This window comes from Sulfurovum sp. (assembly GCA_020525365.1).
Taxonomy (GTDB): Bacteria; Campylobacterota; Campylobacteria; order Campylobacterales; family Sulfurovaceae; genus Sulfurovum.
In genome coordinates, this window is record JAIZOF010000001.1 from 1,143,873 (window position 1) to 1,201,543 (window position 57,671).

The following is a 57,671-nucleotide window of genomic DNA, read 5'->3' on the forward strand; positions in this document are numbered from 1 at the left end:
TGCGTAAACATTATCTTGGTGAACATTTTATCTTTTAAGAAAGTATTAAATCGTTCAGATTAACCAGTATTTTAGTGCTTTTGGTGTATAATCCAAAAAATTATTTCACGAGGATATTTTTATGGAAGGTGTATTTACTTACCTTGGCGGTATTTTAGGAGAACACAATCATACAGCTGTGATTGTCGCACACCTACTACTTGTAGCTGTAATTATTATATTTATTGCAATGTCGGCAACAAAGAGTCTAGGGGCAGTACCAACAGGTACACAGAATGTAATGGAGGCTTATCTTGAGGGTGTCATTGCCATGGGAAAAGATGTTATTGGTGAAGAGATGGCAAGAAAATATCTACCACTTGTGGCTACTGTGGGTATCTTTGTCTTTGTTTCTAATGTCATCGGTATTATCCCCGGTTTTGAGTCTCCAACTTCAAATATCAACGTTACGCTTCCACTTGCATTAATGGTTTTCTTCTATTATAACTATGAAGGAATCAAGAAGCAAGGTATCATACACTATTTTGCACACTTTGCAGGACCAGTAAAGATACTTGCACCTTTGATGTTTCCTATTGAGATTGTTTCTCATATTTCTCGCATTATCTCTCTAAGCTTCCGACTCTTTGGTAATATCAAAGGAGATGATCTTTTCTTGTGGGTACTTCTGATGTTGGTTCCTTTTATTGCGCCACTTCCTGCATACTTGCTGTTGACATTTTCTGCACTATTGCAAACATTTGTCTTCATGATTCTCATCTATGTCTACCTTGCAGGCGCTATAGCAGTTGAAGAAGAGCATTAAAAAGTATCTAATTCTTGGTAATTTTATGGAATACCCTATAAGTTTTTATGCGATTTAAGAGTAAGACACTTCATTTTATCATCAACTTTCTTTTGGGTGTATCATGGGCAACAATGCTCACCGGTATGCTCACTGCTTTTCTTGCCTTTTATGAAAATAGTCTTTTTTTTGCTATTATCTCTGCATTAATGAGTGCAATACCAGGTCTACTTGGTATTTTATTGTTAGAATATTTTATTATCAACAAAGAGAAACTCGAAGAGATAAAAAAGCAGACAGAACTATTAAAGAGGCTTGTTGAAAAAAGAGGAGATTAAGGTTTTATTGTCTAATTTTTTATATTGGCAAATACAGCCTATCTTCTATATCTTTATTGTAATCTCTCTCAAATAACCAAAACGCTATAATATCTGCCTATAATCTATCTATTTCTTTAAGGAAATTCACTATGTTTGAAACCGTTATCGGTCTTGAAATACATGTGCAGCTCAACACAAAAACCAAGCTTTTCTGCTCTTGTCCTACATCATTTGCAGCACATCAAAATAAAAATACTTGCCCTACCTGCTTGGCACTTCCAGGCGCACTTCCTGTTGTAAACAAAGAGGCAGCAGTGAAAGCAATGCGTCTTGCACATGCTGTAGAGGCTGAGATTAATGAGATGTCACGTTTTGACAGAAAGTCCTATTTTTATCCCGACTCGCCAAGTGCTTATCAGATTACACAGTTTTATGAGCCCATTTTACGTAACGGAAAGGTAATTATAGACCTTGAGGATGGCTCACAAAAGGTAGTGACTATTACAGAAGCACATCTTGAAGCAGATGCAGGAAAAAATATGCATGAGGGAAATATCTCAAAAGTTGATCTTAATCGTGCAGGAACACCTTTACTTGAAATTGTCTCCGCACCAGATATGCGTAATACAGAGGAGACGATTGCTTACCTAAAGAAGATCCATGCAACAGTACGTTATTTAGACATTAGTGATGCAAACATGCAAGAGGGGTCATTCCGTTGTGATGTAAACATCTCAGTACGCCCAAAAGGACAAGAAGCATATGGTACACGTGTAGAGATTAAAAATATGAATTCCTTCCGATTCATCTCTCAAGCAATTACCTATGAAGTGCAGCGCCAAATTGAGGCATATGAAGATGGCATCTATGAGAAAGAGATTGTTCAAGAAACACGTCTCTTTGATGCTGATAAAGGTGAAACCCGTTCCATGAGAGGAAAGGAAGAGGCAGCAGACTACCGTTATTTTCCTGAACCAGATATGCGACCACTTGCTATAACAGAGGAGATGAAAGAGAGAGCAAGCCATATCCCTGAACTCCCTGATGAAAAGGCTAAGCGCTATATAAATGAACTTGGGCTTAAGCGTTATGATGCACTGGTTATCACTGCAAGTAAAGAGATGGCATACTATTTTGAAGAGATGCTTGAGTATGGTGCAGTTCCCAAAACAGCAGTCACATGGCTTACTTCTGAATTACTTGGACGTCTAAATAAAGTAGGTTTACATATTGAAACATCGCCAGTAGATGCAAAAACATTGGGGATATTGGTTTCTAAGATTGCGGACTCCACAATTTCAGGAAAGGGCGCTAAAGAGGTACTTGACCATATGATGGAGAATAAAAATCATGATGTTGATGCAATTATTGATAAGTTAGGGCTAGTACAAATGAGTGATGATGGTACTATTTTAACGATTATTGAAGAGATTCTTGCTGCCAATACCGAAAAAGTAAAAGAGTATAAAAATGGTAAAGAAAAACTCTTTGGGTTTTTTGTTGGGCAAACGATGAAGGCAAGTAAAGGTGCGGCCAACCCTGCAAAAGTGAATGAGTTGCTTAAACAGTGTCTTAATGGATAGATGATACAAGAGGATGACAATATATGAATAATCTCGTCCTCTCCTTTGCCCATTTTTTATACAACTCTAAACGATACCGCCATGCCAAGGTAGCCGTCAAAGACCTACTAACAAACCAAAACAGTCCCTACAAGCGGTACCTTGATATCACAATTATCTTTTTAATTATTACCTCTGTTGCAATTCTCGTGTATGAGGTAAAACACCCCGTTCCTCCTTGGATTGATCTTTATGATATCTATTTTGTTTCATTTATTTTTGCTATTGAATACCTGCTTCGTCTTTGGATACAAAATAATATTTCCGAAGAAGTACTCAAAAGCCATAAAGATGCTATTTTTCTCGACAAACCTTTCAATGCTTTTTTGCCACTAAGGCAAGCACTTAGTGAGAAGCTTCGGTATATGATTACCCCTTGGGCTATTATTGATTTACTAGCAATTTTTCCTGCATATCGCCCTATTCGTGTACTACGTATTTTTATTCTTTTTAGGGTACTAAAATTGTTGCGCTATGCTAAAAGTATGAAACAGTTTGTTGAAGTTCTCGAAAATAAGCGTTTTGAACTCTATACACTACTTTTTTTACTCGCTTTTATTGTCATAACTGCTGGTATTGCCATTTATGTGCTCGAAGAAAAACTCAATCCTAATATCAAATCACTTTTTGATGCACTTTATTGGGCATTGGTGACTATCTCTACAGTTGGTTTTGGTGATATTTCTCCTGTAACCACTGAAGGGCGTGCCATCTCAATGTTTATTATCATCAGTGGTATTGCAATGATCTCTTTTGCTACTTCAGTCATTGTTTCCGCATTTTCAGAAAAGCTAAACGAGGTAAAAGAGAGTAGGGCAATTGATCGAATCAACAAGAGTAGTTCTTTTGTGGTCATCTGTGGATATGGGCAGATGGCTAAAATGTTTTTACGTAAAAGTGGGCTTTCTGTCAATGATTATATTATTCTAGAGAAAAATCCAGAAAGAGTAGAGGCGGCACGCAAAGAGGGGTATAGTGTTATTCAAGAGGATGCCAGCCACACTAAAGTACTAGAACGATTCAATGTTTCTCATGCAAAAATTACAGTGCTGACCCTTACAGCAAGTGATGTGGAGAATATTTATATTACCCTCACAGCAAAATCAATTTCACGTAAAATACAGGTAATTGCACGTGCAAGTAATCACCAAATGGTCAAGAAATTTGAACATGCTGGTGCTGATCATGTGGTTCTCCCTAATGAAGTAGCCAATAATATGATCCACATTGCCATCACGCAACCAACAATGTATAAGGCACTACATGCGGTTTTGACAGGAAAAGATGCAGCACAGATTTATGAGATACACATCAAGCATTACCCTTCACTTGTGGGAAGAAGTATTGAATCACTCAGTTTTGCTGACTACAAACTGCTCTTTCTTGGGGTACACAAAAATAAAGAGTTTCTTTTTAATCCTAAAAAAGAGATACTGCTTGAGTTGCATGATGTACTACTGGTAATAGGGCGCGAGATTAGCCTAGAGTACTTTGAAAAGAGTTATAAAAGGACACGTTGATGGCAGCTAAAAGGATACTAATATTTGGGTATGGAAGTCATGGACGATTTATTGCCAAAGGACTACTTGAAGATGGTTATGCACTTCAAATTGTAGAGGCAGATGAAAAACACCATAAAATAGCACTCAATGACGGTTTTTCCGAAAGTGTCCTTATAGACATCAGTAGTGATGAAGCACTTGAGGCATTAAATCCTCAAAGCTTCGATAAGATTGTCTGTGTAATGAATGATGAGCATTTAAATGTTTTTATTACCCTCTCATTAACCTCACTTTTTAAAGACCTCAATATTGTTGCAATCTCCGATTCTATTCATACAACAAGCAAGCTTAAGATGGCAGGAGCACAAAAAGTAATAGATCTTTATGAGGTAAGTGCCAACCGTATTTTAAATATACTCAATCGTCCAATTGCAACTGAACTACTCAAAGATTTTGTCATGAGCAAAACAGGTATAAGCTTTATGGAGATGGAGATACCCGAAGGGTCTTTTTTGCATGGAAAAAAAATAGAAGAGGTGGACTTCTCTTGCTATAATGTGCTACTTGTTGGTATGGTTGACATGGAAAGAGGGAGAGGGTTTGAATTTGTGACTGCTGGTCAAGAGCACTGGCTAGATACAGGAGATATTATTGTGTGTATGGGAGAGGTAACAAAATTACATACATTCAAGAAGATTATTGCACGAAAAGATATCAATCAGTGTCACAAAATAAAGGAGTCTAAAGTATGAAAATTGCAGTTATAGGTGCTGGAAAGTGGGGACAAGCACTGTATCATGCCTACTCACAGAAGAATAATGTAGTAATTCATTCTCGTACAGAAAGAGAGATAGAGAACTTTGTTCGGCTTGATGAGACGCTAGAACAAGAATATTTGATTATGGCAATCCCAGCACAATATATACGGCAGTGGATGGAGGAGAATTTTATTGACAAAGACCAGAAGATCCTTGTGGCAGCAAAAGGTATAGAGGTTTCTACAGGAGCATTTCTTAATGAAATATATGAAACATTTGTTTCTAAAGAACGTCTAGCATATATTTCAGGTCCCTCTTTTGCTGCAGAAGTGGTAAAATCATTACCCACTGCATTAATGATTAGTTCCCATAATCTTGAGTTGGCACATGTTTTTTCAGATGCTCTACCTAATTATATTAAGGGGTACGTAAGTGACGATGTTATTGGCGCAGAAGTCTCTGGTGCCTACAAAAATGTTATTGCGATTGCTGGTGGTGTGTGTGATGGGCTAGGGCTAGGAAACAATGCACGAGCGGCGCTCATATCACGTGGTCTTGTAGAGATGACCCGTTTTGGAGAGGCATTTGGTGCCAAGACGGAGACATTTCTTTCACTTGGTGGTGCGGGCGATCTCTTCTTGACTGCTAGTTCTACACTTTCACGAAACTATCGGGTAGGTTTAGGGCTTGCCAAAGGCAAAAGTATGAAGCAGATACTTCAAGAACTTGGAGAGGTTGCTGAAGGAGTTGGTACTGTACAAGCACTCCATAAAATTGCTGAAGCCAAAGGGCTCTATCTTCCTATTGCTACACAAACCTATATGATGGTCAAGAATGAGAAAAGTCCCCATGAGAGTGTTCAAGAACTACTTCGCTGAAAAGTAACAACAAGGCATATAGAGCAGTACCATTCTCTATGAAAGTCTATTTTTAAAATCTTTATATCCAAACTCTTTTACAACCTCAATACTTCCATCTACTCTTTTTATGGCAATACTTGGTAATTTGATACCATTAAAAGTGGTTGCCTTAACCATGGTATAGTGCATTTGATCTTCAAAAATAATCCTGTCTCCAATCCTGAGTGGCTCATCGAAGCTGTAATCACCCATGATATCTCCTGCTAAACAAGTATTGCCTGCTAAGCGGTAGGTATAGGGTTTCTCTCCTGTATCTGCTGCACCATACACCTCCGCGCGGTAAGGCATAATGATAGTATCTGGCATATGTGCCTCTGCTGAAATATCAAGAATAGCAATATCAATACCATTGCGGACAACATCAAGTACAGTAGCAACAAGTAAACCAGTCCCCCAACCTATAGCTTCTCCTGGTTCAAGATAGATTTCAACATGATATTTTTTCTTAAATTTTTTAATCAGATAGATAAGTTTCTCTACATCATAGCCTTTACGGGTAATATGATGGCCACCACCAAAGTTAATCCATTTCATTTGCGAGATATAGTGTCCAAATTTTTCCTCAAAATTTACAAGAACTGCTTCAAGAGCATTACTGTCTTGTTCACAGAGAGCATGAAAGTGTAGTCCGTCAAGTAGGGAGAGCAGTGTAATATCAAAACTCTCTATAGTCACTCCAAGTCTTGAATAGGGGGCACAGGGGTTGTATATCTCTTTAGGGGAGGCTGAATATTCCGGATTAACTCTCAAGCCCAAGGAGAGAAGAGGGTTTACCTCTTTTGCTATTTGAGCAAAAGATTTAAATTGTGTTAAGGAGTTAAAAACCAAATGATGGGAGATAATAGCTATTTTTTCAATCTCCTCCTTTTTAAACGCAGGAGAATATGTATGTACCTCTTTTTGAAACTCTTCTGCTGCTAATTGTGCTTCATGTAGTCCACTAGCACAGCAACCATCGAGATAGGGGCGAATACTGTTGAAACTTTTCCATAGAGCATACCCTTTCAATGCAAGAAGAACCTTGGCACCACTTTGTTCTTTGATATACTGAATTATCTTAAGATTATCAATAAGTTTCTTCTCATCAAGTAGCCAGTATGGTGTAGAAATGAGGGACTGTAGATTACTTTCTAATATTTTCTGCTCCCACTTATATATTATAATGCTTAATTAACTATTTTACTTAATTTCTACTTTAGTAAAAGTAATATTAATCTCACAACAAAAACAGGGGCATAAGCCAAAAATATCTGTTAAATACAAAGTAAACCCCTTTCCGCTAAAATACCACTAAAATGCCATCCTCTAAAAGGTTACCCATGAAACTCATCTATCCACTCAATATTAAAAATGAATTCCTCTTTAATGCTTCATCACGAGACTTTACTGTTGAGGAGATACCGCTATATGAATTTAGCGGAGAAGGGGAACACCTGGTATTAAAAATACGAAAAAAAGAGATGACCACATGGGAAATGCTCGATGCCATCTCAACCCATCTTGGTATCAGACGGCGTGATATTGGATATGCGGGACTTAAAGACAAGCATGCTATGACTATACAGTACATTTCACTACCAATAAAGTTTGAAACAAAAATGACAACCTTTACTCACGAAAAGATTAAGATACTTGATACCTTTTGTCATCATAATAAAATACGTATTGGACACCTCAAAGGAAACTATTTTGAAATACGCCTTAAAAAAGTACTTGGGGTACAAAAAGACAAACTTAACTCCGTACTTAAATGGATCAAAGCCAATGGTGTACCCAATTACTTTGGTAACCAGCGTTTTGGTGTCAATGGCAATAATTGGGAAGAGGGTAAAAAGCTACTTGAAGGCACACTCAAAATGCGTGATAAAAAAACATCTGAATTCCTCATGGGATCCTATCAAAGCTATCTCTTCAATAAGTGGCTTACCAAGCGTATGGAGCTTAATCTCCTACTTGAAAAATTTAGCGAAGTAGAGGTAGAACAGATTATGAAACTACCCAAAGGATCACTCAATGGAATCAAGAAGCAGCCTCATTTCTACAAGCTCATCGAAGGTGACCTAATGATGCACTATCCCTACGGTAGGCTCTTTGAGGCAGAAGAGCTTGAAACAGAAGCTCAACGCTTTGTTGTTAAAGATATTGCCCCTACAGGACTCATTGCTGGAAACAAGACAAAACGCTCTACAGGACTAGCAGGATACTTTGAGCGCATATTTGATGAAGAGATGAAGCTTTTTGGTACCAGACGATATGCATGGGTACAAGTAAACAACATTAAAAAACATTATATTGAAGAGCGAGCACACTATGAACTTTCCTTTACGCTGCCTAAGGGCTCATATGCAACAAATGTACTAGATATTTTGAGGGGAGATCTCTTGTAGTAGATAATAGTAATAAATATTAATAATGTTTACCTAGATTAAAAAAACTATACCAGAGTATTAAAATAACTTCTACGCTTTTTTACGCACAATATCTGCACCAAGAGCAACCAGTTTTCCCTCAAGGTTATCATAGCCCCTATCAAGATGGTAGATACGCCTAATATTAGTCGTACCTTCTGCCACTAGTCCTGCAAGAACAAGAGCGGAAGAGGCCCTTAAATCAGTTGCCATTACATCAGCACCATGAAGTTTTTCAACCCCTTTAATGGCTGCTGTGTTACCTTTAAGCCAAATATCAGCACCCAAACGGTTAAGTTCGCTTACATGCATAAAACGGTTTTCAAAAAGACGCTCCTCGATGAGGCTTTCTCCTTTGGCTACAACTGCAACTGCCATCAGTTGTGCCTGCATATCTGTGGGAAAACCAGGATACTCTACTGTGACAATATTCACCGGACATATCTTCTTGGCAGGATGAATGGTAATTGTATTCTCCTTTATGGTAAAACCAAATCCCATCGATTCAAGCTTATCGATAGTCGCACGCATATGTTCAGGGTTTACTGCTTCAAGAGTAATTTCAGAATTGGTGATAGCGCCAGCACAAAGATATGTTCCTGCTTCAATACGATCTGGAATAATCTCTATTTCAGGAAAGGTCAATGGTATACCGTTGGTACCTTCAATAATCAATTCATTTGTGCCTATGCCATCCACTTTTACCCCTGCGGAGGTAAGCATTTTACACAATTGTACTATCTCAGGCTCTTTGGCAGCATTAATAATAGTGGTAGTTCCGCTAGCAAGGGCTGCCGCCATAAGCGTATTCTCTGTGCCACCTACAGTAATAGTATCAAAAATAATCTTTGTGCCACTTAGTCCACCCTTTGGTGCTACGGCATGGACGTATCCACCTTTTATTTCAATGATTGCACCCATTGCTTCAAGTGCCTTAAGATGTAAATCTATTGGTCTTTGCCCAATGGCACACCCCCCTGGTAGGGAGACTTCACACTCACCAAAACGTGCAAGTAAGGGTCCAAGCACTAAAATGGAAGCACGCATCTGTGCGACAATCTCATAAACAGCCTTATGGGAATTGATAGTGCTATTATCAACACAAGCAACTGTCTCTTCATGCTTGACTTTTCCTCCAAGCATGTCTAAAAGCTTAAGAAGTGTATGAATATCTACTACATTTGGCAAATTCGTAAGCATAACTGGCTTATCGCTAAGTATTGTTGCGGCAATAACTGGCAAGGCAGCATTTTTGGCTCCACTGATGGTAACCATACTACTGAGTTTTTTACCTCCTCTAATTTGCAAATAGTCCATGGTTACGCTCCTCTATGTAATACTCAAATGGATTCTATCCTAAGATTGGTTAAGAGGAGGATGATAGAAATAAATATTTGAAAATATTAAAAGTGTTACTCTTTTTACATTAAAAAATAGAAAAATTGATATTATTCACTATAATTTAAAGAAACTATTATAAAATTTTCTGTACTATATTTTCTAATATTTTATTGCTACTGGTCAGAGATTTACTATAATAAAGGGGGATTATGTCAAGCAGTCTAGATAAGCTTAAGGCTCTCACAAACAAGTTAGAAGAGGAGATTGGGCAGAAAAAAAGTCAAACAATCATGCCTCATGTCGTTCATGAAAAGAGAGAAGAAACTACTGTAGTTTCCATGGTTGCTCCTGTGAATAAATCTAGAAAAAAGAAGACTGAAAAAGCTTTCTCAAACGACATAAGACACAATAATAAAGAGAGGGTTAGGGTACTTTATGAAAAATTAAAAATTTATGAAAAATCTCCTGATTTTAATAATATTTTTCTCTACAAAGCAATGAATCTTTCAGGAATAGGGCTTAAGGAGGAGGACTTTGGAGAGGCAAGGGAAGGAAAATATATTCAGGTGATTGCCATCACCTATGAGCCAGACAAGAATGGCAAAAAAAGGGCAAAAAATATCTCTTTAGGCTATTTTGGAAAAGCGGAGACATTGGAATTTAGGCTGAAAAATGAGATTATTGAGTTTGTACTACGTTGGCGCTATGAAAAGGTTTTCCAAAATGCAGAACACTATAAGGATCTTATTGCAAAAATTGATACACCTTCAGACACACTTTTTTAGAATTTTCTAACGCTTCACTAATTTAAATTTTGCTACAATCAACTTCTATTTATTAATACAAAAAACCTTAGGATTAGACATATGCAGTTAAAACTGATACCTGAAGCACTTCTTAAACAACTTGGTTACCCTGCTACAAAACAGACCCTTGAGCAAATTAACCGTATTTTGAAAAATACACAAGGCTTAGACAAGTTCCTTCCACATATCCCTTCTTTCCTTGATGCATTGGTTGTAGAAAAAGGCTATATTGCCATGTCAAACTCTGAAGATTATCTTAAAATTAAATGCAATGAAGATACTTCAGCAGACAACTTAACTGCTTTTACTGAGTTGGTCAACCACTGGGCAGAAAAATATAAACTTATACTCAAAAAAGTAGATAATAAAAATACCTACTATATCGTCGGTCACAATTAAGTGCCACTCTCGGCTCTCAATGATGAACAGCTGAGTGCTGCCACTGCTCCCCTTGGACACAATCTTATTATTGCTTCTGCTGGTACAGGAAAAACTTCAACGATTGTTGGACGTATCGCTTACCTAATCCAAAGTGGGGTAGATCCCTCTAGTATCTTACTACTAACTTTTACCAATAAGGCTGCTGGAGAGATGCTTACTCGCTTGGAACATTTTTTTTCCAAGAATGTGGTTTCCAAAATAGAATCAGGCACCTTTCATGCTATCAGCTATCGCTGGCTTAAACAGATACATCCCAATCTCACACTTAAGCAACCTAGTGAATTAAAAACACTTTTTCGTAGTATCTATGAAAAACGTAATTTTGAACGAATGAACCTCTCTATAGCTCCTTTTTCGGCTACCTATCTGTATGAGATGTATTCACTTTATCAAAATGCTTCACTGGATGATTTTGATATATGGTTTTTAAAGAAGTATCCTGATCATGAAAATATTATGGATGTCTATATGCATATTGTTGATGAGTTTGAAGAAGAGAAAATAGTCTATGGTTTTGCTTCCTTTAATGACTTATTGTTGCGCATTAAAGCACATTTAGAGACAAATAGTATTCTGTTTGATGAAGTATTGGTAGACGAATATCAGGACACAAACACTCTTCAGGGTGCGCTTATAGATTCCCTCAAGCCAAAGTCACTCTTCTGTGTGGGAGACTATGACCAAAGTATCTATGCATTCAATGGTGCAAATATTGAAAATATTGCCACATTCTCTAAACGTTATCCTAATGCACAGATTTTCACCCTTAAAACAAACTACCGATCTACCTCTCCTATTCTTTCACTTGCTAACCGAGTCATTGAGCGCAATAAGCGAATCTACCCCAAAAAACTGGAAGTGGGACGAAAAGACAAATCATATCCACCTAAACTACTCATTTATAATGATCTCTTCGAGCAGTATCAAGCAATTGCACACTCCATCAAGCATACCCATATACCCAACAGTGATATTGCTGTCATTTTTCGAAATAACTCCTCGGCAGATGGTATTGAGGCAAATTTAAGAGAACTAAAGATAAGTTGTAAGCGCAAAGGAGGCACCAGCTTCTTTGATGCTAAAGAGATTAAGTTTCTACTTGATGTACTTTCACTGCTTATTAACCCTAAAGATATGATGGCGTTTATTCATATTTTTGAATATGGAGGTGGCATAGGGTCAGCTCTCTCTAAGGAGATGTTTCAATGTTTTAACTACTTTGGGCGTGGCAATTTTATGGATGGAGTACTGCACCCCATCGAAAAGGATCTTCCCAAACTTACTCCCAAAAAAAATATGCAACTTGGACTCTTTGATGATGACCTTGAAGTAGGCTCTGCCGCACGCTTCAAAGAGCTGAATTTACCATCTGAGGTCTATAGCCACCCACTACTCAAACATCCCAAGCTAACACAAGAGGGAGTAAAATTTTTTACAAACTTCTACCAACTTATACAAACAATTAAAATGGAGCAATACCCTTCATCTGTACTAAAGAAAATTATCTCATCTAGGCTATACGAAGATATTATAGGAATACTTTCTAAACAACGTGGACGATTAAAAAATGGGGAGATAGACGAAGAAAAATATAAAATAGCAAGAGAACGTATTGTCAGAAAAGTACGTCTTCTGCTTGACCTTTCAATGCAATACAAAGAGCTTCGTCGTTTCGTTAATGCCATGATACTTGGTGGTGGGGAGTTAAGTGAAGGAGAGGGAGTCAACCTACTAACCGTACATGCCTCTAAAGGACTTGAGTTTTCAGAAGTATATGTAGTCGACCTCGTAGATGGTCGTTTTCCTAATCGAAAGATGATGAGCTCTATAGAGGAAGAGAGAAGGCTTTTTTATGTAGCAGTCACCCGTGCCAAAGATAGACTGTATCTCTCACTGGCAAAGTACGATAAGATCAAAAAATTAGAGTACAGACCATCGCAATTCTTGCATGAGGCAGGATTAATTAAGGAAGCGTTTATAGAAAGAGGATAAAAACTTCTCAAAAAATAAAAAATGAATGTCAGTCTAACTACTCTCCCACCGCTTATCCCGTATACTCATCTGTTTACTAATTTCATCATGGGCAATATCAAAGAGGTCAATCTCCTTAATGAGAGAGCTAAATTTCTTATAGCCATAGTTAAGTGGGGAAAAGGAAGATTTATTATTGATATATTGTCCGACAGAAGCAAGGTTTGCCCAGCCATAATCATCGGCAGTCTGCTCCACTGCTGTACGTAGCAAATTCACCAACCAACTATCCTGCCTGAGTACTTTCCCACTTTTTTTACGTTTTTCTTTTTGTACTGGAGTCTCTGAAATATCTACATCATCACTACTGCCAACAAGATTTTCTGTAAAAATAAACTGAGAGCAGGCAACCATAAAAGGCTTGGGTGTCTTTTTTTCTCCAAAACCAAAGACCTTGATACCCTCAGCTTGTACACGCATTACTACCGGTGTAAAGTCACTGTCACTAGTAGCGAAGGCAAAAGCATCTATATTTTTGGTGTGCAACAAATCGATAGCATCAATGGTCATAAGAATATCTGTAGCATTCTTATTTTTAGAGTAGTCAAACTGCTGAATAGGCTTAATAGCAAACTCTAACAACTTATCTTCCCAATTTTTAAGGTTTCCCTTTGTCCAGTTTCCATAGGCCTGACGAATATTCACCACACCATATTTACTCAACTCATTAATAATACCCTCAATCGAACGATATGAAATGTTATCGCAGTCAATAAAAAGAGCAATGTGATCTTCTTTTTTAGTCATGTATCTTCTTTTCTTGTTTAAAGTATAATATAGTGACCTATTTGATTGGTCGATAGCACGTAAGTGTTGATCGACCAAATTTTTTCTTTTTTATTTTTGTTAAAACACCAATTGTTTCAGGCATAGTCAGACTAGTCATATGCTCAACAGCAACCATTTCACATACTTCGGGCTCTATCTGCTCAATAAGTGTAATAGTCTTATTGTAGACATTGTCCATACCATCACGAGTAGAAAAGGGGGGATCAAAGTAAAAATAGCTCTTATTGCCTTGTCGTTTAGCAAGCTCATAAACCATTTTGAAGTTTTCAAAACTATCGCCATAGAAAGTATGACAACGAGATGGATCGGTCTGACCTATATTATTTTCTAGTGAACGAAAGGCAATCCTATTGTACTCCATAAAGTAGCACTGAGATGCACCACGACTGAGAGCCTCAATCCCAACCGAACCACTGCCAGCAAAAACTTCAATAAAGTTTCGATCAATAATTTCAAATTGAATAATATTAAAGAAAGACTCACGTAAAATTGATTTAGAACTGCGTGTCGTAGAGATATCTGGTATCTCAATACGTTTGCCCTTAAATACTCCAGCAATAATGGTAGTAGTAAAGAGCTTAACTTTCTCTCTATCTTTTAGAATATTGGTTTTTCTCATGGGCTGTATTTTAGCAAACTTCTCCATAGGAAGGGTTTATCTACTAAAACTTCACAATTCTTTGAATTGTATTGATCAATCGACTATTTGGGTTGGTATCGTTTTTCTCCTTACCTGGTTCTGTGGTCGTAATAACCGTACGACCCATAATCAGCTTACTGCCATCTTTCTTTCGGACACCCCAGTAGCTATGCATAATAACGGGCTCACCTTTGTATTGACCCAAATAGAGTGTAATATGACCAGGGAGATACAATAGGGAACGAAAAGGCTTTGCTTTATGAATAATTTGTTGCTTTTTTTCATTTACTGAAAGCCCTCCAATAAAAATAGGCTTCCCGTCTCGTGCTTGTTTGCTAGAATTGCGTCGTAAGAAAATACCAAATACACCCATAAAATCCCGTGTAGTTGCTGAACAGTCACGGCAGTCATATCCACCTCCCCAGCCATAGGGCTCACCGTAAAACTCTTTGGCAACCCTTGCAACATTTGGTGCAGTAAAAGGTAGTGGCTTTTTGGCAATAAGGTTCGATACTTTTACTTGTACCTTTTTAAAAATTGCTTTTCCTGCCACACTACGTGCTGCCGCAAGATAGTGCTTGTTATCTTTAGCAATAGGAAAAAGGGTGCCCAATTTAACAAAACTAATCTCTTTGCCTTTTTCATTGTAAAGTCGTAGATTATCTTTAATGGTTATGGCATAGTTTCCATTCTTAAACTTTTGTATAAAATTTTTACTAACAAATGCAATATCTCGTACCCTAACCCATCCAAATGCATAAGAAGCACGCACAAATGCCCATTTTTTATCCTTAGAGAAATGGGAAACATAAAGTGGGACATTCATATGAAGTGCAGAGTTTTGATTGTAATTAAAAGGGAATCCTTCTCCGGTTTTTTTGGGATCAAGGTAGAAAGACTGTAAAGTAGGCAAGGCATGTATATTTGTACGCTTAGTCGTGACGGCATAGAGACGTTTAGAGTCTTTGATCTTGTAATTGGCATTTTTAATCCAACGTTTATAGAGAGAACTTGGAATCATTTTTCGATTTACTGTATAGAGTTTATTGTTCGTAACAAAATGTATCTCCCAACCAAAATCTCTCAAAGGAATATCAAGTCTCTTCAGGGACCAAGGCTTAAAATATTTTTTATTAAACTTCTTATCTGCATATTGCTGTTTTGCTTTTGACCATGGTGTAATCTGTCTTGCGTAGTAAGCAGGATCTTGTGGAATCTTCCGCATATCTGCTACAGTACCTTTTGGCATATGGTCTATTGCACTGGTTTTACGTTTGCTTGGCTTTAGAATATAATCTGCATAGAGCGATGGGAGAAGTAATATGAAGAGTAATAAAAAATATCGGTGTTGTATCATCGAAATCTACTTTTTAATAGATTATAATACACTTTAGTTTAATCGTTTGTATGCAGAAAAGGGATTATTCAATACTTCTAACAAAAACAATCGTATAATACACCAAAATAAACCCGAGGCATGATTTGTCATGAAAATTCAACGAGCGTTCTCACAAAATGCAAAAGCTTATGATCAGGTCAATATTATTCAAAAAAAGGTTATACAAAAACTTATTTCTAAAATAGAAGAGTCTCCAATGAGACTGCTTGATATTGGTTGTGGGAATGGTACTTTTTACAATGCAGTTTGCTGGCCAATAGAAATTTTTGTTGGGATAGACTTTGCTGAAGGTATGCTCTCGTTGCATCCTCAACCTACATCAGTGAACCTCTTGAGGCGAGATTTTAATATGCCAAATACATTCAAAGGATTGGAAAGTTACCATTTTGACCGTATTGTTTCATCTTCCGCACTTCAGTGGGCAACCAACCTTAACAAAACACTGGCACAGATAGCCAAACTCAATGTGCCTGTCTCATTCTCTATCTTTACGTCAAATACTTTTAAAACACTTCATGAAACTGCAGGACTCTCGCCCATCCTTCGAAGCAAAGATGAGGTTATCTCTTTATTGCAAAAATATTTTAGCGGTAAAATAGAAATTTTACACTACACACTTGAGTTCACATCGGTGCGTGAGATGTTCCGTTACATGAAACGTAGTGGGGTGGGTGCCAGTAGAAATACCCTATGCTACAAGGAAATGAAAAAACTGATGAGAGAGTACCCTCTTCATTATTTGGAGTATGAAGTTGTCATACTGCATGAACAAGATATACACCAAAGAACAGTTTAACTTTAGTTTTCATAAGCGTATAAAGAGTATTGCCACTATGCCGTATGGTTTTCTCTGTTATAATAGTAACCATGATATTCACAAAAGAACCTATTTCTGAAATACTTTCCAAACTAAGAGAAGTACTTAAAGGGCAGAAAAAAGTTAGCTTCCTTGTACTTCATCCAGACCTTATGTTGGGAAGCTATGCTGGCACTATCGTAAAAATAGGAAGCAAAGACTATCTCTACCGTAGTTTGCGTGCATGGTTTGAGCTTGCAGAACTACTAGAGTGTCGCATGCTTGTACCACAGAGGGTTGATGTATCTCATCTTCAGATAACATTTGAACGGCTTAAAGAAGATTCCTTTCATGTAGTAGAAGAAGATCAAGAGGAGAAGTATGGAAGCAACTCCTTGTTCTCTTCCATACACAAAATGGAAGAGCCCACTTTTTACTACTATTATGTCGAGGCACTAAAGCATATCAAGATAGCCGAACGTACACGCATCCTTGATCTTGGCATCAACAGAGGAGATGAGTTTAGTGTCATTAGGGACATGGTAACACCAGAGCAGTATCAATCCATGGAATTTCTTGGCATTGATCACTCCAAAAGTGCACTCCAAGAGGCACGCATCTCTTTTCCTGAAAAGAATGTTTCCTTTCATCTTTGTGACATAGATAGACTTAATGAGTATCAACTTGAGCACTTTGATCTACTGATCTCCATTGGGACACTTCAGAGTTCAGGTATTCGTTTTAAGCCACTACTCATGTATCTGGTGCAGCATTGTCTCAACAAAGATAATGCTGCACTTATTCTTGGTTTTCCAAATTCTAGATGGAGAGATGGAGAGATGGTCTATGGTGCAAAAGCAACTCACTACAACTTTAATGAAATGGGGGTAGTTCTTGAAGATATTCTCTTTGCAAAACGCTATCTTCAACAAAAAAAATATCGTGTCATGATCACTGGAAAGCAATATCTCTTTCTATCCGCTGTTCGTATTGAGATCAAATAGAGTTTTATAACCTTTTTTCAAACAAGAAAGAGAAACCTATTGCTTGAACTGCGTCTATATTAAAGAAATTCCTTTATAATTACACAAATGATCATTAGGAGAATAATTATGAAAAGAATACAATTACTTTTAGGTGCAACTTTAATCTTTGGGAGCAACCTCTTTGCTCAAGATAATATCAAATCAGAAGGTATCAACTATATAAAAATGCTTGGTGGCGCACTTAAAAATGAACTCAAGGCACACATAAAAAAGGACCCAAGCGGATTGAAGGCATTAACATTTTGTACTGGAAGTGCCAAGAAGATCACTAATGATGTCAATGCAAAACTCCCCGCATATGCAAAGGTCAGAAGAACAGCACTAAGAGTTAGAAACAACAAAACCAATACTCCTGACAAAGTTGATAAAGAGGTCATGGAAGCTTACAAAAAATCCATAGCAGCTAAAACATTTACCTCCAAAGACATTAAAGTCATTAAAGTAGGGGATACAACACGTGTTTACAAACCACTTACAATCAAAAAGGTCTGTCTCAAGTGCCATGGTACAAATCTCTCACCCAAGATTACAAAGGTACTTAAAGGTGCCTATCCAGACGATAATGCAATAGGTTTTAAAGAGGGTGATTTAAGAGGAGTGATTGTAGCAGAAATCAAAAAACACTAATCTCTATATACGATCATCAAAAAACAGTAAATTCTCTTTGAGGTTTACTAATTGCTGATACTGTTTCAAAACAATGCAATAAAAAAGCACGATAGACCTATACTAGCATCAAAGTCCATCAATTCCATATTGTAATTAAGTTTAATATTCCTTAATATTTATTTACATATTATTTAATATATTTATATATTTCTTAGTATGGCTACTAATATCATCTAATATAGACTTACGTATTCTTCAATATATCCATATTTCTTAGTATTATCGTTAGAAAAGTGAGTCTGTTGGCTCATGTTTTATATTTTCCCAGAAATAATCAACATGTTTTTCAAACATTGATTAATATTCCTTAATATTTATTTACATATTGGCTAATATATTTATGTATTTCTTAGTATGACTACTAATGTCATCTAATATAGACTTACGTATTCTTCAATATCCATATTTCTTAGTATTATCGTTAGAAAGAGTGGTCTGTTGGCTCATATTTTATATTTTCCCAGAAATAATCAACATGTTTTTCAAACATTGAGACCTGGATGGACTAAAGAGAGGTGATCCAAGGGGTGTTTGTGAAGTTAAAAATACTAATCTCTATATACGGTCATCCAAAACAGTAAATTCTCTTTGAGGTTTTACTGATTGTTGATGCTGTCTCAAGCCTAATATCTCTCTAAAGCCGGCTTCTTTTGCAGTAGTACATTACTTTCAGTCAAATCCATGATGAAAAACCTCTGTTGTCAGAATGAAAGCTACCATCTTCAATATCCAAATCAGCAATGGCAATAAAACCACATTTCTTAAGCATCTGATAAAATTTTCACAAAGAGTTGATATGTATCCTCTAGATGATGAATGAGTCATAGAAGAGATAATCCATCAAATGGCATTAAGCAGAGTGCCCTCTATAACCATTTTCAAAATAAAGATGAGATACTTGCAACACTTATCAGTGACCTCACCTCCTCGGCAATAGTGACGTTATTTAGCAACAAAGAGGGTCAAGTGCTCCATAAGCAAGGAAAAGCTCTTTTGATGAGTATTGCCACGACCTTTAAGCTTTTAAGCTTTGATAGCCAAAATGAGGCACTTTTTAAGTTACTAATGCAGGAGATATTTAAAAACGACCGTATTAGAGAGATATATAATGAATATTTTTACCAAGAGAACGTCAAAAAACTCTCTGGTATCTTCTTTTCGATGATGCAAGATGAGATAATATGCTCATCAGACCCCCTATTGCTAGCCAATGAGTTTTTTTCACCACTCTTTTTTTACCAGATGCAGATCTCTTTGCTTAAACTAGATAAAAAATCGACCTCTTCTGTGATCTCAATGTTTGAAAAACATGTTGATTATTTCTGGGAAAATATAAAACATGAGCCAACAGACTCACTTTTCTAACGATAATACTAAGAAATGTGGATATATTAAAGAATATATAAGTGTATATTCTTTAATATTATTAACCAACTAAGAAATATATTAAATAATATGTAAATAAATATTAAGGAATATTAAATGAAAGAGGATATGTTTGCCAATAAATCAAAAAACTGGGATATGAATTCAAAACGTGTTAGGAATACACGCAATATTACTGAACTAATAGTAAAGAATATAAAACTTAATCACAATATGGAATTGATGGACTTTGGTGCTGGTACAGGACTATTGAGCTTTCTTATTGCACCGTTTGTCAAAAAAATTACAGCAGTAGATAACTCCCCTTCTATGTTAAGAGAGTTTAAAAATAAATGTAGTGAGTTTGCCTGTGAAACAGAAATAATAAAAAAAGACCTCTCCGAAGAGGTACTCGAGAGAGTATTTGATGGGATTATCTCTTCTATGACTATTCATCATCTAGAGGATACATATCAACTCTTTAGAAAATTTTATCAGATGCTTAAGAAAGGTGGTTTTATTGCCATTGCTGATTTGGATATTGAAGATGGTAGCTTTCATTCTGACAACAGAGGTGTTTTTCATCATGGATTTGACCGAAAAGTACTTCGTACCATTGCAAAAGAAGCCGGCTTTAGAGAGATACAGTTTGAGACAGCATCAACAATCAGTAAACCTCAAAGAGAATTTACTGTTTTTTTGATGACTGCATATAGAGATTAGTATTTCTAGATAAAAAATCGACCTCTTCTGTGATCTCAATGTTTGAAAAACATGTTGATTATTTCTGGGAAAATATAAAACATGAGCCAACAGACTCACTTTTCTAACGATAATACTAAGAAATGTGGATATATTAAAGAATATATAAGTGTATATTCTTTAATATTATTAACCAACTAAGAAATATATTAAATAATATGTAAATAAATATTAAGGAATATTAAATGAAAGAGGATATGTTTGCCAATAAATCAAAAAACTGGGATATGAATTCAAAACGTGTTAGGAATACACGCAATATTACTGAACTAATAGTAAAGAATATAAAACTTAATCACAATATGGAATTGATGGACTTTGGTGCTGGTACAGGACTATTGAGCTTTCTTATTGCACCGTTTGTCAAAAAAATTACAGCAGTAGATAACTCCCCTTCTATGTTAAGAGAGTTTAAAAATAAATGTAGTGAGTTTGCCTGTGAAACAGAAATAATAAAAAAAGACCTCTCCGAAGAGGTACTCGAGAGAGTATTTGATGGGATTATCTCTTCTATGACTATTCATCATCTAGAGGATACATATCAACTCTTTAGAAAATTTTATCAGATGCTTAAGAAAGGTGGTTTTATTGCCATTGCTGATTTGGATATTGAAGATGGTAGCTTTCATTCTGACAACAGAGGTGTTTTTCATCATGGATTTGACCGAAAAGTACTTCGTACCATTGCAAAAGAAGCCGGCTTTAGAGAGATACAGTTTGAGACAGCATCAACAATCAGTAAACCTCAAAGAGAATTTACTGTTTTTTTGATGACTGCATATAGAGATTAGTATTTCTAGATAAAAAATCGACCTCTTCTGTGATCTCAATGTTTGAAAAACATGTTGATTATTTCTGGGAAAATATAAAACATGAGCCAACAGACTCACTTTTCTAACGATAATACTAAGAAATGTGGATATATTAAAGAATATATAAGTGTATATTCTTTAATATTATTAACCAACTAAGAAATATATTAAATAATATGTAAATAAATATTAAGGAATATTAAATGAAAGAGGATATGTTTGCCAATAAATCAAAAAACTGGGATATGAATTCAAAACGTGTTAGGAATACACGCAATATTACTGAACTAATAGTAAAGAATATAAAACTTAATCACAATATGGAATTGATGGACTTTGGTGCTGGTACAGGACTATTGAGCTTTCTTATTGCACCGTTTGTCAAAAAAATTACAGCAGTAGATAACTCCCCTTCTATGTTAAGAGAGTTTAAAAATAAATGTAGTGAGTTTGCCTGTGAAACAGAAATAATAAAAAAAGACCTCTCCGAAGAGGTACTCGAGAGAGTATTTGATGGGATTATCTCTTCTATGACTATTCATCATCTAGAGGATACATATCAACTCTTTAGAAAATTTTATCAGATGCTTAAGAAAGGTGGTTTTATTGCCATTGCTGATTTGGATATTGAAGATGGTAGCTTTCATTCTGACAACAGAGGTGTTTTTCATCATGGATTTGACCGAAAAGTACTTCGTACCATTGCAAAAGAAGCCGGCTTTAGAGAGATACAGTTTGAGACAGCATCAACAATCAGTAAACCTCAAAGAGAATTTACTGTTTTTTTGATGACTGCATATAGAGATTAGTATATCTCTTCAACTTTGTGTTTTGGGTCATCTGCTTTGTAGACTGGTCTGCCCACTACCGGGAAATCCACTCCCTCTTGTGCTGCAGCCTGTAGTGTTGCCACACGTTGTTGATCACCCGCATCTTCACCAAAAGGCCTAATACCAGGACAGAGTGTTAAAAATGTCTCCGATGTAGCCTGTTTGATTGCCCTGCTCTCAAACGTCGAACAAACCACCCCATCTAATCCACTCTCATAACTCATTTTTGCAAATTGCTTTGCCTTTTCGTTAATGCTCTTTTCATAAATAGACCCAAAGGTATCTTCATCAAAAGAGGTGAGTGCTGTCACTGCCAATACGATGGGGGGATTCTTATAGGTCTCAAGGCGCTTCATAACTGCTTGCATTGCCACAGAACCTGCCGAAGCATGGATATTGAACATATCAACTCCCAACTTGGCAATCTCTTCAGCGGCATCTGCCATGGTATTGGGAATGTCATAAAGTTTAAGATCAAGGAAGATACGAAAATGAGGGTTGATCTCTTTAAGTGCCTCAATCAATAATTTCCCGTCACGAATATAGGTGCGAAAACCTACTTTGATCCAAATATGATAGTGTTTTAGCAGTTTGGCAAGTGCTAAATTTTCTTCTGCAGAAGGCAGGTCAAGTGCAACACATAGCTCCATAGACAACCCCTAATATAATAGTTGGTATAATCATAACCTAAATTAACTACCAAAGGACTAAACCGATATGCTTGGAAAACAATCTAAAAGATACGATATCTCACAAGATACAATGAATACCTATCAGTACGCAAAAATACAAACCAATAAAGGTGATATCTGGATCAAACTTCACCCAGATGATGCACCCAATACTGTAGCAAATTTTGCACATCTTGCCAATGAAGGTTTTTACAATACCCTTAAGTTCCACAGGGTTATTCCTGGCTTCATGGCACAAGGGGGATGCCCACACTCAGGACCTACAGGTAACCCTGCCTTGGCAGGAACAGGTGGTCCAGACTGGCAAATTGACTGCGAGACTGATACGAGCCAACACAAACATGGACGCGGAAGCCTCTCTATGGCACATGCGGGACCCAATACTGGTGGCAGTCAGTTCTTTATCTGTTTTGCATCTTGTCCACATCTTGATGGTGTACATACAGTATTTGGTGCCATAGAAAAAGATGACACACAAAGCTTTATGGTACTTGACAATATTGAACAAAATGATATTATTGAAACAATTGAGATTTGTACAAATAAAGAATAAAATTAAAAAATATTAATAGTAGATAGTGTCAGGGATTACTTATTTTATACTAAATAGTATTATTCGATATTAAGGGGTATATAAAGACCTTATACTATAAAGGAATAGAGAAGATGTATGGATATTACCGTGTTGCTGCTGCTGTCAATAAAACCATCGTTGCCAACCCGAAGCAAAATGCCAAAGAGGTGTTTGTGCTCATGAAAGAGGCACACGATCAAAAGATTGGTGTTGTTGTATTTCCGGAGTTAACACTTACAGGATACACTGCTAGCGATCTTTTTCTTAACCAAACACTTCTTGTTGCTCAAAACAATTCATTTAAAAAACTTCTTAAAAAGACACGCTTCATTGATACGGTAGCCATTGTTGGTATTGCGATCATGAAGGCAGACAGACTCTACAACTGTGCAGCAATCATACAAAATGGCAAAATACTCGGTCTTGTGCCTAAATCCTACTTACCAAACAAAAAAGAGTTCTATGAAAAACGGCAGTTTGTCAGTGGTCGCAATATTGTCTGTACAACAACGGAGCTATTTGGAGACGAAGTACCTTTTGGGGTAGACTTACTCTTTGGTGATGGTATCAATATGACCTTTGGTGTAGAGATATGTGAAGACCTTTGGACCATTACTCCACCAAGTAACCGTATGGCAAGCAGTGGTGCAAATCTACTCTTCAACCTCTCAGCAAGCAATGAGATTATTGGTAAGCATGCATACCGTGAAGAGTTGGTGCGAACCCAAAGTGCACGCTGTATGGCAGCTTATGTCTATAGTTCTTCAGGGGTTGGAGAGAGCACAACAGATACTATCTACAGTGGCCATGCAATCATTGCCGAATATGGCACTACCCTGTCACAAAACAAGCGCTTTAGCCTAAAAAGCCATCTCATTTCATCTGATGTTGATTTGGAAAAATTACGCTGGCTACGGCTAAATGAGAGCAGCTACAGTGATGAGGAGTGCAAAAAAGCCAGAACCATTAAGTTGGGTACACTGCCTCCAATAGATACTTTGCAACGCAATATCGACCCTCACCCATTTGTTCCTCCTACTTTTGCAGACACAGAGATGCGGTGCGAAGAGATTATCCATATTCAAGCACATGGACTCATCAAGCGTATGCAACATACCCATATACACAAAGCAGTTATTGGTATCAGTGGTGGTCTAGATTCTACCCTTGCCCTGCTCTCAACACATTATGCATTTCAATTGATGGGTTGGAAAAGCAGTGATATCATTGCCGTAACCATGCCCGGATTTGGTACGACCAGCCGTACCAAATCTAATGCCTCAAAGCTCTGCAAGGCGTTAAAGGTTACACTCAAAGAGATAGATATCAATAATCTCTCTTTAAAAGAGTTTGAAGCCATAGAGCACGACCCCAGTGAACACACCACTACCTATGAGAATGTTCAGGCACGTGTGCGCACCTCTATTCTTATGAATATGGCAAACAAAGAGAGTGGGCTGGTTGTTGGTACAGGAGATCTTAGTGAAATTGCTTTGGGATGGAGTACCTATAATGGTGATCATATAAGCATGTATGGACTCAACAGTGGTATTCCCAAGACACTTATTAAATATATTATTAAATATTACAAAAAAAATAACGCAATAGCTCCCATTATAGATGATATTCTCAATACTCCCATCAGTCCAGAGCTTCTGCCACACAGAGACAATAAGATTGCACAAGAAACTGAAGAGATTGTAGGACCATATGAGCTACATGACTTCTTTTTGTATCACTTTATTAAATATGGTGCCACACCACAAAAAATATGCTATCTAGCCACCCTCGCATTTGATGGGACATACAGTAAAGAGACCATTATAAAATGGCTTAAAACCTTCTTGGAACGCTTCTTTTCACAACAGTTCAAGCGAAGCTGTATGCCCGATGGACCTAAAGTAGGAACAGTCTCTCTAAGTCCACGCACTGACTGGCGTATGGCAAGCGATGCAGATGTGCAAGCATGGATAGTTTCTCTTGATAAGGTATAAGCTATATCTATCAGCCCTTTCACTGTTTTTTAATAGAATTTATTAAAAAAATATAATATCTTTATCTTTTATTTAAATTAAGGTAGATATAATCCCACTACTCTATGACTAAATAGACTACATTCAAAGGAGCTTAAAATGGTGGAATTATTCAAAAAATTTTTAACAGTAGTTGGTGCGATTATTGTCTTCGGATTTGCTTTTGCTTTTGTAAAGTTTGATCTTGGTACACGCATTGAACAGGTTATGAAACTCGACCCTCAAGCACTGCCTGAGTATATGAAGATGTTCGATATAGTCCTCAGTACTGGTGACCCTGCCAAGGGAATGGTTAAACGTGTGAAAATGAGAATTCCCAAAGGAATGAGTAAGGCTGAAGCATTTAAAAGTGCAATTGAGGTAATGGATGAAGTTGCTTCAGAACATGGACTCGCAATGGTTGACAGCAAAACCATGCCAAGAGAGGGAAAACTCTTTAGAAATGGTGGAATATTAACCCATATCCGTTCATACTGTTCTCCAGCCATTGCAGACAGATTCCTCTCTTTCTCTCCTTATTTTATTGGTTTTATGCCATGCCGTATTGGAATTGTAGAAGAGCTAAATGGCGATATCTATCTCTATACAATGGGCCTGGAACTCATGATCAATGGTGGTCAAACTCTTCCCAAAGAGATGCTTGAGCTTGCGAATGAGGTACGTGAAGGTATGTACGCTATGCTTGAAGCAGGTGCAAATTTCGACGAATACTAAGTCTCTCTTTTGAGGGGCTTATTTTTTAACTCTCTACCCTTATTTACACACCCAAATAAAAATATTTTCGTTTTTTTTAGTAAATTAATGTAAATCCTAAAAAAAATTGCTATAATGACGGCAATGGAAGGTGAGGATCGAGTTCATCTTTTGAGTGTTATGTGCGTGTTATAAACCCTGCAAGACCACCGAAAGACTCTCTATTTAAATGTTTTCATAAATTTAAATTACATAAAAGGTATATAAAAATGGCAGAACTAGTAAATGGAACCGTTAAATGGTTCAATGATGAAAAAGGTTATGGATTTATTCAGCAAGAAAATGGTGGAAGTGATGTATTTGTACACTTTCGTCAAGTTAACAACCCTGAAGGTGGTCGTGTAACACTTGCAGAAGGTCAAGCTGTTACATTCGAAATTGGTGAAGGTCAAAAAGGTCCACAAGCTGAGAATGTTACGGCAGTATAGTCACTTTTGGTACAAGCCTCTAGGACTTGTACCATCTTTCTTTTAATTTTCCCCTAACTTAAAATAACTATCTATTCAAATTTTTACCTTCTGTTACGATGCGTGTAGATATAAGTTGCATTTTTCTTCTGCAAATAATCGTAAATTACTTTAACCTCCTCATCGGTTAGGTAGTAGTGCGGCATCACTGGATGATAAATATTAACACTGGTTATCATCTGTTTCAAGGTATTTAAGCGTATATCGGGTCCTTTTAGTGCTTTTTTTCCATCAGTATCCCAAAACGAAACAATCACTTTTCCTTCACCACTTTTTCCATGACACTGTGCGCAACTAACACCACGTGGGTTATTGTAGAGCATTTGACCATACTCATAGTGTGATATAAAATCCTCTTCGGCTAACAACAATAACGGTAGTACTAAAAAAATATACTTCAACATATGATGTAACTCTTTACGGGAAAAATACCCTAAACTAATTTGGCTATAATACTACCCTAAAAATCATTAACAAGGTCATACTCTATGCAACTGATCGATGGTAAAGCACTCGCACAAAAAGTACAAGAGTCTATCGCCAAAGAGGTAGAGCATCTGAAACAGGAAAAGAACATTGTTCCTGGTCTAGCTGTTATTCTTATTGGTGATGACCCTGCAAGTCATGCCTATGTCAACATGAAGGCAAAAGCGTGTGAAAAAGCAGGTTTCTACTCCATTACCCATAATATGCCTGATACAATTGGCCAAGATGAAATCATTGCTACCATTAAGATGATTAATGCCAATCCGCGTATCGATGGCATATTAGTACAACTTCCACTTCCAAAACATATCGATACATATAAAATTCTTGAGGTTATTGACCCTCAAAAAGATGTTGATGGTTTCCATGCCTGTAATGTTGGTCGCCTTATAACAGGACTAGAGAGTTTTGTACCATGTACACCACTAGGTGTTATGAAAATGTTTAAAGAGTACAACATCAGCCTTGAGGGTAAAAATATCTGTGTGGTTGGTGCAAGCAATATTGTTGGCAAACCTATGGCTTCATTGCTACTCAATGCCAATGCCACTGTTACAATTACACACATTTTCACCAAAGATCTTAAAGCACACACCAGTCAAGCAGATATTGTTGTCATAGGTGCAGGCGTGCCAGGTCTCATTAAAGAAGATATGATCAAGGAGGGTGCTATTGTTATTGATATTGGTATCAATAGACTAGAGAATGGAAAACTGGTTGGAGATGTAGACTTTGAGCCAGTCTCCAAAAAATGCTCCTATATCACTCCTGTTCCTGGTGGTGTCGGTCCCATGACCATCGCTATGCTGCTTTCCAATACACTTAAGTCTGCAAAGGCACGTACCCTATGAATAATTTTATTAAAAAACTCTATGCTTTTACCTCCTCCTGGACAGGTACCATAATCATTGTACTTTTCCTTAATTTTTTTATTATACAGTCATTTGTTATTCCTAGTGGCTCAATGAAGCGTACAGAACTAATAGGAGATTTTCTTTTTGTTAAAAAATTCTCCTATGGTATTCCTATCCCACATCTACCATGGTTGGAAATTCCTATATTGCCAGACTTTAATAAAAACGGTCATCTCATAGAGGGATCACGTCCCAAAAGAGAAGATATTGTTGTCTTCCGCTATCCTAAGAACAAAAAAATACATTATGTCAAGCGTTGTGTTGCTGTTGGCGGCGATGAGATTCTCTATGCAAATAAAAAACTACTAATCCATTTTCATGAGGGTGATGACTATATTCGTAAATACTACTCTACAAAGAAAATCAAGAAACTTCAAGATAAACTTTGGGTAGAAAATCCCTATATGGAGAAGTATCCTGGTATTCAGTATGCACCAGAAGGAATGAATATCTTTGAGGCTCTACTTAATTACTATGTGTATCATGAAAAGATTGATGTAAGGCCGGTCATGGTAGACGGGTTTGATGTGCCAACTTATAAACTTAAAAATCGTACAATCAATGCATTTTATGCCAAGGTACCTAAAGATCACTTCTACATGATTGGAGATAACCGCGACAACTCCAATGACAGTCGTTTTTGGGGGCCCGTACCCTACTCTTTTGTTGTCGGAACACCGTGGTGTATCTGGACAAGTATTGAGTACCGTTCCTATGATGCAGTGCTTAATGGCGATAAATTTGGAAGTGGACAAGATCATGCTGGACTGAAGCGTATCTGTGGTGATACTCCCATTGACTCCGAAGCTTGTGAAAAACTTTGGAACAGACAACGCTATACGGTTCGGTGGGGGCGCGTAGGTAGACGCATTAAAACTCTTGAAAGAGAACAGCCTATTCAATGAACAGAGTCGACACTATTGGACTCTTAATATCCTAGAAAGGAATCTTGTGGAAAAAAAACATTTTTATATTGCGACTGATCATGCTGGTTACAGCATTAAGGCCTACATCAAAGAGGTTGTCACTGACCTTGGTCATACAATCACTGATCTTGGTCCTGATAATGCTGACCGTGTTGACTACCCAGACTATGCACACAAGTGTGCGCATGCTGTACTTGAAAATAAAGGAAGTTTTGGCATTCTTGTTTGTGGCACGGGTATTGGTATCTCCATGGCTGCCAATAAAATAGTGGGTATCCGTGCGGCACTCTGCCACGACCACTACACTGCCAAACTAGCTCGCCAACACAATGATGCAAATATTCTCTGTTTTGGAGAACGCGTGGCAGGCAAAGGGGTTGTTGAAGATATAATCAAAGCCTTTTCAGAAGCAGAGTTTGAAGGGGGTCGCCATGCGGAACGCATCGCAAAGATAGAAGCAGAGATACTCAACTTTAATAGTCATTCAAAATAGAAGGAAATATCAACATTATTTCAATCTACAACAAGGAACATACCTTATGACACTCAATCCTGAAGAGAAAAAAATTATTATTGAAAGTATTCGTGACATTCCAGATTTCCCTAAGAGTGGTATTGTCTTTAAAGACATGACCACCCTACTGAATAATCCAATAGCTTATAAAACTTTAATGGATCACCTTGAAGCACGCTATAGAAGCTATAATCTTGATTATATTGCTGGCATTGATGCACGTGGATTTATTTTTGGTGCGGCACTAGCAGATAGGTTAAATATTGGCTTTGTACCTGTCCGAAAAAAAGGTAAGCTCCCCTATACTACCATTTCAGAAAAATACCTATTAGAGTATGGCTTTGACGAAGTGGAGATACATATCGATGCTTTTAATAAAAATAAAGAGGCAAAAGTACTTCTTGTTGACGATCTTATTGCTACTGGTGGTACTGCTAAAGCAGTAACCAGTCTTATCCATAAAGTAGGTGCACAGTGTGTCGAAGCCTGCTTCATTTTGGAGTTAGCATTTCTTAAAGGTCGAGAGAAATTTTCTATGCCAGTCTACTCTGTACTGCAGGTAGATTAGGGCTACCCTTAACGACGCATTAGGTATAATCTTTACAATATTTTATGAGGAAAGTCCAATGGATTTACACCAATCACTTTATATTCCAAAACCCAGTCCATTTGACCCTGATAGTCATGGTCATTTTGGTAAGTTTGGTGGTCGTTTTGTACCCGAAACCCTCATGCCTGCTCTTGAACAGCTTCGAAAAGACTATGAAACAGTACGTTTTAGTGAAGATTTTTGGAGAGAAGTTGACTACTACTATAAGCACTATGTTGGACGCCCTTCTTCACTCTATCATGCAGCAAATATCTCTCAAGAAATTGGAGCAAAGATTTACCTTAAGCGTGAAGACCTTAACCATACGGGTGCACATAAAATCAATCACTGTATTGCTCAAGCGGTATTGGCAAAGCGTCTAGGCAAGAAAAAGATTATTGCAGAAACCGGTGCAGGACAACATGGGGTTGCCACCGCAACTGTTGCAGCACTCTTTGGGCTAGAGTGTGAAGTATTTATGGGTGCCAAAGATGTGGCTCGCCAAGAGCTCAATGTCTTTCGCATGAAGCTGCTCGGTGCGAAGGTACATGCCGTAGAGAGCGGTTCCAAGACCCTCAAAGATGCCATGAACGATGCCATACGTCACTGGGTAACGCATGCGCGTGATACCTACTATCTCATCGGTACCGTTGCAGGGCCTCACCCCTACCCTATGATGGTGCGTGACATTCAGAGCATCATCGGATGGGAAGCGAAACAGCAGCTTCAGGAGGTTGAAGGCACCCTGCCCGACAAGGTCATTGCCTGTATCGGTGGTGGTTCCAATGCACTGGGTATTTTTAACCACTTCCTCAAAGAGAAAAGTGTTGAATGCATTGGAATCGAAGCAGGCGGTGAAGGGCTTGAGCATAAACATGGTTGCTCACTCGAAAAAGGAAGCCCTGGTGTATTGCATGGGCAACTTAGCTATCTACTTCAAGATGAGGATGGGCAGATACAGGAGGCACACTCCATCTCCGCAGGACTCGACTACCCTGGTATTGGGCCCGAGCACGCCTACCTCAAAGATAATGGTATCGTTACCTACGATCACATTACTGACGATGAAGCAATGGAAGCATTTGTCTGGCTAAGCCAGAAAGAGGGGATTATCCCGGCATTTGAAAGTTCCCATGCTATTGCCTATCTCAAGAAGATGAAGCCTGAAGAGATCAAAGGCAAAACGATCCTCGTCAACCTTTCAGGGCGTGGCGACAAAGATATGATGCAGGCGAAGGATATTTTGGCGGAGCAGTTTGTATAACGGTATTCAATTATGTTCCCCAGTTTTCTCATGGGAAAAATCTCAGAAAATCTTTCTAAGAGAAAATACTTTTCTTGTTTAGATGATGGTTGTTCTTTTCTTTGCTCCGACAAGCCAATATGCAATAGCAAGACCGACAATCACAGCAGTTATAATGAGAAGTTCTTCTCCTTTTTCTAAAGAGAGCGAATAGATCAGTACTTTATAAGCACAGTAACCTTAAGTCCCATGACGGTAGTACATTTCTTACTAATATTTGGCTATACTCTCCATTATCATAAAAAACCATTAGAAGGACTACAAACCATGAATTTCAATATCACCACCACTCCCCTCAAAGAGATTAATGCCGACATTGAAATTGTCATTGTCATTGACAAAAATCTCAAACACAAAACCGTCAAGGACAGAAAACTGCTGAAAAAAGCAGACTTCTCCGGTGTACAGAACGAGATCTGCCATCTCATTGGCAAGAAGCGCATCTATGTAGGTGCCGACAACCTTAAAGGGGAAGCCATACGTCCTGCAGTAGCGACTGCTATCCGTTCGCTCAACGGAAAAAAAGGCTACAAAACCCTCAAGATCGCTACCTATCTCAGCCATCCACGCTGTTCTGCCTCCATCAGGGCAATGGTAGAAGGGCTGGTGCTGGGAAGCTACACCTTCACCAAATACAAAAGCAAAAAAGCCAAGAACCCTATCAAAACTGTAGAGATTTCTCTTGAGGGCTACGAACCACATGAAATTAGCATGGAGGTTGCTACACGTGCGGTACACAATGGAGAGATTACCGGAAGTGCCACCAACTACACTCGCAACATCGTCAATACACCACCTGATGATTTTTACCCAAACAGCATGGCCAAAAAAGCAAAAAATCTGGAAGAAAAACTAGGGCTTGGTTGTGAAATACTTAGCATCAAAGAGCTTCAAAAAGAGAAGATGCATGCCCTTCTTGCTGTTGCACGTGCTTCACGCCATAAGCCTTGTGTCATTCATCTGAGTCACAAACCAAAAGATGCTAAAAAAGTTATTACTCTTGTAGGAAAAGGACTTACATATGACTCTGGTGGACTTAGCCTCAAACCCAGTGATTATATGGTCACCATGAAGGCAGACAAGTCTGGAGCATCCACAGTCATTGGGATAATGAAAGCGGTTGCCGAAATGAACTTGCCTATTGAGGTGCATGGTTTTTTAGGCATGGTTGAGAACATGATAGGTGGCAACGCCTATAAACCTGACGATATACTCAGAGCCAAAAATGGCAAAACGATTGAAGTGCGTAATACAGATGCCGAGGGTCGTCTCGTGCTTGCTGATGTACTTTGTTATGCACAGCAGGAGGTGAAAGCAGACTATCTTTTTGATTTTGCTACCCTTACTGGTGCTTGTGTGGTCGGTGTAGGACACTATACATCAGGAGTCATGGGCTTCTGTGACGACCTCAAAAGCATGGTCAAGCAGCAGGCGAAGATAGCCGGAGAGCTGGTCACACCGCTGGACTTCAACGACTACCTCAAGAAGACCATCAAAAGCGAGATCGCCGATGTGTGTAACATCTCTAACACCCGTTATGGGGGCGCCATTACTGCAGGACAGTTCCTTGGTGAGTTTATTGACGAAGAACACAAAGAGAAGTGGGCACATATTGATATTGCCGGTCCTGCATTTATTGAACATGTTTGGGGAGAAAACCCTAATGGGGCTTCTGGTGCAGGGGTACGTATGATGCTTAGGCTTATTGAGAGTCTATGTAGGGAAAAAAGTCACCAATAGGGTTAACATACCTATATTGTTAACTATGAAAATCAATAATACGTATTAAGCAACCATCATCTAACCAAGATTTTGATAGAATCACGGCATTATTGATTGAAGGAAAATATTATGGGATTAGGTATTGGACTCGTAGGTCTACCCAATGTTGGAAAATCGACTACATTTAACGCACTCACGAAAGCACAAAATGCAGAGAGTGCCAACTATCCTTTCTGTACCATCGAACCCAATAAGGCAGTGGTACCTGTGCCCGATAAACGTCTAGATGGGCTAGCAAAGATTGTTAATCCTGAAAAGATACAGTACTCCACACTTGATTTTGTTGATATTGCAGGGTTGGTTAAGGGAGCAAGCAAGGGCGAAGGTCTAGGAAATAAGTTTCTTAGCAATATCCGTGAAACAGAGGTAATTTTACAGATTGTCAGATGTTTCGAAGATGAAAATATCACTCATGTAGAAGGCTCTATTGATCCGGTACGAGATATTGAGATTATCGAAACAGAACTATTGCTTGCCGATATGGAAGCTTTGGAGAAGCGTATTGCATCACTGCAGAAGAAGACTAAAGGCAATGACAGAGAAGCAAAACTCCAAATGCCTATTGCTGAAGCACTACTCAAACATCTTGAAGAAGGTAACCCTGCTTCTACCTTTGAAGATCGCAACAATGAAGGATTTTTAACACTATTGCGTGACCTTAGATTACTGAGCAATAAAGAGATTATGTATGGTGCCAATGTAGATGAAGGGGGACTTGAGTCAGAAAATACATATGTTCAATCACTCAAAGTCTATGCCAAAAAACATAACCGTGAAGTCATTAAACTTTGTGCCAAGGTCGAAGAGGAGATGATTGATTTTGATGAAGAAGATAAAATAGAGATGCTCGAGTCTCTTGGTGTCAAAGAGTCAGGTCTTGAGCAAATTATTCGAAAAGGGTTTGAAAAGCTGGGACTCATGAGCTATTTTACCGCCGGCATTAAAGAGGTACGTGCTTGGACTATTCGCCAAGATACTACTGCACCTAAAGCCGCTGCAGTCATTCACAATGACTTTGAGAAAGGCTTCATTCGTGCTGAAGTAATAAGCTATGAGGATTTTATTGAATATGGTGGCGAACAGGGAGCCAAAGAGGTGGGAAAAATGCGTTTGGAAGGGAAAGAGTATATTGTGCAAGATGGTGATGTAATGCATTTCCGTTTCAATGTATAATTTTGATAAAGTTTAGCAGTACCCAGAAGGTGAAAAAATGAAAAAATGGCTACTACCCAGTATAGCAATACTGCTTATATTATTTGGTTGCGAAAATAGGCATGGTACATTCCTTGAAACAGTAGAATCAAACAGTGATGCACCCTCCTCTATCACAAGACTGGTAGAAGCACTTAAGGTCAAAGACCTAACACACTTTGCCACCATAGACCATAGTGCCAATGCCGAGAAGATTGGTATGTTGCTCAAGCCTGAAACTGTTGTTGTCTTTGGTAGTCCCAAAGTGGGTACCAAACTGATGGTATGTAATGCTTCTATGGGGCTAGATCTCCCGCTACGTATACTTTTTACTACAGACTATGAAGGTATAACGCATATCACCTACACCAATCCAGAATATTGGACCCTCAAACACAATATTAAAGATAAGGGTTGTTTGACTATCATTCAAAAGATGCATATCATGCTAAAACAGCTTGCAGGCAAGGCTGCAGGAAAATAATCCCAAGGAAAGGGTTCAACCATGAAAAAGCTGCTATTTGTCCTGATATCGACAGGAGCTATACTCTTGGCTAAAACAGGATGCACACTCGTACAGTCTGGAAAGCTTAATGTGCTTTGGGAAGCCTACAAAACCCCTAACAAGATTGGTGTCAAGGGCAAGATGACCTCTGTAGCATATATTCCCCATCAGAAAGAGGGAAAGAACTTCAAAGAACTCTTTGTTGGTTCAAAAGTAGCAATAGACACAACCAAAGTCGACAGTGGAAACAGTGTGCGTGACCAGAAGCTGGTAAAGTTCTTCTTCGCACAGATGAGTCAGCCGAAGATCACTGGGGAGATTCTCTCCATCAAAGCAAACCCATACACCAAAGGAAAGCCCAGAACAGGAAAGATGGAAGTTGCCTTCGCCATGAACAGTAAAACTGTCAAAACAGTCCTTGACTACCACTATGAGAAAGAGGAGTTCAAGGCACAGGGAAACATCGACCTACTCGATTTTGCTGCAGGACAAGCCCTTGCAAGTATCAACAAAGCCTGTTATGACCTGCACAAGGGAAAGACATGGAGTGATATTAGCATTGGCTTTATTACCCATATCAAAGCGACACTTTGTAACGTAGAAAAAAAGTAGCCCTCTTGTGTCTCCACTTACAAAGCATACACTTTGCTGCCCGAAGAGATACTTGAGGCATGCAAGACTTATAAAATATAGAGTGCAGGAATTACAAAAATTTTAAACACTCGTCCAATATCCTGCTCGTGGCATTTTTTAAGGGTCTTAAAGGATTCAATTATATGCCAAAAAAATAGAAGGAGATGCTATGGCCAACATCTACTACCCTTACAAGACATTTATCAAAGATGTCAAAGCACTTGTGAAACTAACAAAAGATTTCAAGCCAGATGGATTGCTTGGTATTGCACGTGGTGGATTGACACTGACCCATGCCTATGCGCAAGCAACAGAAAACCGTAATCTCTTCATTATCAACTCCATTCTCTATGATGGAGAGGTAAAACGCTCCCACCCAAAACTACTCAATCTTCCAGAGCTAGGGTGCTGCAAGCAGGTACTTATTCTTGATGATATTGTTGACAGCGGGGAGACACTCAAGGCGGTACTGAGAGTACTACAAGAACGCTACCCTGACATCGACTTCAAGAGCGTTGTACTCTTTAGTAAACCTAATGCACTCATCGAGCCAGATTACTTCTTGCATGAAACAAATGAGTGGATAGATTTCTTTTGGGAAAAAGATTTTATGGATAAATAGATACTCAGGGTATCTCTTTTGAAAACTATTCCGTATCAAGCACTTTCTCTATCTCTTGCATAGCATCCTCATTTTTGAGACGGAATTTAATCTCAATACGCCGTGAAGCCTTTTTGTCTTCTATGCCTTCGTGCATAATTCTATCCATATAAGAACGTCCCGAAGCACTTACAAGAGGCTTAAGGTCATACTTGTGAGCAAGAGGCAACATCATTAAATAGTTCATGACCGCCAATGCCCTCTTTTGTGAGAGATTAAGGTTATACAGATAGCCGCCATCGCTATCTGTATGTCCCTCGATAATAATCTTCTCCAAATAGGGTCTAATGCGATTGTCACTTACCAAGGTACCAATATACTCTTCAAATACCTTTTCAAGCTGCACTTTGGCAATCTCTTTAAGTTGCATACTTCCTTTATCAAAGAGGATATTCGATGCTAATTTCAAAGAACCACTCTTTTTATCAATATCTATCTTATTACCAAGTTCTGTTTTGAGTATTGCAATAATTTTGAGCTTAATGCCTGTAAGCGACTTAATCCTTGCCTTTTGTTTTTGTAGCTTGGCAATAAGTGTATCGTATTTTGTTTCTTTTTCATCAATAGCATTGAGTAGCTTGAGTAGTTTTATATTTTTCTCTTTAATCGTTTGATTCATATCACTGACTTGATCAGTCAACACCAATACTTTTCCTTCATAATCTTTCAAACTTTTTTGAAATGTGGCATTGGTTTCATTGAGTATTTGTTGCACAATAATAATCTGTTTACTCAATGTACTTTTTTGAGCATTGGCTTTAGCCAACATACGTGTCAACTTAGTAATTTCATCTTCTTTAAATTTGAGTGTCTTTATGCTGTTATCTAGCTTTAATCTCTTGAGTGTCAGCTCTTTCTCTATTTGGGAAAGAAGCTTTCTGCTCTTTTTAAGTGCAATCTCTTTATCTTGAAGGCTTATAGAGAGTTGCGTGAGACGATCTCCTTTTTTATGGAGATTATTCTTAAGAATACTTGACTTAGAGACAATTGCCCCTATAAGAAGAATAAAGACAAAGAGAAGCCCTGCCATTAAATCTGCATAAGAGATCCAAAAGTTGGTTCCGTTGTCAGTACTTTTATTTTTAAACATTATTACTGCTTCTCATTTTCTTCTTTGTGCTGATCTGATATCTTGGATATTTGAGTACTCTGTTCTGCAATCATGCGAGCAAAAGTAGTAAGTTTTTCTACGATCTGACTCACTTCATTATCTATTTTATCAAATGTATGTTCAACAGAACCGTCAAAATGCTTCATAGATTCTCGAATCTCTCTAGCATTTTCATTAAAGGTCTCGATATCATTTTTGATAGCATCTATTGTACCAACACCCTCTCTTCTGTCATATATTGACTCAAGTGTTTCACGAAGTTCTTGTGAAGCTACCTGCATATTCTTGGTAACCTGAGAAAACCCTTCGGTTGCATGGGTAACAATTGTCATAAAATTCTTGAGGTATTGGTCGTTCATTGTGTGAATAAAGTCTATATTGAATATCTCTTTAAGTGTCTGCACAACCTGCTGATCTTTTAGTTTGCTTTGCATATGCTCGTATTTAATTAGATCTACCTGTCTCCAAATACGTGTACGATAGCGCCTTTCAAGATTGTAAAGTTTTTTATCAATTTTTGTATTACCTCTTTTTTCAAAATAGGTCCAAATAAGTGAAAGTGTAATACCATAGATAGAAGCATAAAATGCCGTACCAATACCAGACAGCAGTACTGAAATTTCTCGATCGAGTGCATTGGTATCTTTTACAGTAAAATCTGGCATAGAGATGGCAATAGCAATAAAGGTTCCCAAAATACCAAGCATAGGGAAGATTGAAGTGGCAACACGTGCAAAATGATCATTCCGAATCTCTTTACAGTATGCTTCCATGAAGTCTTTCACATTCAAGGTTGACTTGGTCTCTCTCATAATAGTCAGCGCATTAGCATCCAGCTCCATTTTCAATCTATTCTCCATATGGGCAGAAGACCTATCTATATAGCAAGCAGTAAAAGTAGCATTGTGGCGTACAAAAAATGTAAATACTACAAGGATAAATGAGATAATAATAAGTGTATGTGATTCTACTTTCAGTGGAAACAGATTCATATATCCTGCTACAAGCACTAAAAGAAGGAATAACGGTATGATACTAATAGCAAGTACCTTGTCAGGACATGAAGGCTGAATAGGGTTGGTTTCTTTGATATTGGTCATGTAGGGATTCCTCCAATGAAGTCAATTTGATAATTATATCCAAACACTCTAATAATTATACCCAAACACTCTAAGTTTATAATCCATTCTTATTAATATTATCCTTATAGATATGTATACATAGTGATGTTTAACATTATTTCAATTATAATCAAAAAGAAAAAAGTGCGAAGGAGAGATCATCAAAGGGTTTATACTACAAGTTCGCAAGGCAAAAGATGAAGACTCTATCGTTCTGATTATCACCTGCAACCATATCCGTACTTACTATCGCTTTTATGGGGCAAGGCACTCCATCCTTCAGCTTGGCAACCTTGTTGACTTCGAAGTTGAAGGAGAAGATGGTCGTTTTCTGCCTAGACTACGTTCCCTTTCTCATATTGGGTTTCACTGGCAGTTTGACCATAACTACTTGATGCTTTGGCACAATTTTATTCAAAAATTTGAGTCCCACCTAAAGGATGCTGACGAACTTAATCCATTCTACTTTGACCTACTGCTTAATGCTGCCAAGCGCTGGGGAAAACAAAACCCCAAACGCATCATCTGTGAAAGCTATCTTAGTATACTACACCATGAAGGCAGACTCTATCCAAATGGGCATTGCTATATCTGTGAACAACCTATTAACGAAGAGATTGCTTTAATGCAGTCCTTTAAACCGGCACATCCTGGCTGTATCTACTCTCCTGCCCTACCAGCAAAAAAGATATTTGATTTTTTAAAGAGCAAAAAAAGTACTTTCCTAGAAGATAGTGAGGTAGAGGTTCTCTACAGCGTCATCATGAAAGGGTTTTAATAAAAAACCTATGCTTTCTTCACAAACTCTTGTTTGAGTTTAATCTGACCCACACCAGATACTTTGCAATCAATGTTGTGTCCATCATTACCTTCAACCAAACGAATACCCTTTATCTTGGTACCTACCTTAATGCCACTGCTGCTGCCCTTGACTTTAAGATCTTTAATAACAGTCACCGTATCACCGTCAGTAAGAATATTACCGTTGGCATCTTTAATAGTTAAGCTTGAATCCTCTTCGGTTATCGCATTTTTGCTCCATTCATGGGCACATTCTGGACAGATATAGAGATTGCCGTCTTCATAGGTATATTCGCTGTTACACTTTGGACAATTTGGTATATTTTCCACAGTTTTTCCTTTTTCATTTTATGGTGTATTTTACTCTTTTAAGTTAAAATTACACAATCAGATTGATGTAGTTAGGTTATAATATTTAAAAATATGGATATGGTTATTATTGCTATATACTCTTTCAATCATTTTTATCCCTTATCCCAAAAAAAATAGATAAGATTAGGAAACAGTACCACAATCCCAAGTGCTATAAGTTGTAGCATGATAAATGGTATAACTCCTTTATAGATATCAATCGTGCGTACTTTATCCCCTGCTGCCCCTTTGAGATAAAAGAGTGCAAAACCAAAGGGTGGTGTAAGAAAACTTGCTTGAAGATTCATTGCAATAAGGATGGCAAACCAAATGGGATCAATGCCAAAACTTGCTACAATAGGTACCAGTATAGGCACTACCACAAAAGCAATCTCAATAAAATCAATAAAAAAACCTAACAGAAATATTACTATCATAGCAATAAAAATAAACATCCATTGATCACCAATCTTACCGGTAAAGAAGTGTAATGCCATATCACCTCCTCCAAGCTCATTAAAGACTAGCGAAAAAGCTGTTGCCCCAATGAGTATCATGAAGATCATTGCAGTAAGTTTAACCGTTTCCACAGAGGCATATCGCAATAATTCATAAGAAAATACCCTATTATAGGTTGCCAATACTATCGAACCCAATACACCAATTGCTGCAGACTCGGTTGGTGAAGCAATACCAACAAAGATGCTTCCTAGTACCGCACCAATAAGTAATAAGGGAGGAATGATTGCCTTAAATGCTCCTTTTGCTATCTGTACATAAGGTTGTTCTAGTGTAATGGCAGGTGCTACTGAAGGTTTTATTAAGGCATAGAGCAGGATATAGAGAACATAAAGTACAATCAGAAGCAGTCCTGGTATCACTGCTGCTTTAAAAAGGTCGCCCACACTCAAATGCATTTGATCGCCTAGTACAATCAGTACGATAGAGGGAGGAATTAACTGTCCAAGTGTACCGCTTGCTGCAATGGCACCACTTGCTACGGATGAGGCGTATCCGTGTTTAAGCATCAGTGGTAATGCAATAAGGCTCATCATTACCACTGAGGCACCGACAATTCCTGTACTTGCTGCCAAAATGGCACCCACCAATATCACCGAAACAGCCACTCCTCCGCGTACTGGACCAAAGAGTTTCCCCATTGATTCGAGCAATACTTCTGCCATTTTAGATTTTTCAAGAATAAGACCCATTAAAATAAAGAGTGGTATTGCCATTAATGTAATGTTGCCCATTATACCATAAGTACGATAGGGAAGCATCTCTAGTACATGCGGTCCCACTTCATCACTAATGAGTGCAAAAAAGAGTGCTGTACCGCCAAAAACAAATGCCACCTGAAAGCCTGCTAACAGCAATATGAGTGCCATACCAAACATAAGAAAGACCGGATCAAACCAAAATGTTACACGATTGTACCATGCTATATAGACAAGAGTAGCCACAAAAACCACCCCTGAAAAGGTTTTCAAAAGCATTACTTTATTGTCAAGCTTATAGTAGGCTTTAAGTATTTCACTTATTGCTTGCAACATCAGCAATACAAAGGCAAGGAGAAGTATGGATTTCACAATCCATCGACTTCCTAGTCCACCTGGATCAGCAGAAATTTCATGTTGTATGTAACTCTGAAGAGTCATATCGTATGCATACATGATCATCATTGCATTAAAAGGGATGACCAGTAGCATCATCGCAAGAATCTGCACAATCACTTTGGTGTCATGCGTATAACGTTCGAAAAAAATATCTACCCGTACATGCTTATCATGCTTCAGTGCATAGCTGATCCCAAGAAGAAATACTACATCAAACAGGTGCCATTCGAGCTCTTGCAATGCAATGGATCCCTCAGAGAAAAGATATCGCATGAGTGCGTCGTAGGAGACGAGCAATGCAAGTACAAAGACAAGTATGGCTGCTAAAAATCCAGCATATTTTGAAAGTTGTTCAAGTAGATGGGAGTATTTCACTTAAAAATCCTATATAAAAAAGTAAACAAATCAATTGCTTACTTGGATATCTATTTTTATATGCATAAGGCGTATTCATTATAGGTAAATGGCACAACATTGTCAATATTTAGCAGACACAAAACAACCTCATTACTTATTGCTTCCAATAGGTATCAAGTCGCTTGAACCACCCCTCTCTCCAACGTACTTCACCACGATTTTGTGGTGCGTTCTTAATACGTTTTTCAAGTATGGATTTGGCTGAATCAGCAAATGCTTTATACTTATTTGGATGGTTCATATCCATGTGTTCAAGTACTTGTAGCAACCCCCATCCTTTCCCGTGATAACGTTCACTCTTAAGTGTTCCTTCTCCTTTAAAGTTGGTGTAATCAATCAGAATATAGAGCCCCTGCGCATCCACACTACCCTCTTTTTTGTAAAGAATATGGTTAAAATGCCTCTGAACCTCTGCTGCTCTTTTAGGGTCATCAATGGTATCAAGGATTTGTGGAAGTGCACCAACCATACGATCTGCCATAAACTCTGCTTGAACTGATTTGGTACGCCTGAGAAAGTAAAACAGTTCCATATATTTTTTGGTTTTGGTCTTTTTAGCAATAAAGAATTTTTTTGAGGTCTGCCATGGAAAGTTGGCTTTGGGGTTAAGCCATTTAGGCATTTGTATACCTCGCTTTTTCATAAAAGCAATCACCATCGGAAAGACTTCACGAAACCGTTCCGTATGCCCTTGTGGAAACCAAATAAAGTGCCCAATACCCAGTGAAGCAAAGTCCTCACCCTTATTCCACCAAATCAAGTACTTATCTTTACCTGCCCCCTCATTTAACCACACTTTTTTTGCAATATGCTCTGCCTGTTTTGGAGTCATATGTAGTGGCTGTGCAAAAAGTACACCCGAACATAACAAAGCCCATAACCATAACTGTTTTATACTATATGCCATTATTATCAATCCTTGATGTGACAAATTTACACAAAAGAGGGTGCATCATTAGCAAATAAAATAAGATCTCCCACTCTGGTCTGCTCCACTAGCATCTCCTCCATCTTTGCCTTACTCTCAAGCTTCACTAGCTTAACAGGATCAACAAGCTGTTTAAAGATAGTATAATTTAGGTCACCAGTAACAACAACTATATCAAAAACCTCATTGACACGTTTAGCAACCAGCTCATTAAGCGTATTGTCTGCCTCGATTAAGCCAGGTGTAATAACTATTTTTCGTCCTTTGTAGCTGGCTGCCAGGTCAAACGCTGCCATCATTCCATCGATATTACCATTAAAGCTATCATCAAGAATCACTTTACCACCTGCATCAATACGCTGGAGACGATGGTTAACTGCTTTGAGTGTACTCAGTTGTTTTTGAATGGTCATGTTGTCAAGTCCCATCTCTTTGGCTAACAGTACAGCAGCAGCAAGGTTCATAGCATTGAAAGCACCAAGAATACTTGCCGTATAGCAGGTATCACCTAGAGTAAAACCTGTTCCCTCCAGTGTTGCCTCTACGTCACTGATGATAAACTCCGGCATAGATAAACTGACATTCTCTTGGATCATCTCTCCCGTACCATAGATATGTACATGTTTATGCTCGGGTTCAACCATCGCACTTTCATGTATGTATGCCTCTTTAAGTTGCTTTGTCTGCATTATTTCCATCTTGGTATTTCGAATATTCTCCATACTTTTAAAATATTCAATATGTGCAGGACCTATCTTGCCTACAATGACATAGTGTGGACTAACAAAAGTAGATATTTCTGCAATATCCCCCTCTCCTCTAGCACCCATCTCAACCACATAAATTTCTGTGTTAGGTGGCAAGTCATCATTGATATCCTTTATTACTCCACCAAGGGTATTGACTGAACGCGGGGTCGCATAGGTATTGTACTTAGCACTAAGCAGATGGGCGACAAAGTTCTTAATACTAGTCTTTCCATAGCTGGCAGTGATGCCCACCACTATTAGATTCTCCATGCTTTTAAGTTTTATCTGTGCCTTTTTCCTAAAACTATTAAAAAGTATCTTTTCAATAAAACCAGTGATAAAATAGGTAAGAAAAATTGGAATAATCACCCCAAAGTGCCCAAATGCAAACGCAATGAAGAACCCAAAAAATACCATTATCACATAGAAACGTTTTACCCGTTCTGTCCATACCAGTGGCTTATCAAGACCTCTGTACCAGCCATAAAGAATCCCCACATAGACAAAAACAACTACAAAGGCATAATTGGTAGCATTGTTCATCAGCATATAAAACCCATAAGGGACTAAAAAATAGGCAAAGTGCCACCATCCCTTGGTATGGTGAAAAAGTACACGCTCAAGTTTGTAACTGTACCATTGAAGATTGGTAATAACATAATACCCCATTGCAAGTAGAAAAATAAAATAGCTTATGAGGTTTAGTGTCTGCATGAGTGATTATCCTTATACTGATCTAAAACAGTCTGTGCAATAAAGGGTGCATGCTGTAAAAAAAAGTAGTGGTCACCTTCTAGTGGATAAAGTGTGGCACCAGGGATTATCTGCACAATCTTCTCTGCTGTCCAAATTGGAGTAGCCGTATCAGATTTGCCCCAAAAGAGTAGTACTTTACCATTTACCTTTAAAAAGTGTTCTTCAAATTGTTCATTCACTACATTTTTAAAAGTTTCATACATCTCATGGCTCATTCCATCAACATCTTTAGAGGAAAATATCTTACCAAATCTACCAATACCCACTGCCTTAAACATTTTTGTCAAAGTAATTTTCAGGCGAACAAAAAATGGTTTTGGTATCAATACTCCAGAAGAAGAGAGCAGTACCAGACAGGGAGGATCAAGCAGTGTAGCCACCTTACCGCCAAAAGAGTGCCCCATAATAATTTGGGGTACGACAGATAGTGTTTCTAAAAATAGTCGTACAATCTGCATATAATCACCTGTCCGAAGTATTGTATCATTGCTGCTCTTGCCAAAACCGGGCATATCTAGATAAATATGCTTACAATCAGGCAGAAGTTTCCCAAATGCCTGCTTCATAATCTCCTTATTGCTTCCCCAACCATGCAAAATAAGTACTGCTCTCTCTTGTGAGGGATTGACTAATTCATAAGAAAGACTAAAAGTATTATTGCTATATTCTATCTCTTTAGATGCCATATATCCCACCATTTTAAATTAGGATATCTTACCATAAAGTGCCTACTCCTTTGCTTCTAAGACTACATAATCACCATTATCTATATCCACATAAGGGGGACGCCTTTCAGCCTCAAAATAGTCATACCCCTCTTTAAGTTTTACCCAAAAGTCATACCAAGTATGATTACTGTATTTTGCCATTGTCTCATCATTCATACGAAAAGGAAAAATATGTACCGGAACATAATTTTGTCCTGCTTTAAGTGCTGCTTTAACCAGTCCATATATATCTTCTATCTGCGTATCTGTCATTGCATAACAACCGACAGAACGACAGTCTCCATGTACCATAAGGTATGATCCTGTACGATGCCGAGCACGATCGTAAGGATTGGGGTATCCAAGATTAAATGACAAATGATATCTACTGTATGGATTGAGATTATTTTTATAAACGCGGTAGAACCCTTCAGGTGATTGCCGGTCTCCCTCTTTTATTTTGGGTCCAAGGTCTCCCGAATAAGCGCAGATAGGATAATCTTCAAAGTGTACATAGTCGTCTTTCACCTTCATCCAAATCTCTAACACTGCCTCACTTTTAAAAATACGGATATAGATGGGATTACCCTTTTTACCGCCCATGGCTTTAAGGTGTTTCTTTAATGGTATATGAATATACTTGGGGTCTATTTTTTTCTTCACTGTTATATGTGTATTCTTTGACGAAGAGAGTGTTGTATTTTTTTCTGGCAATAGCGTACGATTTTCCTCTAATACAGTGTTGTATTTTTTTCTGGGGACAGTGTCATGTTTTGTATACGATTCCCTTCTGGTGATGGAGATATACTATGATTTTTCTCATTGTATTTATCTAGAATATGAGCCTGCTGAGATACTGATGGTTTCGATGGATTATAAACAGAATAACCAAACAAAAAGAGTACAAAAAAGAGGGGGAAAATAACAATAAAAGAAATAGCAAGAGTGGCAAACGACATTAGTCGTTTGCTTCTTACCTGCACTTTCTTGGTTTGCGATCTCCCCTTATGCTTCTCATGATTCTTGTGCTTCTCGTACTTCTCATGCTTCTTGTGTTTTTTGTATTTTTTGTGCTTCTTGTACTTCTCATGTTTCTCATGTTTCTCGTACTTCTCATGTTTCTTGTGTTTTTTGTGCTTCTTGTGCTTCATTGAACCTACCATATTTATTGTATTTTAAAAATCTAGATTAAAAAATACATTATAATTTATATACTCTTTCTACACTGTATGTCGATATTAATCATATAATCAATTAGGGTTTGGTACCAACAATATCTACTATTTCCAGATGAGAAAAGCCTTTTCTTTTGAGATTGAATTGGTAGGTATTATACACTAGTTTTGTTAGATTTTCTTCAACAAAACTCACACCTTTTAGGGTATAGATCAAATTTACTTCTATTGCTATTGCATTTATTATATTGAAGCTTATATTTACCTATCTGCCACACGTTGTACCAAGATTGGGTGCAATACGTTTTTCAGCTTCTTAGGCTAAATAGCAAACTTTAGGCTTGATTAAGTTAAAATATCTCAACATTCTCAATAAACAGGGAAGGCTTAGTGGGCTCAAAATGTTTTACATTACACTAAGAACAAAAGGCAGGAAGTGTGAATGCTTTTTCCTCTGGCAAACCGAAGCCATCACATTAACTAATATCTCAACATTCTCAATAAACAGGGAAGGCTTAGTGGGCTCAAAATGTTTTACATTACACTAAGAACAAAAGGCAGGAAGTGTGAATGCTTTTTCCTCTGGCAAACCGAAGCCATCACATTAACGTCCTGAAGAGTATTTGCATCTGGGTGGATACCCAATCAAGCAATTTAGTTAAAAGAATAGAAGTATGCTTGTAGCATAATCAATATTAATTTTATTTGAATATTTGACAAGGGTAGAGAGACGCATGCCAAAAAAGAGATTCTCAATGACAATACAGATGTGATAGCCAATAGCCAACAAGTAAAACTTCTCAAAAAATATTTTCTGCAATATTTTAATAAAGACGGCAACTTCATCGTTCATAAGATGGAGGAGATTGTAGGAGAGAGTGGGCTTGAGCTTTCAAAAGAGAGCTACTCTCTTAACTGGCTAGGAAAGAGCTTGCCAGACTCCTTGCCAACGAAAAACCCCACACACTACTAAAAGAACATAAGCCAAGTCACACCCTCTTTCGTTATTGGTACCTAATTTAGAGATATTTACACACAGCATATTTACATACTATAATCTCAAGAAGTCTATTTGATCAATGTATTTTGAAACATTAACGCTTTGGCACACACATATGCACTTGAAAATGCCCACTGAAAGTTGTAACCTCCAAGACGTCCCGTTACATCTAACACCTCACCAATAAAAAAGAGTCCTTGTTGTTTTTGGCTCTGCATGGTTTTTGCATCAATCTCACTTGTCAATACACCACCCTTGGTTACCTCGGCTTTACTGTAGCCAAAACTACCTGCTGGAGCAAATGTATACCGGTGAAGTGTCTGTAGTTGCTGTAACATCTCTAAAGAGATGGCACTTCCAGATATATCTTGTAATCCCCATTGTGATAAAAATGCTTTCGTAACACGTTTAGGCAAAGGCAGTAAAGAGGTGAGCTGTTTTTTACTCTGTTTTAATTTTCCCCAATCAAATTTGGGTAAAAAATCAATACTAATCTTTCCTTTTTCCCAGTAAAGTGAAGCATCAAGCACTGCTGGTCCACTGATGCCTTTATGGGTAAAAAGTAGTGAGCCTTGACAGCTGTTTCCATTGACATCAATGACCACCTCCGTCGAAACACCACTCAGTTCTTTAAAGAAAAACTGCTCTTTTTGTACGGTAAACCCCACCAGTGCGGGTGCAGTCTTCTGTATAGTGTGTCCAAAATACTCAGCAATCTCATAACCAATCCCACTGGCACCGAGCCTTGGAAAGCTCAGCCCCCCAGAAGCAACAATGACATAAGCCACTTTGATACTTCTACGGTTGGTTTTAACATCAAACATCTCACCTTTTTTGCATACCTCTATGACCTGTTCATTGGCAAAGAACTTCTGCTTTTGACTCTCCTTGAGCAGTATGCCTAAAAGCTCTTTTGAGGTATGTGGACAGAAATACTGACCCTTCTTTCTTAAAACAGGTTCTAGCCCTCGTTGCTGTAACCACTGAAGCAACCTCTTTTGGTCAAAACATTCCAAGACCGAGGTGATGAAATTCCAATCTCCCAAAAAGAAAGAGGCATCCATCTTCTCATTAGTAATATTGCACTTTCCCCCTCCAGAAATATCTATTTTTGCGCCCAAATTTGGATTGGCATCCACTACAATGGCACTACATTTTGGAAGCAAAGAGGCGAGCATCAATGCACTTGCTCCTCCACCTATGATGAGTATTGGTTGTTTCATAGGTATCATTATATCAAGAATTAGCAGATACCATACAAATCACAATCATTCTTGACTTTTAAATTATTTTATTGTTATAATATATATTGTTTTATTTTAAAATATTACAGAAAAAATCACCCAAAGGAAGGATAAAAATATGAAAATATACTCAATTTCAACCCTATCGAGTATAGCAATACTGTTAACCATAATTGGTTGTGGCGGAAGTGAAAAATCAACTGTAACAGTAAAAGGAACTGTGCCTGGCACCCTCATTGAAGCGTTCTGTGAAGATGGGAGCTATCATTCAGTTAACTCCACGGATAACAATACATCAAAACACCCATTTTTACTGACAATTCCAGCAGATACAAATTGCCGGATAGTGATGACCACCAATGAAAATGATCCGACAAATAGGGTCATAACACCTATTGGGTTTGTTGACGCTAACGGTACTCAGGATGTAACATTCTCCTTGCAAGGAGATATTGACCTCGGGCATATCCCTTTGGCACTTCGTCCAAATGATATTACTGATGGCAATGGTGACCATGTCAGCGATACTCCGTATCGTATACACCTCAACCAACTACGCGATCATAACCGCTCCTCTGCTTCTTTGCATGTACGACATGGACGGGTTATGGATAGTAATAACAATGGGATTGTTGATGCCTATGAAGATTTAGATGGGGATGGCACCATTGATGCCTATGAGGATGATGATCATGATGGTATTCCCAATATGAGAGATGATGATAATCATGATGGTAGACCTGACTACATGGAAGGCAGAGATCATAATGGCACTCGTAACAATAATCGTGAAAATAATCGTGAAAATAATCGTGAAAATGTTTTGATGTATTGTTATCCGTGGAGTTAACTGAATGATAGCTCCCATCTTCACAGAACGCTTCAATGAGGGTGCCAGGCACAGTTCCTTTTACTGTTACAGTTGATTTTTCACTTCCGCCACAACCAATTATGGTTAACAGTATTGCTATACTCGATAGGGTTGAAATTGAGTATATTTTCATATTTTTATCCTTCCTTTGGGTGATTTTTTCTGTAATATTTTAAAATAAAACAATATATATTATAACAATAAAATAATTTAAAAGTCAAGAATGATTGTGATTTGTATGGTATCTGCTAATTCTTGATATAATGATACCTATGAAACAACCAATACTCATCATAGGTGGAGGAGCAAGTGCATTGATGCTCGCCTCTTTGCTTCCAAAATGTAGTGCCATTGTAGTGGATGCCAATCCAAATTTGGGCGCAAAAATAGATATTTCTGGAGGGGGAAAGTGCAATATTACTAATGAGAAGATGGATGCCTCTTTCTTTTTGGGAGATTGGAATTTCATCACCTCGGTCTTGGAATGTTTTGACCAAAAGAGGTTGCTTCAGTGGTTACAGCAACGAGGGCTAGAACCTGTTTTAAGAAAGAAGGGTCAGTATTTCTGTCCACATACCTCAAAAGAGCTTTTAGGCATACTGCTCAAGGAGAGTCAAAAGCAGAAGTTCTTTGCCAATGAACAGGTCATAGAGGTATGCAAAAAAGGTGAGATGTTTGATGTTAAAACCAACCGTAGAAGTATCAAAGTGGCTTATGTCATTGTTGCTTCTGGGGGGCTGAGCTTTCCAAGGCTCGGTGCCAGTGGGATTGGTTATGAGATTGCTGAGTATTTTGGACACACTATACAGAAGACTGCACCCGCACTGGTGGGGTTTACCGTACAAAAAGAGCAGTTTTTCTTTAAAGAACTGAGTGGTGTTTCGACGGAGGTGGTCATTGATGTCAATGGAAACAGCTGTCAAGGCTCACTACTTTTTACCCATAAAGGCATCAGTGGACCAGCAGTGCTTGATGCTTCACTTTACTGGGAAAAAGGAAAGATTAGTATTGATTTTTTACCCAAATTTGATTGGGGAAAATTAAAACAGAGTAAAAAACAGCTCACCTCTTTACTGCCTTTGCCTAAACGTGTTACGAAAGCATTTTTATCACAATGGGGATTACAAGATATATCTGGAAGTGCCATCTCTTTAGAGATGTTACAGCAACTACAGACACTTCACCGGTATACATTTGCTCCAGCAGGTAGTTTTGGCTACAGTAAAGCCGAGGTAACCAAGGGTGGTGTATTGACAAGTGAGATTGATGCAAAAACCATGCAGAGCCAAAAACAACAAGGACTCTTTTTTATTGGTGAGGTGTTAGATGTAACGGGACGTCTTGGAGGTTACAACTTTCAGTGGGCATTTTCAAGTGCATATGTGTGTGCCAAAGCGTTAATGTTTCAAAATACATTGATCAAATAGACTTCTTGAGATTATAGTATGTAAATATGCTGTGTGTAAATATCTCTAAATTAGGTACCAATAACGAAAGAGGGTGTGACTTGGCTTATGTTCTTTTAGTAGTGTGTGGGGTTTTTCGTTGGCAAGGAGTCTGGCAAGCTCTTTCCTAGCCAGTTAAGAGAGTAGCTCTCTTTTGAAAGCTCAAGCCCACTCTCTCCTACAATCTCCTCCATCTTATGAACGATGAAGTTGCCGTCTTTATTAAAATATTGCAGAAAATATTTTTTGAGAAGTTTTACTTGTTGGCTATTGGCTATCACATCTGTATTGTCATTGAGAATCTCTTTTTTGGCATGCGTCTCTCTACCCTTGTCAAATATTCAAATAAAATTAATATTGATTATGCTACAAGCATACTTCTATTCTTTTAACTAAATTGCTTGATTGGGTATCCACCCAGATGCAAATACTCTTCAGGACGTTAATGTGATGGCTTCGGTTTGCCAGAGGAAAAAGCATTCACACTTCCTGTGAAGAGTATTTGCATCTGGGTGGATACCCAATCAAGCAATTTAGTTAAAAGAATAGAAGTATGCTTGTAGCATAATCAATATTAATTTTATTTGAATATTTGACAAGGGTAGAGAGACGCATGCCAAAAAAGAGATTCTCAATGACAATACAGATGTGATAGCCAATAGCCAACAAGTAAAACTTCTCAAAAAATATTTTCTGCAATATTTTAATAAAGACGGCAACTTCATCGTTCATAAGATGGAGGAGATTGTAGGAGAGAGTGGGCTTGAGCTTTCAAAAGAGAGCTACTCTCTTAACTGGCTAGGAAAGAGCTTGCCAGACTCCTTGCCAACGAAAAACCCCACACACTACTAAAAGAACATAAGCCAAGTCACACCCTCTTTCGTTATTGGTACCTAATTTAGAGATATTTACACACAGCATATTTACATACTATAATCTCAAGAAGTCTATTTGATCAATGTATTTTGAAACATTAACGCTTTGGCACACACATATGCACTTGAAAATGCCCACTGAAAGTTGTAACCTCCAAGACGTCCCGTTACATCTAACACCTCACCAATAAAAAAGAGTCCTTGTTGTTTTTGGCTCTGCATGGTTTTTGCATCAATCTCACTTGTCAATACACCACCCTTGGTTACCTCGGCTTTACTGTAGCCAAAACTACCTGCTGGAGCAAATGTATACCGGTGAAGTGTCTGTAGTTGCTGTAACATCTCTAAAGAGATGGCACTTCCAGATATATCTTGTAATCCCCATTGTGATAAAAATGCTTTCGTAACACGTTTAGGCAAAGGCAGTAAAGAGGTGAGCTGTTTTTTACTCTGTTTTAATTTTCCCCAATCAAATTTGGGTAAAAAATCAATACTAATCTTTCCTTTTTCCCAGTAAAGTGAAGCATCAAGCACTGCTGGTCCACTGATGCCTTTATGGGTAAAAAGTAGTGAGCCTTGACAGCTGTTTCCATTGACATCAATGACCACCTCCGTCGAAACACCACTCAGTTCTTTAAAGAAAAACTGCTCTTTTTGTACGGTAAACCCCACCAGTGCGGGTGCAGTCTTCTGTATAGTGTGTCCAAAATACTCAGCAATCTCATAACCAATCCCACTGGCACCGAGCCTTGGAAAGCTCAGCCCCCCAGAAGCAACAATGACATAAGCCACTTTGATACTTCTACGGTTGGTTTTAACATCAAACATCTCACCTTTTTTGCATACCTCTATGACCTGTTCATTGGCAAAGAACTTCTGCTTTTGACTCTCCTTGAGCAGTATGCCTAAAAGCTCTTTTGAGGTATGTGGACAGAAATACTGACCCTTCTTTCTTAAAACAGGTTCTAGCCCTCGTTGCTGTAACCACTGAAGCAACCTCTTTTGGTCAAAACATTCCAAGACCGAGGTGATGAAATTCCAATCTCCCAAAAAGAAAGAGGCATCCATCTTCTCATTAGTAATATTGCACTTTCCCCCTCCAGAAATATCTATTTTTGCGCCCAAATTTGGATTGGCATCCACTACAATGGCACTACATTTTGGAAGCAAAGAGGCGAGCATCAATGCACTTGCTCCTCCACCTATGATGAGTATTGGTTGTTTCATAGGTATCATTATATCAAGAATTAGCAGATACCATACAAATCACAATCATTCTTGACTTTTAAATTATTTTATTGTTATAATATATATTGTTTTATTTTAAAATATTACAGAAAAAATCACCCAAAGGAAGGATAAAAATATGAAAATATACTCAATTTCAACCCTATCGAGTATAGCAATACTGTTAACCATAATTGGTTGTGGCGGAAGTGAAAAATCAACTGTAACAGTAAAAGGAACTGTGCCTGGCACCCTCATTGAAGCGTTCTGTGAAGATGGGAGCTATCATTCAGTTAACTCCACGGATAACAATACATCAAAACACCCATTTTTACTGACAATTCCAGCAGATACAAATTGCCGGATAGTGATGACCACCAATGAAAATGATCCGACAAATAGGGTCATAACACCTATTGGGTTTGTTGACGCTAACGGTACTCAGGATGTAACATTCTCCTTGCAAGGAGATATTGACCTCGGGCATATCCCTTTGGCACTTCGTCCAAATGATATTACTGATGGCAATGGTGACCATGTCAGCGATACTCCGTATCGTATACACCTCAACCAACTACGCGATCATAACCGCTCCTCTGCTTCTTTGCATGTACGACATGGACGGGTTATGGATAGTAATAACAATGGGATTGTTGATGCCTATGAAGATTTAGATGGGGATGGCACCATTGATGCCTATGAGGATGATGATCATGATGGTATTCCCAATATGAGAGATGATGATAATCATGATGGTAGACCTGACTACATGGAAGGCAGAGATCATAATGGCACTCGTAACAATAATCGTGAAAATAATCGTGAAAATAATCGTGAAAATCATGGTGGCAAACCACAAAGGTGGTAAAAATCATAACAACAGACTAGAATATATAGAAATAATCTAACTATTATCTGGTTATCGCAAAGAGCGGGTACCATCAATCATGGTGCCACACTCTATGGTAGGTTTTAATCATCATGGTCATCATCCGGGCATGGTCGTCATTGGAATCATGTCATCGTGAACCATAGTCATTGGGGCTCGTCTGGGGCATGATCGTGAACCATGTCATCATTGGAGCTCATGGTCATCATTATCAACTTCTGGACCATTATGGCAATCATAGCAACTAATCTTATGACCTTTTGAAAAATTCTTTTGACCCCATTCGGTTGAGAAAGAGCGTGCTGTCCATGTCTTGGAGAGTACCGTACCTCGATAGTTCTGACCATGACATACTTTGCACTGTGCCACATTTCTTTCTGCAGCATCTTCATGACGCCTAACCCAGTTTTGTCCTACAGGATGCATACCATGCGGTCCTCCTTTGACGGTATTAGGCACACTGGCATGACAAGCAGTGCACTCACCAATAGTACCCGCATGCCCTTGAATACCTTTACTTAATAGGTTGTCCGCATTATGTGCCGGATAGATTGCATGAGGCGATCCATGACATGCTTCACACTGCAAGTTGCCGTGCCCTTTACTGAAACGATAGAGGCTAACTCCTTGTGTAGGGGTGTTTGGCATAGTTGCAAACTTACTGTTGACTACAGCCCTAAGTGTGCCATTGGTAAGTACTGCAGAGGTTTCTCTAACAGGATTACCATTAGCATTAGTGTGGTGACACGCTTGACAGTTTGGTACATCTAGCCATCCTTTTCTGGTACGATCACCTACCGCATGCATATCCCCATGACAACTTTGACACTGCATAGCATTATTTCCGTTACCATCTTTAGCATCACCCATTGCACCCCTGAGACATTTGGTCTGAGAGCCTGGATGGCAAGCATAACAGGCATTTCGATTTTGACTATCACCAAGTAACATGTTGTGATTGGTAGGATCCTTAACCAATGCATGCTTGGCATGAATAGCAGCAGTAAAGGCTTTAATATTTACACCAGGTTCAAACCCAATACCAACATTAGGCAATGCATTTGATTTGTGACATGCTGCACAAAGAACTGGTGTACCATTATTGGCAGTTGCTTCAAGTCCTCTAGTATGATAGTTATACCCTTTTTTTCGAAGCAAACCAATATTGTTCGATACAGCATTTGGTATCTTCTGGTCGTGTAGACGTAGAATATTTAACTTAAAATCCTTTTCTGGATTGGCATTATTCACCCACCCTTTTGTGGGTCTTGCATCATTAAGTGTACTGTTGCTGGCATGACAACGTTTGCAATCGAGTTCATCACTCACAGGAAGTACGGTCTTGGTGGTTGCGAGTATATTGCCTCGTGTATCTTTTGCTACAACTTTAACCAGCGGATAGTAATTTTTACTTCCATCATCATTATATGGAGTTATAGGAATACCTTCTGCCTCCCACCAGCCATGTGTAGCATTAAAAGTAAGTGCCTGAGGTCCCCTGCTTGCTGTTTTGGTGCCAGTAAGTCCTGTATCTGCTGTCAAGTTAGAATTTGGAAATAGCTTATTGCTAAAGTTCCAAAAGTTTGTTTTGGTACTACTGCTGGTATTGATCTTGCCATCAGTACCTGTGGTAGATTCAAAAGTAATGGTCACGCCCCTAGTAACGAGATCTCCATTTTTCTTTTTTAGTTGAGCGTGTAGATTGTTGTAGGGAGGCAAAATAGAAAATACTGAAAAGTCATTTCCATCCATGCAGTGCATACCCAAATCATTCCACGCAGTTAAGACATAGTTAGATGAAGATTTACCAGCAGTTAAGACATAGTTAGATGAAGATGTACCAAATGAGTCATTCTTATCGCTACTTCCGCATCCAGCCATCAAAACAGCAATCATTAGTCCTAAAATCAGCATATGTATTTTCATGTTCTCTCCTTTTAGTCTATGATTATTATTAAATATAAGTATATCTTAATATTTTATAGCTTAAAGGGTTTATAGTATCGTTTTAATAGTACATTATAATCGTTGTAGTTTCTTGAGTCCCTCTTTAACCATGGTTACTGTGTCGCCACCAATACCAGAAAGTGCTTTTTGTATTGCCTCTTTTTTGAAACCAAGACTCTCAAGTGCCATCACTGCTTCACCCATTGCACTACTGATGCTGTCTGTTTTGTGATCGATATCAATAATAAAATCTGCCAACTCTACCAATATACGACTTGCTGCCTTGGGACCAATGCCTGGAACCCGTTTGAGCATACCAACATCTTTGCTTGCCACCACTTTAGCAAAAGTCTCTGGTGTAAAAGTCGAACAAACAGCCAATCCCACCTTGGGTCCCACCCCATTAATCTTGATGAGTGTATCGAACATCTTTTTCTCATTTATCTCTTTGAATCCATACAGTGCATTGGTATCTTCACGAATAATCTGTGTTACATGGAGTCTTACCTTGTTGTCATTGACGGCATTTGAGGTATTGATAGAAACATACACCTCATAGATAAGTCCATTAACATTCATGTGTAAATAGGTTGGATCTTTTCGTTCCACGACTCCCTCTATACCTACAATCATATACTTCTCCTATTTTTAATTTTTACAGTATACTCTCGCTCCATTCCTGTCTACTAAAAATATGTCATATTGTCATGTTTTTCCTAAATTTTCCATTGGGTTTTACTTCAAACAAAGTTTAGGATAAAATATAGCATCTAAAAATATAAAGGGTTTCATGCGCCTACGATCTATCTTTACGAACAGCTTTGGTATCCTTCTCTCCCGCATCACTGGCTTAGGGCGCGATGTGCTTATGGCATCTGCATTAGGAGCTTCAGTTTGGTCAGATATGTTCTTTGTCGCCTTTAAACTACCCAATCTTTTCAGGCGAATCTTTGCTGAAGGTGCCTTTACTCAAGCCTTTATGCCCTCTTTTATTGCATCTAAACACAAAGGGGTTTTTGCTACTTTTATCTTTGTACGTTTTGTACTTTTTCTTATCTTATTTTCATTAATTATTATGCTTTTCCCCGAGCCTATGACCAAGTTGCTCGCGTGGGGATGGTGTTGGCACTCTATTGAACAAGCTGCACCATTGACGGCAATTAACTTTTGGTATCTTGATCTTATCTTTGTTGTCACTTTTTTGTCAACCTTACTACAGTACAAAGAGCATTTTGCCACAACTGCCATGTCAACAGCACTACTAAATATTTCAATGATTTTTGCACTTTGGATCTATATGAAAGAGGATCCTCGGACTATTGTCTACGCAGTCAGTTTTGCTGTACTTTTTGGAGGAGTGTTGCAAATAGGAGTACACCTTGTCACCCTGCACCACTTTAAACTTGATCGCCTCTTGCTCGCTGGATGGAAATACCGTAATAAAAAAGATGTTCAAGAAGAGGAGAGGCACTTCAAATCACTTTTTTTACCAGGAATCATCGGCAACTCTACACCACAAATCTCTGCTTTTTTTGACACCATGCTTGCCACTTTCTTAATGACAGGGTCAGTCTCTTTTCTCTTCTATGCCAACCGTATTTTTCAGCTACCGCTTGCCGTCATCGCTATTGCCACAGCAACCGTACTGTTTCCTTCTGTTTCAAAGGCACTCAAGAGTGGCCAAGAAGAAAAAGCTTATGCTGGTCTAACACAAGCATTTTGGCTTTTGGCATTCTTGCTTGGTATTGCAATGATTGGAGGCATATTATTGGCAGAACCTATCATCTGGTTATTGTTTGAGCGGGGAGAATTTACCCGCACAGAGACACTACAAACTGTTTTTGTACTTCAGATGTACATGGTAGGGTTGCTTCCTTTTGGACTAGCAAAACTCTTCTCACTTTTTCTCTACGCTTCTCATAGGCACAAAAAAGCAGCAAAGATTTCTATCTATTCGCTTATCGCCTCTATTGCCACTTCTCTAGTATTAATACACCCCATGGGTGCAGCTGGTTTAGCACTAGCAGGCAGTATTGGAGGATGGGTACTATTTTTATTTACTATTCAAGAGGTGGGGCTAAAAAGATTTAAAAGAGTGATTATCGATAAGCGATTATTTTATTTTATTTTATTTATGCTTCTCTTTGCTCTTTTATTCTATTTTGTGAACAATTGGCTACTTTTTTATATACGCTAATATCTTCATTGTTGTCCTTATAATAATTTGTCTGCTATAATCACGCAATTTATTTCAAGGTATTTTATGCAACTCTTTGACAGCATTACTAAAACCAAATGTCATTTTGAGCCTATTGTTCCAGGAGAGGTTAGCATTTATGTCTGTGGACCAACTGTTTATGATGATGCCCATCTTGGG

61 protein-coding genes (2 of these 61 cut by a window edge) are annotated in these 57,671 nt (G+C 38.2%); 40 read left to right on the plus strand and 21 right to left on the minus strand.

Translation table 11 applies throughout. The features are described from left to right. From lptB to LGB01_05745, 7 genes are all read left to right on the plus strand, one after another. Positions 1-38, plus strand: partial view of an LPS export ABC transporter ATP-binding protein gene (gene lptB / locus LGB01_05715; protein MCB4753696.1) — the end only. Its footprint begins 685 nt before the window's first position; only the last 38 of its 723 coding nucleotides appear in the window; its start codon lies beyond the left edge, outside the window; the stop codon is at positions 36-38. A gap of 83 nt (positions 39-121) precedes the next feature. Continuing rightward, positions 122-805, plus strand: a complete 684-nt coding sequence (locus LGB01_05720) for a F0F1 ATP synthase subunit A (GenBank protein MCB4753697.1) — start codon at positions 122-124, stop codon at positions 803-805. A gap of 47 nt (positions 806-852) precedes the next feature. After that, positions 853-1,122 (plus strand): hypothetical protein, encoded by a 270-nt coding sequence (locus LGB01_05725; GenBank protein ID MCB4753698.1) that lies wholly within the window; start codon positions 853-855, stop codon positions 1,120-1,122. A gap of 131 nt (positions 1,123-1,253) precedes the next feature. Further along, a complete protein-coding gene (gene gatB / locus LGB01_05730; protein MCB4753699.1) occupies positions 1,254-2,687 on the plus strand; it encodes an Asp-tRNA(Asn)/Glu-tRNA(Gln) amidotransferase subunit GatB in 1,434 nt (477 codons plus the stop codon). A gap of 23 nt (positions 2,688-2,710) precedes the next feature. Beyond that, a complete protein-coding gene (locus LGB01_05735) occupies positions 2,711-4,246 on the plus strand; it encodes an NAD-binding protein (protein ID MCB4753700.1) in 1,536 nt (511 codons plus the stop codon). Continuing rightward, positions 4,246-4,980 carry an NAD-binding protein gene (locus LGB01_05740; GenBank protein ID MCB4753701.1) on the plus strand — a complete coding sequence of 245 codons (735 nt, stop codon included), beginning with the start codon at positions 4,246-4,248 and terminating at the stop codon, positions 4,978-4,980. The genes LGB01_05735 and LGB01_05740 overlap by 1 nt, the downstream gene beginning before the upstream one ends. Continuing rightward, on the plus strand, positions 4,977-5,864 hold the full coding sequence (locus LGB01_05745) for an NAD(P)H-dependent glycerol-3-phosphate dehydrogenase (protein MCB4753702.1): 888 nt from the start codon (positions 4,977-4,979) through the stop codon (positions 5,862-5,864). Before LGB01_05740 ends, LGB01_05745 begins: the two co-directional genes overlap by 4 nt. 36 nt (positions 5,865-5,900) lie before the next feature. Here LGB01_05745 and nspC read toward each other — a convergent pair whose 3' ends face one another. Then, a complete protein-coding gene (gene nspC / locus LGB01_05750; GenBank protein MCB4753703.1) occupies positions 5,901-7,043 on the minus strand; it encodes a carboxynorspermidine decarboxylase in 1,143 nt (380 codons plus the stop codon). Positions 7,044-7,225: 182 nt separating this feature from the next. On the opposite strand from nspC, the gene truD reads away from it, so the two are divergent. After that, on the plus strand, positions 7,226-8,293 hold the full coding sequence (gene truD / locus LGB01_05755; protein ID MCB4753704.1) for a tRNA pseudouridine(13) synthase TruD: 1,068 nt from the start codon (positions 7,226-7,228) through the stop codon (positions 8,291-8,293). A 72-nt stretch (positions 8,294-8,365) separates the two neighbouring features. Here truD and murA read toward each other — a convergent pair whose 3' ends face one another. Then, entirely contained in the window at positions 8,366-9,631 is a 1,266-nt protein-coding gene (gene murA / locus LGB01_05760) for a UDP-N-acetylglucosamine 1-carboxyvinyltransferase (protein ID MCB4753705.1), read from the minus strand. 233 nt (positions 9,632-9,864) lie between these two features. Between murA and LGB01_05765 the strand changes: the two genes are divergently transcribed. The 3 genes from LGB01_05765 to LGB01_05775 all read left to right on the plus strand — a co-directional run bounded on the left by LGB01_05765 (position 9,865) and on the right by LGB01_05775 (position 12,894). Then, the gene (locus LGB01_05765) at positions 9,865-10,440 is read left to right on the plus strand and encodes a hypothetical protein (protein MCB4753706.1); all 576 of its coding nucleotides are present in this window, start codon (positions 9,865-9,867) and stop codon (positions 10,438-10,440) included. 81 nt (positions 10,441-10,521) lie between these two features. Further along, on the plus strand, positions 10,522-10,860 hold the full coding sequence (locus LGB01_05770; protein MCB4753707.1) for a hypothetical protein: 339 nt from the start codon (positions 10,522-10,524) through the stop codon (positions 10,858-10,860). Next, a complete protein-coding gene (locus tag LGB01_05775; protein ID MCB4753708.1) occupies positions 10,861-12,894 on the plus strand; it encodes an ATP-dependent helicase in 2,034 nt (677 codons plus the stop codon). A 33-nt stretch (positions 12,895-12,927) separates the two neighbouring features. Here LGB01_05775 and LGB01_05780 read toward each other — a convergent pair whose 3' ends face one another. Genes LGB01_05780 through LGB01_05790 form a run of 3 tightly spaced genes read right to left on the minus strand, consistent with a single transcriptional unit; the run spans position 12,928 to position 15,719 of the window. Further along, positions 12,928-13,680: an NYN domain-containing protein gene (locus LGB01_05780; GenBank protein MCB4753709.1), complete on the minus strand. Its 753-nt coding sequence runs from the start codon at positions 13,678-13,680 to the stop codon at positions 12,928-12,930. A 37-nt stretch (positions 13,681-13,717) separates the two neighbouring features. Further along, positions 13,718-14,341, minus strand: coding sequence for a 16S rRNA (guanine(966)-N(2))-methyltransferase RsmD (gene rsmD, locus LGB01_05785; GenBank protein MCB4753710.1), 624 nt, complete (start codon positions 14,339-14,341; stop codon positions 13,718-13,720). 43 nt (positions 14,342-14,384) lie between these two features. Next, complete coding sequence (locus tag LGB01_05790) at positions 14,385-15,719, minus strand: SH3 domain-containing protein (protein ID MCB4753711.1); 1,335 nt, start codon at positions 15,717-15,719, stop codon at positions 14,385-14,387. 130 nt (positions 15,720-15,849) lie between these two features. Here LGB01_05790 and LGB01_05795 point away from each other — a divergent pair, with 130 nt between their 5' ends. The 7 genes from LGB01_05795 to LGB01_05825 all read left to right on the plus strand — a co-directional run bounded on the left by LGB01_05795 (position 15,850) and on the right by LGB01_05825 (position 22,020). Continuing rightward, positions 15,850-16,557 (plus strand): methyltransferase domain-containing protein, encoded by a 708-nt coding sequence (locus tag LGB01_05795; protein ID MCB4753712.1) that lies wholly within the window; start codon positions 15,850-15,852, stop codon positions 16,555-16,557. A gap of 71 nt (positions 16,558-16,628) precedes the next feature. Then, entirely contained in the window at positions 16,629-17,561 is a 933-nt protein-coding gene (locus LGB01_05800) for a class I SAM-dependent methyltransferase (GenBank protein ID MCB4753713.1), read from the plus strand. Positions 17,562-17,669: 108 nt separating this feature from the next. After that, positions 17,670-18,230 (plus strand): DUF3365 domain-containing protein, encoded by a 561-nt coding sequence (locus LGB01_05805; GenBank protein MCB4753714.1) that lies wholly within the window; start codon positions 17,670-17,672, stop codon positions 18,228-18,230. 858 nt (positions 18,231-19,088) lie between these two features. Further along, a complete protein-coding gene (locus LGB01_05810; GenBank protein ID MCB4753715.1) occupies positions 19,089-19,637 on the plus strand; it encodes a TetR/AcrR family transcriptional regulator in 549 nt (182 codons plus the stop codon). A gap of 117 nt (positions 19,638-19,754) precedes the next feature. Further along, the gene (locus LGB01_05815; protein MCB4753716.1) at positions 19,755-20,360 is read left to right on the plus strand and encodes a class I SAM-dependent methyltransferase; all 606 of its coding nucleotides are present in this window, start codon (positions 19,755-19,757) and stop codon (positions 20,358-20,360) included. 224 nt (positions 20,361-20,584) lie between these two features. Beyond that, complete coding sequence (locus tag LGB01_05820; GenBank protein ID MCB4753717.1) at positions 20,585-21,190, plus strand: class I SAM-dependent methyltransferase; 606 nt, start codon at positions 20,585-20,587, stop codon at positions 21,188-21,190. Between the two features lie 224 nt (positions 21,191-21,414). Next, positions 21,415-22,020, plus strand: coding sequence for a class I SAM-dependent methyltransferase (locus tag LGB01_05825; GenBank protein MCB4753718.1), 606 nt, complete (start codon positions 21,415-21,417; stop codon positions 22,018-22,020). On the opposite strand, the gene pyrF is transcribed toward LGB01_05825, so the two are convergent. Then, positions 22,017-22,691, minus strand: a complete 675-nt coding sequence (gene pyrF / locus LGB01_05830) for an orotidine-5'-phosphate decarboxylase (protein MCB4753719.1) — start codon at positions 22,689-22,691, stop codon at positions 22,017-22,019. The genes LGB01_05825 and pyrF overlap by 4 nt on opposite strands. Positions 22,692-22,758: 67 nt before the next feature. Between pyrF and LGB01_05835 the strand changes: the two genes are divergently transcribed. From LGB01_05835 to LGB01_05850, 4 genes are all read left to right on the plus strand, one after another. Then, positions 22,759-23,286, plus strand: a complete 528-nt coding sequence (locus LGB01_05835; GenBank protein MCB4753720.1) for a peptidylprolyl isomerase — start codon at positions 22,759-22,761, stop codon at positions 23,284-23,286. Between the two features lie 113 nt (positions 23,287-23,399). Continuing rightward, positions 23,400-25,301, plus strand: coding sequence for an NAD(+) synthase (locus LGB01_05840; protein ID MCB4753721.1), 1,902 nt, complete (start codon positions 23,400-23,402; stop codon positions 25,299-25,301). A 138-nt stretch (positions 25,302-25,439) separates the two neighbouring features. After that, positions 25,440-26,054 carry a DUF302 domain-containing protein gene (locus LGB01_05845; GenBank protein MCB4753722.1) on the plus strand — a complete coding sequence of 205 codons (615 nt, stop codon included), beginning with the start codon at positions 25,440-25,442 and terminating at the stop codon, positions 26,052-26,054. Between the two features lie 248 nt (positions 26,055-26,302). After that, on the plus strand, positions 26,303-26,521 hold the full coding sequence (locus tag LGB01_05850) for a cold-shock protein (GenBank protein MCB4753723.1): 219 nt from the start codon (positions 26,303-26,305) through the stop codon (positions 26,519-26,521). An 83-nt stretch (positions 26,522-26,604) separates the two neighbouring features. Here LGB01_05850 and LGB01_05855 read toward each other — a convergent pair whose 3' ends face one another. Continuing rightward, on the minus strand, positions 26,605-26,964 hold the full coding sequence (locus LGB01_05855) for a cytochrome c (GenBank protein ID MCB4753724.1): 360 nt from the start codon (positions 26,962-26,964) through the stop codon (positions 26,605-26,607). A gap of 84 nt (positions 26,965-27,048) precedes the next feature. Here LGB01_05855 and folD point away from each other — a divergent pair, with 84 nt between their 5' ends. From folD to LGB01_05905, 10 genes are all read left to right on the plus strand, one after another. Next, positions 27,049-27,897 (plus strand): bifunctional methylenetetrahydrofolate dehydrogenase/methenyltetrahydrofolate cyclohydrolase FolD, encoded by an 849-nt coding sequence (gene folD / locus LGB01_05860; GenBank protein ID MCB4753725.1) that lies wholly within the window; start codon positions 27,049-27,051, stop codon positions 27,895-27,897. Then, positions 27,894-28,865 carry a signal peptidase I gene (gene lepB, locus LGB01_05865; GenBank protein MCB4753726.1) on the plus strand — a complete coding sequence of 324 codons (972 nt, stop codon included), beginning with the start codon at positions 27,894-27,896 and terminating at the stop codon, positions 28,863-28,865. Before folD ends, lepB begins: the two co-directional genes overlap by 4 nt. A gap of 46 nt (positions 28,866-28,911) precedes the next feature. Next, positions 28,912-29,379 (plus strand): ribose 5-phosphate isomerase B, encoded by a 468-nt coding sequence (gene rpiB / locus LGB01_05870; GenBank protein ID MCB4753727.1) that lies wholly within the window; start codon positions 28,912-28,914, stop codon positions 29,377-29,379. Positions 29,380-29,425: 46 nt separating this feature from the next. Next, on the plus strand, positions 29,426-29,968 hold the full coding sequence (locus tag LGB01_05875) for an adenine phosphoribosyltransferase (GenBank protein ID MCB4753728.1): 543 nt from the start codon (positions 29,426-29,428) through the stop codon (positions 29,966-29,968). A 58-nt stretch (positions 29,969-30,026) separates the two neighbouring features. Then, a complete protein-coding gene (trpB, locus tag LGB01_05880) occupies positions 30,027-31,253 on the plus strand; it encodes a tryptophan synthase subunit beta (protein MCB4753729.1) in 1,227 nt (408 codons plus the stop codon). Between the two features lie 306 nt (positions 31,254-31,559). Beyond that, the gene (locus tag LGB01_05885) at positions 31,560-33,032 is read left to right on the plus strand and encodes a leucyl aminopeptidase (protein ID MCB4753730.1); all 1,473 of its coding nucleotides are present in this window, start codon (positions 31,560-31,562) and stop codon (positions 33,030-33,032) included. Positions 33,033-33,143: 111 nt separating this feature from the next. Further along, the gene (ychF, locus tag LGB01_05890; GenBank protein ID MCB4753731.1) at positions 33,144-34,247 is read left to right on the plus strand and encodes a redox-regulated ATPase YchF; all 1,104 of its coding nucleotides are present in this window, start codon (positions 33,144-33,146) and stop codon (positions 34,245-34,247) included. A 37-nt stretch (positions 34,248-34,284) separates the two neighbouring features. Then, positions 34,285-34,749, plus strand: coding sequence for a DUF302 domain-containing protein (locus tag LGB01_05895; GenBank protein MCB4753732.1), 465 nt, complete (start codon positions 34,285-34,287; stop codon positions 34,747-34,749). A 21-nt stretch (positions 34,750-34,770) separates the two neighbouring features. Then, positions 34,771-35,382 (plus strand): YceI family protein, encoded by a 612-nt coding sequence (locus tag LGB01_05900; protein MCB4753733.1) that lies wholly within the window; start codon positions 34,771-34,773, stop codon positions 35,380-35,382. Between the two features lie 190 nt (positions 35,383-35,572). Further along, a complete protein-coding gene (locus LGB01_05905; GenBank protein MCB4753734.1) occupies positions 35,573-36,025 on the plus strand; it encodes a phosphoribosyltransferase domain-containing protein in 453 nt (150 codons plus the stop codon). A gap of 25 nt (positions 36,026-36,050) precedes the next feature. Here LGB01_05905 and LGB01_05910 read toward each other — a convergent pair whose 3' ends face one another. Together LGB01_05910 and LGB01_05915 are read right to left on the minus strand one after the other, a co-directional pair. Further along, entirely contained in the window at positions 36,051-37,154 is a 1,104-nt protein-coding gene (locus tag LGB01_05910) for an OmpA family protein (protein ID MCB4753735.1), read from the minus strand. A 2-nt stretch (positions 37,155-37,156) separates the two neighbouring features. After that, positions 37,157-38,275, minus strand: coding sequence for a MotA/TolQ/ExbB proton channel family protein (locus tag LGB01_05915; GenBank protein MCB4753736.1), 1,119 nt, complete (start codon positions 38,273-38,275; stop codon positions 37,157-37,159). Between the two features lie 193 nt (positions 38,276-38,468). Here LGB01_05915 and recO point away from each other — a divergent pair, with 193 nt between their 5' ends. After that, entirely contained in the window at positions 38,469-39,074 is a 606-nt protein-coding gene (gene recO / locus LGB01_05920; GenBank protein ID MCB4753737.1) for a recombination protein RecO, read from the plus strand. An 8-nt stretch (positions 39,075-39,082) separates the two neighbouring features. Here the strand turns inward: recO and LGB01_05925 are convergent, their stop codons facing one another. From LGB01_05925 to LGB01_05955, 7 genes are all read right to left on the minus strand, one after another. Continuing rightward, positions 39,083-39,427: a PhnA domain-containing protein gene (locus LGB01_05925; protein ID MCB4753738.1), complete on the minus strand. Its 345-nt coding sequence runs from the start codon at positions 39,425-39,427 to the stop codon at positions 39,083-39,085. A gap of 134 nt (positions 39,428-39,561) precedes the next feature. Continuing rightward, positions 39,562-41,439 (minus strand): TRAP transporter large permease subunit, encoded by a 1,878-nt coding sequence (locus tag LGB01_05930; protein ID MCB4753739.1) that lies wholly within the window; start codon positions 41,437-41,439, stop codon positions 39,562-39,564. A 136-nt stretch (positions 41,440-41,575) separates the two neighbouring features. Further along, the gene (locus LGB01_05935; protein MCB4753740.1) at positions 41,576-42,388 is read right to left on the minus strand and encodes a hypothetical protein; all 813 of its coding nucleotides are present in this window, start codon (positions 42,386-42,388) and stop codon (positions 41,576-41,578) included. A 26-nt stretch (positions 42,389-42,414) separates the two neighbouring features. Next, on the minus strand, positions 42,415-43,872 hold the full coding sequence (locus LGB01_05940) for a UDP-N-acetylmuramoyl-tripeptide--D-alanyl-D-alanine ligase (protein ID MCB4753741.1): 1,458 nt from the start codon (positions 43,870-43,872) through the stop codon (positions 42,415-42,417). Further along, positions 43,860-44,600: an alpha/beta hydrolase gene (locus LGB01_05945; GenBank protein ID MCB4753742.1), complete on the minus strand. Its 741-nt coding sequence runs from the start codon at positions 44,598-44,600 to the stop codon at positions 43,860-43,862. The genes LGB01_05940 and LGB01_05945 overlap by 13 nt, the downstream gene beginning before the upstream one ends. Before the next feature lie 42 nt (positions 44,601-44,642). Then, complete coding sequence (locus LGB01_05950; protein ID MCB4753743.1) at positions 44,643-45,335, minus strand: murein L,D-transpeptidase; 693 nt, start codon at positions 45,333-45,335, stop codon at positions 44,643-44,645. A gap of 17 nt (positions 45,336-45,352) precedes the next feature. Beyond that, entirely contained in the window at positions 45,353-45,772 is a 420-nt protein-coding gene (locus tag LGB01_05955; protein MCB4753744.1) for a hypothetical protein, read from the minus strand. Between the two features lie 793 nt (positions 45,773-46,565). Here LGB01_05955 and LGB01_05960 point away from each other — a divergent pair. After that, the gene (locus tag LGB01_05960) at positions 46,566-46,769 is read left to right on the plus strand and encodes a hypothetical protein (protein MCB4753745.1); all 204 of its coding nucleotides are present in this window, start codon (positions 46,566-46,568) and stop codon (positions 46,767-46,769) included. 95 nt (positions 46,770-46,864) lie between these two features. Here the strand turns inward: LGB01_05960 and LGB01_05965 are convergent, their stop codons facing one another. Continuing rightward, positions 46,865-48,019, minus strand: a complete 1,155-nt coding sequence (locus LGB01_05965; GenBank protein ID MCB4753746.1) for an aminoacetone oxidase family FAD-binding enzyme — start codon at positions 48,017-48,019, stop codon at positions 46,865-46,867. Positions 48,020-48,158: 139 nt separating this feature from the next. On the opposite strand from LGB01_05965, the gene LGB01_05970 reads away from it, so the two are divergent. Then, positions 48,159-48,890 (plus strand): hypothetical protein, encoded by a 732-nt coding sequence (locus LGB01_05970; GenBank protein ID MCB4753747.1) that lies wholly within the window; start codon positions 48,159-48,161, stop codon positions 48,888-48,890. A 293-nt stretch (positions 48,891-49,183) separates the two neighbouring features. Continuing rightward, complete coding sequence (locus LGB01_05975) at positions 49,184-50,338, plus strand: aminoacetone oxidase family FAD-binding enzyme (GenBank protein ID MCB4753748.1); 1,155 nt, start codon at positions 49,184-49,186, stop codon at positions 50,336-50,338. A 95-nt stretch (positions 50,339-50,433) separates the two neighbouring features. Here LGB01_05975 and LGB01_05980 read toward each other — a convergent pair whose 3' ends face one another. Then, complete coding sequence (locus tag LGB01_05980) at positions 50,434-50,637, minus strand: hypothetical protein (GenBank protein MCB4753749.1); 204 nt, start codon at positions 50,635-50,637, stop codon at positions 50,434-50,436. A 367-nt stretch (positions 50,638-51,004) separates the two neighbouring features. On the opposite strand from LGB01_05980, the gene LGB01_05985 reads away from it, so the two are divergent. Then, on the plus strand, positions 51,005-51,208 hold the full coding sequence (locus LGB01_05985) for a hypothetical protein (GenBank protein MCB4753750.1): 204 nt from the start codon (positions 51,005-51,007) through the stop codon (positions 51,206-51,208). 95 nt (positions 51,209-51,303) lie between these two features. Here LGB01_05985 and LGB01_05990 read toward each other — a convergent pair whose 3' ends face one another. After that, positions 51,304-52,458 (minus strand): aminoacetone oxidase family FAD-binding enzyme, encoded by a 1,155-nt coding sequence (locus LGB01_05990; protein ID MCB4753751.1) that lies wholly within the window; start codon positions 52,456-52,458, stop codon positions 51,304-51,306. Positions 52,459-52,597: 139 nt separating this feature from the next. Here LGB01_05990 and LGB01_05995 point away from each other — a divergent pair, with 139 nt between their 5' ends. Beyond that, the gene (locus LGB01_05995; GenBank protein ID MCB4753752.1) at positions 52,598-53,326 is read left to right on the plus strand and encodes a hypothetical protein; all 729 of its coding nucleotides are present in this window, start codon (positions 52,598-52,600) and stop codon (positions 53,324-53,326) included. A 207-nt stretch (positions 53,327-53,533) separates the two neighbouring features. On the opposite strand, the gene LGB01_06000 is transcribed toward LGB01_05995, so the two are convergent. Both LGB01_06000 and ruvA read right to left on the minus strand, forming a co-directional pair. Then, a complete protein-coding gene (locus LGB01_06000) occupies positions 53,534-55,273 on the minus strand; it encodes a cytochrome c3 family protein (GenBank protein ID MCB4753753.1) in 1,740 nt (579 codons plus the stop codon). A gap of 93 nt (positions 55,274-55,366) precedes the next feature. Next, positions 55,367-55,927 (minus strand): Holliday junction branch migration protein RuvA, encoded by a 561-nt coding sequence (gene ruvA / locus LGB01_06005; GenBank protein MCB4753754.1) that lies wholly within the window; start codon positions 55,925-55,927, stop codon positions 55,367-55,369. Positions 55,928-56,084: 157 nt separating this feature from the next. On the opposite strand from ruvA, the gene murJ reads away from it, so the two are divergent. Both murJ and cysS read left to right on the plus strand, forming a co-directional pair. Then, positions 56,085-57,491 (plus strand): murein biosynthesis integral membrane protein MurJ, encoded by a 1,407-nt coding sequence (gene murJ, locus LGB01_06010; protein ID MCB4753755.1) that lies wholly within the window; start codon positions 56,085-56,087, stop codon positions 57,489-57,491. 66 nt (positions 57,492-57,557) lie between these two features. Then, positions 57,558-57,671, plus strand: partial view of a cysteine--tRNA ligase gene (gene cysS, locus LGB01_06015; protein ID MCB4753756.1) — the 5' end (the start) only. Its footprint extends 1,290 nt past the window's final position; the window shows 114 of its 1,404 coding nt (coding positions 1-114); it begins with the start codon at positions 57,558-57,560; its stop codon lies off the right edge, out of view.

What these genes read in the sequence shown, in the direction of transcription:
- LGB01_05820 (MCB4753717.1), top strand. Translation starts at nt 20,585, where the DNA reads ATGAAAGAGGATATGTTTGCCAATAAATCAAAAAACTGGGATATGAAT.
- truD (MCB4753704.1), top strand. Translation starts at nt 7,226, where the DNA reads ATGAAACTCATCTATCCACTCAATATTAAAAATGAATTCCTCTTTAAT.
- LGB01_05825 (MCB4753718.1), top strand. Translation starts at nt 21,415, where the DNA reads ATGAAAGAGGATATGTTTGCCAATAAATCAAAAAACTGGGATATGAAT.
- LGB01_05765 (MCB4753706.1), top strand. Translation starts at nt 9,865, where the DNA reads ATGTCAAGCAGTCTAGATAAGCTTAAGGCTCTCACAAACAAGTTAGAA.
- LGB01_05740 (MCB4753701.1), top strand. Translation starts at nt 4,246, where the DNA reads ATGGCAGCTAAAAGGATACTAATATTTGGGTATGGAAGTCATGGACGA.
- LGB01_05845 (MCB4753722.1), top strand. Translation starts at nt 25,440, where the DNA reads ATGGTGGAATTATTCAAAAAATTTTTAACAGTAGTTGGTGCGATTATT.
- LGB01_05815 (MCB4753716.1), top strand. Translation starts at nt 19,755, where the DNA reads ATGAAAGAGGATATGTTTGCCAATAAATCAAAAAACTGGGATATGAAT.
- LGB01_05895 (MCB4753732.1), top strand. Translation starts at nt 34,285, where the DNA reads ATGAAAAAATGGCTACTACCCAGTATAGCAATACTGCTTATATTATTT.
- LGB01_05905 (MCB4753734.1), top strand. Translation starts at nt 35,573, where the DNA reads ATGGCCAACATCTACTACCCTTACAAGACATTTATCAAAGATGTCAAA.
- LGB01_05800 (MCB4753713.1), top strand. Translation starts at nt 16,629, where the DNA reads ATGATATTCACAAAAGAACCTATTTCTGAAATACTTTCCAAACTAAGA.
- LGB01_05955 (MCB4753744.1), bottom strand. Translation starts at nt 45,772, where the DNA reads ATGAAGCACAAGAAGCACAAAAAACACAAGAAACATGAGAAGTACGAG.
- ychF (MCB4753731.1), top strand. Translation starts at nt 33,144, where the DNA reads ATGGGATTAGGTATTGGACTCGTAGGTCTACCCAATGTTGGAAAATCG.
- LGB01_05910 (MCB4753735.1), bottom strand. Translation starts at nt 37,154, where the DNA reads ATGTTTAAAAATAAAAGTACTGACAACGGAACCAACTTTTGGATCTCT.
- LGB01_05965 (MCB4753746.1), bottom strand. Translation starts at nt 48,019, where the DNA reads ATGAAACAACCAATACTCATCATAGGTGGAGGAGCAAGTGCATTGATG.
- LGB01_05855 (MCB4753724.1), bottom strand. Translation starts at nt 26,964, where the DNA reads ATGTTGAAGTATATTTTTTTAGTACTACCGTTATTGTTGTTAGCCGAA.
- trpB (MCB4753729.1), top strand. Translation starts at nt 30,027, where the DNA reads ATGGATTTACACCAATCACTTTATATTCCAAAACCCAGTCCATTTGAC.
- LGB01_05990 (MCB4753751.1), bottom strand. Translation starts at nt 52,458, where the DNA reads ATGAAACAACCAATACTCATCATAGGTGGAGGAGCAAGTGCATTGATG.
- LGB01_05945 (MCB4753742.1), bottom strand. Translation starts at nt 44,600, where the DNA reads ATGGCATCTAAAGAGATAGAATATAGCAATAATACTTTTAGTCTTTCT.
- LGB01_05835 (MCB4753720.1), top strand. Translation starts at nt 22,759, where the DNA reads ATGCTTGGAAAACAATCTAAAAGATACGATATCTCACAAGATACAATG.
- rsmD (MCB4753710.1), bottom strand. Translation starts at nt 14,341, where the DNA reads ATGAGAAAAACCAATATTCTAAAAGATAGAGAGAAAGTTAAGCTCTTT.
- murA (MCB4753705.1), bottom strand. Translation starts at nt 9,631, where the DNA reads ATGGACTATTTGCAAATTAGAGGAGGTAAAAAACTCAGTAGTATGGTT.
- LGB01_05810 (MCB4753715.1), top strand. Translation starts at nt 19,089, where the DNA reads ATGAGTCATAGAAGAGATAATCCATCAAATGGCATTAAGCAGAGTGCC.
- LGB01_05745 (MCB4753702.1), top strand. Translation starts at nt 4,977, where the DNA reads ATGAAAATTGCAGTTATAGGTGCTGGAAAGTGGGGACAAGCACTGTAT.
- LGB01_05735 (MCB4753700.1), top strand. Translation starts at nt 2,711, where the DNA reads ATGAATAATCTCGTCCTCTCCTTTGCCCATTTTTTATACAACTCTAAA.
- LGB01_05970 (MCB4753747.1), top strand. Translation starts at nt 48,159, where the DNA reads ATGAAAATATACTCAATTTCAACCCTATCGAGTATAGCAATACTGTTA.
- LGB01_05780 (MCB4753709.1), bottom strand. Translation starts at nt 13,680, where the DNA reads ATGACTAAAAAAGAAGATCACATTGCTCTTTTTATTGACTGCGATAAC.
- lepB (MCB4753726.1), top strand. Translation starts at nt 27,894, where the DNA reads ATGAATAATTTTATTAAAAAACTCTATGCTTTTACCTCCTCCTGGACA.
- pyrF (MCB4753719.1), bottom strand. Translation starts at nt 22,691, where the DNA reads ATGGAGCTATGTGTTGCACTTGACCTGCCTTCTGCAGAAGAAAATTTA.
- LGB01_05850 (MCB4753723.1), top strand. Translation starts at nt 26,303, where the DNA reads ATGGCAGAACTAGTAAATGGAACCGTTAAATGGTTCAATGATGAAAAA.
- LGB01_05790 (MCB4753711.1), bottom strand. Translation starts at nt 15,719, where the DNA reads ATGATACAACACCGATATTTTTTATTACTCTTCATATTACTTCTCCCA.
- gatB (MCB4753699.1), top strand. Translation starts at nt 1,254, where the DNA reads ATGTTTGAAACCGTTATCGGTCTTGAAATACATGTGCAGCTCAACACA.
- LGB01_05805 (MCB4753714.1), top strand. Translation starts at nt 17,670, where the DNA reads ATGAAAAGAATACAATTACTTTTAGGTGCAACTTTAATCTTTGGGAGC.
- LGB01_05725 (MCB4753698.1), top strand. Translation starts at nt 853, where the DNA reads ATGCGATTTAAGAGTAAGACACTTCATTTTATCATCAACTTTCTTTTG.
- LGB01_05885 (MCB4753730.1), top strand. Translation starts at nt 31,560, where the DNA reads ATGAATTTCAATATCACCACCACTCCCCTCAAAGAGATTAATGCCGAC.
- LGB01_06000 (MCB4753753.1), bottom strand. Translation starts at nt 55,273, where the DNA reads ATGAAAATACATATGCTGATTTTAGGACTAATGATTGCTGTTTTGATG.
- ruvA (MCB4753754.1), bottom strand. Translation starts at nt 55,927, where the DNA reads ATGATTGTAGGTATAGAGGGAGTCGTGGAACGAAAAGATCCAACCTAT.
- LGB01_05875 (MCB4753728.1), top strand. Translation starts at nt 29,426, where the DNA reads ATGACACTCAATCCTGAAGAGAAAAAAATTATTATTGAAAGTATTCGT.
- LGB01_05940 (MCB4753741.1), bottom strand. Translation starts at nt 43,872, where the DNA reads ATGCAGACACTAAACCTCATAAGCTATTTTATTTTTCTACTTGCAATG.
- LGB01_05995 (MCB4753752.1), top strand. Translation starts at nt 52,598, where the DNA reads ATGAAAATATACTCAATTTCAACCCTATCGAGTATAGCAATACTGTTA.
- murJ (MCB4753755.1), top strand. Translation starts at nt 56,085, where the DNA reads ATGCGCCTACGATCTATCTTTACGAACAGCTTTGGTATCCTTCTCTCC.
- LGB01_05935 (MCB4753740.1), bottom strand. Translation starts at nt 42,388, where the DNA reads ATGGCATATAGTATAAAACAGTTATGGTTATGGGCTTTGTTATGTTCG.
- LGB01_05840 (MCB4753721.1), top strand. Translation starts at nt 23,400, where the DNA reads ATGTATGGATATTACCGTGTTGCTGCTGCTGTCAATAAAACCATCGTT.
- LGB01_05795 (MCB4753712.1), top strand. Translation starts at nt 15,850, where the DNA reads ATGAAAATTCAACGAGCGTTCTCACAAAATGCAAAAGCTTATGATCAG.
- folD (MCB4753725.1), top strand. Translation starts at nt 27,049, where the DNA reads ATGCAACTGATCGATGGTAAAGCACTCGCACAAAAAGTACAAGAGTCT.
- LGB01_05915 (MCB4753736.1), bottom strand. Translation starts at nt 38,275, where the DNA reads ATGACCAATATCAAAGAAACCAACCCTATTCAGCCTTCATGTCCTGAC.
- LGB01_05900 (MCB4753733.1), top strand. Translation starts at nt 34,771, where the DNA reads ATGAAAAAGCTGCTATTTGTCCTGATATCGACAGGAGCTATACTCTTG.
- LGB01_05770 (MCB4753707.1), top strand. Translation starts at nt 10,522, where the DNA reads ATGCAGTTAAAACTGATACCTGAAGCACTTCTTAAACAACTTGGTTAC.
- LGB01_05720 (MCB4753697.1), top strand. Translation starts at nt 122, where the DNA reads ATGGAAGGTGTATTTACTTACCTTGGCGGTATTTTAGGAGAACACAAT.
- LGB01_05975 (MCB4753748.1), top strand. Translation starts at nt 49,184, where the DNA reads ATGAAACAACCAATACTCATCATAGGTGGAGGAGCAAGTGCATTGATG.